Here is a 57,671-nt window from a genome sequence, read left to right on the forward strand (position 1 = left end):
TCTCCTATACAAAAAACACGAAATATGGATTGTCCATATTTCGTGTCCCAGTTTAACTTTGAATTATTATTAATTTGCTGGAACAGTTATTTCGTTTGAAGATGAGTTTGAAGCTTGTTGCTTTTTACGTTCCTCTTCTTCTCTTTTTGCAACTAATTCATTGATTTTGTTATCTAAGTAATTATCTATTTGATGAACATATTCATTAGTTTCAAAATCGATTCTACCATCATAGTATGGAGTTAAATCAATCTCTTTAAGTGAAACTTTAGATAATTGAACACTCATTTCCCTATATGTATCTAAAGGTTTTTTGATGATGTTATCCTTAATGATATTTGTATGTTCACCATCTAACAACTCATTGAATTCATATGTCTTGTAGAATGAAGAATAAATTTTTCTAACAATATCATTAATTGAATAATTTACAACTGCAATCATATTTAAGTTGTAGTTCAGAATGAATTTAATCTTTTCAATAATAGGTGCATATTCAGCCTCTTTTGGATTATTAATTAATGAAGCCGAATATAAATTGGTTTGACTTAATAACATATTGTTATATTCATTAAATTTTTCTTGTTCATCTTTCTTTTGTAAGTCTTTTAGAATTTTGTGTGAATATTTCTTTTGCTTAATTTCTTCATTAATTCGATCAAATTGAGCTTTGTTTTCAGGATTATTAGCAAAAACTGCATCAATGTTCTCTTGATTATTTAAAAATTTAGAAACAACATAAAGGTTATTTGCAATGTTATTAATTAACTCTGTCGCTTTTGAACCTTCAATATTTGTATTTACATATTCATTTATTAAATCACTAACTTCAGTAACATAGTTTCATTCTCTTGGATTTATACCATAAATATATAAATAAAGTCCTAGAACAGGAAATTCATCAGATCTTGCTGAAGTTGGTTGCTTTCTAAAAAGATCTGCTTGTACGTTAATTTGATTAATTTTAGCTTTAATTGTAGCTGTTCATTTTTCATATTCAATAGCAGCAAACGTTTCACCCTCATCTCTTTTTTTAGCCAATCTTTCTTTGACAACTTTATATGAATCATTCGCATTTTGCACAGCTTTTAATAAGTAGAATAACTCAGTTTGGTTTTCATTATTTACTTTATTTTCAAGATATTTTGCAAGTTTATCAAATCTAGAAACTTGATATTCAAAGTCATCTACTGAACCACAAGAAACTGATGCAACAATAGGAAAAGCAACAACTGGGGTTGCTAATAATGATAAAAATAATTTATTTCTCTTTTTTAACATAATTTTAAATTGTATATTATTTGAAATTTAATTTAAATAAATTAAAGTTTTGATCGCTAATATTAAAAATATGATTTAAGTAAAATAAATTAGATAAATAAAATTAAAAAAGGAATAAAATATAAGCATATTTCATTATTACAGTTTTTTATATAAGGAGATTAAATATGGCTAAATTTAAACGTGTTTTTATGATTGTTACAGATGGTTTAGGAATAGGACCAGATAAAGATCAAAAACGTTTTGGAGATGATGGTGCAAACTCAATTAGATCTGCATCAATGGTTGATGAATTTAAAATTGACACTTGAAGAAAATTAGGTATCGGAAACATTACAGACTTAAACGGTGACTACAGACAAAAAAACCAAATGGGTTATGTTGCTAAAATCCAAGAAGTTTCAAATGCTAAAGATACATTAGCAGGACACTGAGAAATGATGGGAATTAAAACATTAGTTCCATTTCCTACATTTGCAGAAAACGGATTCCCACAAGAATTAATCGACGAATTATCAAAAGCATTTGATGGACGTCCAATTGTCGGAAACAAAGCTGCATCAGGAACAGATATTATTAATGAATTAGCACATGAAGAAAAAGAACGTGGAGCAATCATTGTTTATACATCAAATGACTCAGTTCTTCAAATTTGTGCTCATGAAGAATGAACAGGTTTAGATAACTTATACAAATATGCAAAAGCTGCACGTGAAATTTGTTCATCACGTCCAGAATGAAACGTAGGTAGAATTATTGCTCGTCCATACATTGGAGAAGAAGGAAACTACACAAGAACATTTAATAGACATGACTACGCAAACCAACCACGTGAAATGATTTTAAACGAATTACAAAAAGCAGGTGTTGAAGTTATTTCTATCGGTAAAATTAACGACATTTTCGTTGGACAAGGTATCTCAAGACACATTCCATCTGGTTCAGATGAAAAAGGAATGGATGCTACAATTGAATTAGCTATGCAAGATGGAGAAAATCAATTTATCTTCACAAACTTAGTTCAATTCGACTCACACTTTGGACACAGAAGAAATGTTCGTGGATACGCGCAAAATATTGCCGACTTAGACGTTAAATTAGGAAAATTAATCAACGTTCTTAAAGAAGATGATTTATTAATCATGACAAGTGACCACGGAAACGACCCTCTTTACCCTGGATTCAACCACACAAGAGAATACTTACCACTTACAGTTTACTCTAAATCATTCAAATCACCAAAAGTGTTACCAGTTCTTGAAGGATTAGGAACAACAGGAAACATTGTTGCTAGAAACTTTGGTGTTGATATTGTTACTGAAACAGGTGAAGATATTTTCGACAAATTAGTATAGTATTTATTCAACTCATCAAGCTTATGCTTGATGTTTTTTTATTTCAAAAGTTATCTAAATTACAACTAAATGTGTAAATTTTTCACACTAAATTGCAGTTTTTTATGTTTTTCTTTCCATTTTTTTTTTTTTTTTAGAATAAGGGTTAGAAAGGGTGAAATTATTTAGTTCATAAGACCGAAAAATACACAAGAATATAACATTCCATTCTCCACAACTCAATTATTCATTTTGTTTAGATTTAAAAAATGATTTTCATTAAACACCCATCTAATTAATTAATCTATCAATTATTAATTATTAAAGTTAATCTCAACTAATTGAATATAAATATTTTTCTAAGTTTCACAAGTAATTAATTGAGCTAAAATAATTTCATTCTTTCTAGATGTTAATATTTAAATTTAAAAATTACACAAAAGGATTAAAAATAAATATGCAAAAGAAATTTTTATCAGTACCTATATTAGTATTATGAATTTTAGATTGAATTTTAATCTTTATTTTAAGCATATTAGCTGTAGCAGGAGCATTAACCGGTGCTGGAGTTGGTTTTGTTATAGGTATGGCTCTTGTTTACCTTTTAGTAAGTGGAATGAGTTTAGCTCTATTTATTATGCAAATCGTTGCTGCTGTTAGAATTAATAGTGAAAATAAAACAATTATGGTTTTATATATCGTTGGATTTTTCGTCCCAATTTGTACTTTAATTGCAGCAAGTATGGCTATTTACAAAAAATTATACTAATATTAAATTTATAAAATCAAATAAGAAAATAGAGAATAATACAAAAGTTCTCTATTTTTTAATTTGACTGTTTTCAAAGTTAAAAAATCCACAATTAAAAACTAAGGAATTGATTTAAATTGGTGTAATTTATCGCAGAAAATGTAAATTTTCACATTTTTTTCACATTAAATCAAAGTTTTTTAACTTTTTCTTTGCGTTTTTTTTTTTTTTAGAATAAGAAGTGGGAGGAATAAAACTATTAAAATATAATATCCTAAATGTATAATAATACCATGATTTTTCCATTTTGTTACTTACAGTAAATTACCATTTATCTTTGTTAATATTTCATTGATTCATTTTTATAATGATAGTGCTATCTAACAATAATAGTAATTAAAAAATAACAACTTCATTATAAATTGCATAATGTAATGTTTCGAAAAGTTACTTCAACATACAATAATCAGTGATTTCTTTCACTTGTGTATGATTATTAAATTCAATACTTATTATAATTTAAAGATAGATGCATGTGATTTAGTTCAATTTTTTAAGTAGTTCAATAATAAAAAATTAGTTTTACTCCTTCCAAATCTAAAGTTTTGATTTAAGAAAACTTTATAAAAAGGATTACTTCGATATGCAAAAGAAATTTTTATCAGTTCCAATATTAGTTTTATCAATTTTAACAACGGTGTTTGCTTCAATATATTTTATAGTGGCTTCTTTAACTCCCATAATGTTAAGCAAATTTACTACAGATAGAGACACGGTAGCAATCCTTAGCATAGTTGCTTCCGTCATAAGTCTTATGCCTACTTCGGGATTAGGGCTTGCTCTATTTATTACATGCATTGTGGGGGCAGTTAGAATCTCTCAATATAATAAAGCTACGATGATCTTATATACTATAGGTGTATGTGTACTGCCTCTTTTATTACTTCTTTCTTTCATCGGTTCAATTATAGCCATTGCTAAAAAACAATATTAATATAAAAATTTATAAATTTAATATCAAAAATTGGGAACAATAAAATGTTCTCTATTTTTGTTTCACTGTCTTTCTATAAATCAACTGATTATTGCTGCTGAATTAGAATGCTGCGAGTTTTTCTATGTTTTATATATGAAATTTTAACCATTTTATAAATAACAAAAATACTTATGACTTAACCTTGCATTTACCGATATAGACAAAACAACAGTATATAAATTCAAAGATGATGCTACTATTACTATGACAATTGATGGCTTAATTAACAAAGCTCAAATTTTTGCATCAAAAAGAAAAACAGTTGCTGATTTTATAGCAAGGATAATACCGACAATTAGATTTAAAAAAAGATGTAGATGTATCAACTAAAATTAACCCAGAAGATATTAATATAGACACAGATGTTTCAATTTATTGAAGTAATGATTCATTACCAGAAGTTCAAAAATTCTACAATATCTCATATAAAGTTACAAAAGAAGACATAGATGAAGATAGTGAAGATGCATTTTATATCTATAAAACACTTACATCTAAAGAAGATGCTAGACTACAACTTGTACTAATATCCACAGTAATTAGTGATTATGTGAAATAGTACTATATTAAAAAAGAGAAACAAAAATAGAGCGTAAGAGTCATACATTATTGTCGAATTGTAAAGTGAGCCAAAAATAAGGTGCACTTCTTTTTTAATCTAGTTTTTTACTTAATGCACAAAATACATCAAAAACAATTGAAATTAATATATTTTTTTCTTTTATCACTTAATGCAAGTCTCAAAAATAAAAACATCACATATAAATTTGTAATGTTTAAGATACTATTAACATCTAATTCAATCTACTTTGTCGGTTGTTTTAGTTGCAAATTTAATTCTCAATGCTTTCACTCATAAATAACCTATTGATGGAGTTAAAACAAATCCGACTCCAAAAATAACAAAGTTTAACAGACACACAATCGCTACATTTCCACCTTTATAAAATAAAGGTTCACGGAAGTTTAAGAAACCATATATAGTCATATCAAGTTCTTTTGTCAATCTATTTCCATTCTTAAGCTCAACATCTTTAAATTGATCATAAATTGGTGTTGACATGAAGAATGTGATTAAAGCAAAGAAGTAGTAACCTAACATTGTTATAATACTTAAATAAACAGTTTTCTTTGAAATTTGAATTTCTTTACGATTTATGATTAAAATCACAAATCCTAAAATTGGTGACACTGCGTGAATTATGAATGTGTTAAAAAAGTAAAGTGGTTTAAATTCTTTTAATTCAGGCATAAAGATTAATGTTCAATATATTAAGAATGTAATTGAAATGTAAATAATTGACAAGAAGAAAGTTTGTTGTGCTTTATGATTTTTCATTTTTAATGCAAATATAACTGCAGATATTGCTAAAAATGTATTACTAAGTCACGTAAATGTTAAATTAACTCTTCAAAATGATTGAAGCATTTTGTAACCGTGAATACTTGATCTATTTAGGATTTCAGATTTAGCTTCATCTGATAAACTTGTTAATTCTTGTGAAATTCTTGTTGAAGTTAAATGTCAGTTTATTAGCGTTGCTAATATGACAACAAATACAATACCAATTGCTAAAAAGAATGATATTTTTTGTCTTGTTGTTAGATAAGAAAAATTCTCTTTTGTTGTTTTAATTATTTTCATAGTTTCATTATATAAAAATAAGAAAAAACAACTTAGATTTATTTTGTATTTCTTATGATCTTAATTTGATAAATAAAATTAAATTTTTATTCTTTGAATTGACAAAAATAATGTAAAATAGTTTTAGCGTGGTCGCGTAGCTCAGCTGGATAGAGCACGAGCCTTCTAAGCTTGTGGTCGGAGGTTCGAATCCTCTCGTGATCGCCATTTTTTTTATACCTTTTTTGACCCATATAAATAATTGAAGATATAAAAATTAAAAATATATATAATGTATGCATTATATATAGGATAAATTAATGAAAGGAGTAAATTATGTATAAGATGTTTAAAATTTTGCCATTTAACATTAAAATGAGATTTTTTATTGGTATCATCATTGTTATTTTAAATGTTGCTTGCACAATGATTTTGCCAATTGTGCTTAGTCAATTCTTGCCTTTACTTACAAAAGGTAATCAAGAAATATACACGATTACAATTTTTAAGAACTTACAATTGTATGAATCATCAAGCTGAACTAATGCATTTGTATTCTTATTAATTTCAATCTTAGTATTACTTGCACTTACAGCAATAACTGCTATAGCTTCAACCATGATAATCATCGGAGCTGGCGAGAGAGCTTCTAACTTTTATAGAAATGCTTTATTTGCTAAATATCAAAAACTTAGTCTTAAAGATATTTCTAATTTAACAACCGAAAGTTTAATAACAAGAATCAATGATGATGTTGCTGTCTTTTGAGATTTCTTAGTCGGTGCATCAACATCACTTGTTAAAGCACCATTATTTATTATTGTTGGATTAGTATTTGCTTTTGCAACAGATTTAGAATTCACTTACTCAATTTTAGCTGTTATACCTTTACTTCTTTTTGTTATGGTATTTATATCCGTTAAGGTAAACCCTAAACTTAAACAAAACAGAAAAAATCTTGATGCAATTACAAAAGAAGTTGACGAAACTGTAAATGGTGCTAGATTTATAAAAGCAAATAATTTACAAGAACAACAAAAAAGAAAATTCAATCACGCTAATAATCAATGAGTAAAAACTGAAAAGAATATTTTTAAATTCTTTGCAATTGGAACACCTGCGTTCTTTGGAATTGTTAACTTTATTGTTGTCTTAATTTACGCAATAGGAAAAGTTAAATTAGATCAAAATCCAAACATTGATGGTGAGTTTATCGCAAAGATTAATGTATTTATCGAATATGAATTTGTTATAGCTGGTGGAATTATTTTATTCTCACAATTCTTAGGTTCTATGTTTAGAGCAAAAATTAGTTCAGGTAGAATAGTTCAAGTCTTAGATGCTAAATATGATGATTTATTTATTCCAAATGGAAAAATAATTTCACAAACTAATGATGTAACAGATTATTCGGTTCAATTTAAAAATGTTAACTTCAAATACTTTGACACAGCCGAAGATTATGCAATTAAAAACATTAACTTCAAAATTCCAGGTGGCAAAACTTTAGGAATTATTGGACCAACTGGTTCAGGTAAAAGTACAATTGTTAACTTACTTGTTAACAATATGAAATACACTCAAGAAAACGGAAATATCTTAATTAATGGTATTGAAGTCAGAGACATCAATACACATAACTTACACAAGAACGTAGCTATTGTTTACCAAGATGCACTTTTATATTCGGGAACAATTAAATCAAACGTTTTATTCGCTAAACCTAATGCAACTAATGAAGAACTTCAAAAAGCTCTTGTAGCATCTTGTGCAAGAAACTTTATTCAGACATTCGAGGATAGAGAAAATCACAAAGTCGAACAAAAAGGTAAAAACTTAAGTGGTGGTCAAAAACAAAGAATCTCAATTGCAAGAAGTTTAATTATTGACCCTAAAATCTTAATTTTAGATGACTCAACTTCTGCTCTTGATAACTTAACCACAAAGCAACTTATTAAAAATATTAAAGAAAATTACTCTTGTACAACAATTATTATTTCTCAGAAAATTAACTCAATCAAACACGCTGATAATATTTTAGTTCTTGAAAATGGAAAAATTCTTGACCAAGGAACTCACGAACAATTACTTAATTCTTGTCAATGATATAAAGATGTAGCAACTAACCAATTAGATCAATAGAAAGGAAAGGTAAATATGCCTGATTTAAGAGAAGAACAAAAAGAAATAGCTCAAGATTTACAAGCTAATGAGCAAGTTAAAGTTTTAAAAACACTTAAACAATTACTTTCGTACTTTTGTAGAAGTAAAAAAATATTATTTGTTGCTCTTTTATTTTCATTACTCAACTCTATTTTCTATATCATTGGTAGTTTCTTAATTGGAATAATCGTACAAATCTTCTTTGAACCTTATCTTAATTCACAACTAACTTACCCTGATAAATTTAATTTAACCAACTTTATATTAATGCTATCTGCACTTACACTTACATTTATCTTGTACGGTATTTGTAGATATGTAGAACAAAGGTTATATATCAAACTTTCTTTTGAAGCTGGTGCAACACTTAGAAAAGAACTGCTTGAAAAGATATTAAAAATGCCTGTTAGTTTTTATGATAAAAACAAAACAGGAGACTTGATATCAACTTTAATTGTTGATGTTAACAATACAGCTAACTCATTATTCCAAATGATGACGCAAGTTGTAACAAGTATATTCAACATTTGTATAACAATTATTGTACTTATGTTAGTTTCATCACTTCTTACATTAATTGTTTTACCTGTTACACTGATTTTATTTGGATTAGTTTTCTTACTAATTAAAAAATCACAACCTTACTTTGTTAAAGTGCAAAACTTATTCGGGAGACTTAACGCTTTTGTTGAAGAAATGTTAACAAATACAAAAGTAACTAACTCATTTGATAGACAAGCATACGTTTATAGTGAACTTGAAAAAATCACATATGATATTAGAAAAAGTGCTTACAAAGGTGATGTAATTGCTAAATCATTTGATATCTGATATACACTTATAGCAAACTTTGTTATCTTGCTTATCTCAGGTCTTGCTGCAATCTTTTATTTCAAACAAATACCTGTTTGAAACTTAATCGGACTTGGAGTTGACCAAAACGGAAATGCAACACCTGCATTTATTATCTTATTTATTTCGCTTAACTGAAACTTTATGGGACCTTTCCAAAACATCTTATCAAGTGCATTTAATGCACAAATTGGAATTGCATCTTCATCAAGAATTTTCAAACTTTTAGAAATTGCTGAACCTGATACATCAAATCAAATAATTGATATTAACTCAATTAAAGGACACGTTCAATTTGATAATGTATATTTCAAATACAATCCAGACAAGCTAGAATATCAACTAAAAGCAGCTTCATTCGATATTAAACCAGGTGAAGTTGTTGCAATTGTTGGTCCAACTGGTGCTGGTAAAACTACAATCATTTCTCTTTTATCTAAATATTATGATTACACTAAGGGTTCGATTAAAATTGATGGAAATGAACTTAGAAACATCAAAACAGATAAATTAAGAGATCATATGACAATTGTGCTTCAAGATTCATTCTTATTTAATGAATCAATTAAAGATAACCTTAAAATGACGAATCCAAATGCAACTGATGAACAAATCATTCAAGCTGCTGAAATGACACATGCCCATCATTTTATTATGAATATGCCTCAAGGTTATGATACAATGATCGAAAACAATGGTGCTAACTTATCACAAGGTCAAAGACAACTCCTTTCATTGACTAGAGCAATTCTTTCGAATAAAAACTTACTTATTTTAGATGAGGCTACTTCAAACATTGATTCAGCAACAGAACAAATCGTTCAACAAGCTATGTGAGAGTTAATGAAAAATAAAACAACATTTGTTATCGCTCATCGTTTAAGTACAATTAAAAATGCTGATGTTATTATAGTTGTTAATAATGGACTTATTATTGAAAAAGGAACTCACAAAGAGCTATTAGATAAAAAAGGTTTCTACCATCAACTATATACATCACAATTTGAATTCGAAAATTAAGACAAATTCGCAAGCTAGAAGCTTGCTTTTTTTATGCTTTTGAAGCATTAACTCTATTTCATTGATTTTTATAAAAGTAAGTAAAATACATAAATTTTCAATATCATTTTTTACTTTTTCTATTCATATATAGATGTAAAAGATGTTTTCGATATATATATATATATATATATATAATCATGAGTTAAAAAGTATTAAGAAATAAAGTCTATCAATGTCTTTTTAGAATTTGATACTACACATATGATATCTTAACTATCATAATAGTAACCGTCCGAAGTTCTTGAGCTCCTTGTTTTGTCGTCAGCAAACAGGAGCACAAGACGAGGACAGTAAGTCTTTCAATAGTTCAATAGAATAAGTGTTGTTATTTATATTTTAAAAAGACATAAAACAACCAATAATCTTCTTACTATTATTTTAACAGAGAAAAACAAACTATATAGACACAATATTATGATTTTTAAAATATAAATATATGCCTTATTACCTTATTTAATTTCTTCCTACAGTGGAAAAATTAAATAAGGTATATATAAGATATATACACTAATAACTAATATATAAAATATATTTATAATGAATATATTTTATATATTAGTATATATACATAATATGTATTTAAAAACTATTCTAACATATTTTTAAATACATATTATGTTATTGCATATATAGTATATAAATATACTATATATGCTTACGTTCTTTCTATCAGTAGTCTTTGTGTAAGTTGATAATATCAAAGCAATAAAAAAACAGCAATGTTAATCACTGTTTAAATCGCTCTTTTACTCTGACCCTTTGAATGCAATTTGACTTTTTGAAAATCTTTTAAGGAGTAAGAATCTCTTTTATTCTTATTTGTAATAACCTAACTCAACAATTGAGTTTGAAAAATATAATATATTAATGTTCAATTTCTTTAAATTTATAAAGGAATGATTAATGAAAAAAACTTATTCAGTTCCTAGCAGCATCTATAACTATAATAAATTGATTTTGTATCAGCTTACTCTTCAAAATAAAAGAACTCCAAAAGTGAGTTTGCTTTAGCTTTTGTATTACATTTATCTCTACAAAGAAAGGTCACTTTATGGCTGATTGGAGTTCAGTGATACTTAAGAAACGAAAGAGATTTTTTGTATGCTTGTTTTGTGAATTTGTCTCTCCTTAAATATCATTTATATTATACCATATATTTTATTTATTTTATAAATAAAATATATATTTTGTTAAATAAAAAAATATTTTGGAAAAAATAAAAAATTGGTGTTATAATATTAACGGCAGTTAAACAAAAGTCAGACCCTTGTTTAGCATACAGTTGAACTTATAACTTCTTTTAGTTATTTGTGTGATACATTCTTTAAGTATGTTAAAAAAGAGAAGTCAGAGATGCTTGTTTAATCTCTGACTTTATTTATTAACTTAACTGCTTCAAACTTTGAAAATATAAAAAGAAAGGAAATCAACCTTTAATTCAGACCCTGTTGATTTCCTCAAGAATAGTATAGCATAAAAATCAACAGGGAAAAGTTTAAAGTTTGATTATTTGCACAATGGATTTAAAAGAATACTCAAAAATTTATGTTAATAATTTACATAACTCAAAAACAAGACAAACATATAAATATTTCTTTGATAACTTCTTTAAATGTTTCACAACACCAAAACCATCAAATGAAGAACTTAAAACAGTAATAAAAGATTACAGAGATAGATTAAAACCTAGCTCACAACAAACATTCTTCTCAATGCTTAAATCATTAATAACAAAATACAACCAACTAGAACAAAAGTTTGTTTATGATGTTTCAATCATCCCAAATATCAAAACAGTTAAAGCAGCAACATATGTTCCAGATGTTGTTGAACTTTCTAAAATAAAGAAATATGCACTCAACTACGATAATTCAAAGGGTGTTGCTTCGTTTGTCTTATTTGCTATTGAAAATGGTGCTAGATTTAGTGAAATTTGCAATGTTTTAGCTAATAAAGACAACTTTGTATATATGGAAGAAATAGAAGTGTATTCATCATATACACAAGCTAACAAGAACAACAATTTTAGAGCTTACAACATCTCTAAAGAATATTGACCTTTATATGAAGAATTCATTGATAATTCGAAATTCCCTAGAGATATGAATTATCAATTCACAAGGTTTATAACTGAACTAAAAAGAGACTTACCAGAGTTTGCTGATAAACCAATTACAATTCACACATTCAGAAAAGCATTCGTTACCAATCAATATAGAAACAATACAGACATTGTAAAAATTCAAAAATCAACAGGTCATAAAGACACAACAACATTAATAAATACATACATAATTCAAACACCTGAAGAGTTAGCAAAGATAGTTAAAGATGCTACTGACCCAGCAAGACTTAAACTCATTAATCAAGCTGAAATGATGAGAGAAATTGAACAACTTAGAGACTTTAAAGATATTGCTCTCATCAATGAAAAGAAACAATTAGCACTGTTAGAAGCAGAAAGATTAGAAAACCAAAAATTAGCAAAAGAAAATGAAAAATTAAGAAAACAAATTGAATTGCTTGAAAGAGGAAACAATGAAAACAATTAATCATTCACAAATATTAAGAATAACAGAAATCACTTCAAAACTTTTAACTTCAAAGGAATTTATAACTTGTCCTATTAAAGAAATAAACGACTTTGTAAGGGAAGAAAACTATGTTTATGATAGTAAGTTCAAAAACTCTATTTCTGATGATTTTAACTCATATATTTGCAAGATAGAAGAAGACGGAACAGTCTTTCGTTCATACCTTGAAGTTTTAAAGTTATGAACCAATAAAGTATGTTCTAACTTAACCGAATCAGAAGCTATTAAATTAGTTAAAAAAATAAAAGAATTCAACGAATCTAAAGGGGACAAATAATGAAGAAAACAAAAATACCATCTGAACTTTTGTTATTCACAGAACCAAAAGAAAGAAAATGAGAAAAGCTTAAAAGATACTTCAGAGAATGAAGAGATTTCAGAAAACAAAAACAAAGCTATGAGAATGTTATTTCATTGATTACCATACTAGCAAATAAAGAATCTTTGAAGTTAATGGTTCAAATGTCTTTTGCTGATAAAATGTTCTGAACATATAAGAAGTTTTCTGTGATTTCCTTTATTGCTAAATTAGAAGTATTCTGAAGTGTTGAAACAGAATTTTTAGACTTCTTAAAGAGACAATTATATGATTATATTGATAGACAAAATCAAAACGATGCAAATAACTTTAATGATGTTTTTGAAGGTATATATGAGATAGTCCATAGAACAACAACACATTATTTAAAAACGCATTACTCAGACAAATATCAAAGGGATAAGTTTTTAAAATAATTATGATTAAAGAAAAAATCAAACTTCCAAACTTCGGAGAGCTTGGAATAGATATAAAAGAATATCTCTGAAAAAACCTTCCTTCATCATTTAGTGAATTTGATTCGAAGTTTTCACATACATTTAAAACTTATATGATAAAGTGAATGCATACAAAAGAAATCGACCTTGACTTATACCCACAATATAAACATATTTTAATGTATATGACTTTTATAAACTTCAGAAAAGAACTACAGCTTGCTAATTTACTTAATAAAGCAAACTTCAAAATCAAAGCAACTTCTTCTTTTGTTGATATGAAATACAAAGTTGATTTATACGGAACCAACCCAAATAATGAACTTATATTTATACAAGTTAAACCGCACGATAATCATAATAATGAATATGATTTGACTAACTTGTTAGAATATTCAAAAAAGCACTCTGCTACTCCTTACATCGCTTTCAAGCAGAACCAACAATGAAAGATTAAGAAACTCAATACAAACAAAAAAACAGCTTAAACTGCTGTTTTTTCTTTGTCCTTGGTCTTAATAATCTCTTTAAGTCTTTCGAGCTCTTCTTGCTCTAAAGGGACATTCTCTAGCACTGTAATAGCAGCGTCTATTGAATGAACTTTCATTCACTTAAAGAAATCTAAAACCTTTTTGAAAAATTGTCTTATCTTGTCCATTTTAATTTTCTCCATCAATAATTTGTTTAACTATCTTTTTCACATCATTAGATACACCATTGTTTTCAACATATACCTTAAAAGCAGCATTATATCTATCTTGTGAAAGTTCAATGTTTCTTAATCTTTTGTTAATATCATCTATTTTTTTTGTTTGTTGTTCTATTAGATGAATCAATGCAGTCACTTCATCTCCTTGTTTTGTGTGTGTTATGTTAATGTGATTAGCAGACTTATTTACATTGTTTGACTGCTTGTTTTGTTTGTATTTAGTTATTAATCAATAAACAACATACATCAAAGCAATAACAGTCACAGAACCACCTGCTCCTGCTATTGCTGTAATTACATTTTCACTCATTTTTTACCTTGAACTATTCTTAAAGCGTGCTACCAATATAGCATATTGACTTGGAGATATAGGGTCTCTATGGTTAGATGCTCTGTCTCATATTGTTAATTGTGTGTCTGTTGTTTTTGTATATTTGATAACAACATTGATTGCAATTTTATCAACTGCTTCTCTGTAAATGTATGGTGTTTTTTGTCCTGCTTTGAACTTAAGTTCATTATTCTCAACATAGAAGTAATCTCCTTGTGCACCAATAGCTGCATGTGATATTTGTAAGATTGGAAATTGCTTTCTATTTTGTGGTTCATCAGTTGATGAATAAGCAGAAAAACTCCCATCAATATTCACTAAGTCTTTAACTCCTGCTATTAATGTTGAAGGTGTGTCGTTACTTCATTCGGTTTCATATTTAACTAGCTTCTTATATACAGGGAAACCATCTAGATATTCACCTGTGAATTGCTCCTGTTCAGTTGTGTTAATAGCTCAAGCTAGTGTTGTTCCCATTTCACCAACTGTTTCTGATAAATCTGTAATATCGCTATTTCAGGGTTGTGAATCTAGCTCTTCCCTCATTCTTTTAACCATTTCAATAAAAGCTCTGTTAAATTCTTTGTTTGTTTGTGTCTTTTTAAGCTCTTCGATGTTTTGAACTAGCTCTTTAAACTTTTGTTCAGCTTGTTGAAGAAATCCTGGTTCTGGTTCTCCTTCAACATCATCATCACTTCCGAATAAACCGTCATAAACTTCTTTAACTTTCAAATCAATGTTATCTTTTCATAATGTTAATTTAGGATATACTGAATTTCATTTCTCTTCATCTGCTGCTCTTACTTCATTGATGCTTTGAAGTGTGTTAGTGTATTGCTCTTCATAGTTTCTTTTGAATGTTGAAAAAGCTTCAATCTCTTGATTTAGAGCATTCTCTAACCTAGTTCTTTCAGCTTCTAGTTGCTCAATTTTGTTAATGTTATCTAAAATTTGATTCGCTTGGACTTTGTCCATTTGAATATTTTTTCTAATCTCTGTTCACTCCATTGACGAAGGGATTCTTTCAGCTGATAACTTAAGGTTTCTAATATCTGTGTCTATTTGTTCTGTCTTTGTTTCAACTGTTTTCTTAAACCCTTTAATATCTTCGTTTACCTTATCAAAATCAGTTGTTGAAACAAAACCTGATAGCTTGTCTAAACCTTTAACAATTTCAACCCCTAAACTATCTCATTCTCCATCATAAAGCAATTTAGCAGCAATCGGGTTCAAATGTTGTTCAGCAAATACAAACTCTCTTTGTGTTCCTAATACTTGAGCTGAACCACCTAAAAGTGTGAGTCTTGAATTAACTTCAGGAATAGCATTATTTGTATATCTGTTATTTACTTCGTGGAACATTGATTTTTTAAGCAATTGATATCTATCATCTCCAATAGCATTTTTGAACTGTTCCACATTATAATCAACTTTTTTAGCAACTAGTGATACAACACTGTTTATTAAAGCATTAACAGAGTTATAAACACTGTAAATTACTCTGTTATATATTTCTTCATCTGATAACTCACTCATTAAATTAGAGAGCTTTTTTGGTGTCTTGAAAGGGACTAGCATATTGAATTCAGAGCTTTTAAACTCTTCAAATGATAGTCCCATATTTTTGATAAATAAAACTTCTTGTCTGTCCATCTTATTTTGTCCTTTTTATTCTCTTTGCTTGTTTTGTAAATGTTCGTGATTCATTACCGTAAATATAAGGTGTAAATTTAAGTACTTTTTTACCTTTAGCATTTGTGGTTTGATAAGCAAATAGTTGTGTCTTGTTTGTTCTGTGTTTTTTAACATATTTATCATATTGGTTTGTTTGGAATAATGTTTCATCTAAAGCGTCAGCTGTAGCATAATGCTCTGCTAATCTGAATCTCTTAAGTAAATCTCTTTGAACTAACTTATCAACTTCGAACTCTGTTGATGTGTCTATTCTTATTCTTCCCATATCTCAACCTCAAGCTCAATTGTCCAAATAATATTGTCCTTTTGATGGAGCTTTTAAGAAGTTAAACATCTCTTCATAAGACATTGTGAATTGTAAGGGTCTTTTTCCTTTTGGAGAGTTCTTTGATTTAGTTGCATCTCTCTTAAAGTATAAGAAGAATGAAACATCATTGCTTTGGTCTCAATATCTTTCATCATAAAGTCTTATTCCACTAATTCACGAACTATTAAAATAGAATTGTCCTTTATTTGCTAATCTATTTGCTCTGATATATTTGTTTGCTGTTTTTGAACTAATTACCTTCTTCTTAATGATTTGGTTTTGTAATTGCTTTTTGTAATAAGCAGCTTGTAATCTAACCATTTTGTCTTTAATATTCTTTTTGACTAATTGTTGTGCTTTTGTTGAAAATTTAGTCACTAAACTAAAAGGGTTCTTTACAATTGAGAAAAACTCTTTTCCTGTTTGAATAGCTTTGCTTATTGTTTTAGCATTTACAAACTTTCTAATTGTGTTGCTTTTAATTAGTTTATATTTATCAACATACTTAAAAGCAGTCTTTGTAATTGTTTCAATCTTTTGTATTAGTCCTTGCTTAATAAATGAAACAGCTTTTTTAGTTGCTTGAATACCTTTAGCAATACCTTTTCCAAATTTAGTTACTTTTTTAATATATGAAAGTCCTTTTGCTAAACCAAAGGTTGCTGTTTCAATAGCAGTTGATATAGCAACAGAAGCTCAATCAACTGCTCCATTATTTTCAACCAATGAAACAATTACATTCTTTACAAATCTTGCTCCTATCTTGATAAGTTGTAAAGGAATAGCACCAATTGGTAAAACGACACTCAAAGCATCAATCGCTACTTCTAAAAGAATATCTATAAAAAAAGAAGAAACAGCTTTGAATATTTTGCTTCAAATTGTTTCTTCCTTCTTCTCCTTGTCTTCTCTGATAGCTCTTAAATAAGATAATCTCTCTTGTGTTGATTGATACTTAATTTGAGGTTCTTTGAAAACTAAAAGCATAACTGTCTAATCTCTTGTTGCTGGTTCAGTGATGAATTTGTCTTCATTTTGTTTAGATTTAGCACTTGAAGCAATACCATAAACTAACCCAGTGTATAAAACACCTAAAGCATTAGCGATTTCAGCTCTTACAACAATATCAGCTGAAGCATTATCAATTGGTCCCATATACATTTTGATAGCGTTTACTGCTCTTAAACCAACGAATGTTGGAGCAACTAACACATCTAATTGGTTAAGAAAAGGGTTAGAAACAACTTTGTAACCACCAATGTAACCAATTGAGTATTGACCACCATCGAATGTTTCTTTTGCTCTATCTCCAACAACTCCAGCATCTGCTAAATAGTCAAATGCTACAGGGTGAATTGATACTAAAATATCATCTGGTGCAATTTGGTCAATTCCTTGTTCTGGTGAATATGTTAATGTAAGTTTTGTTGCTAACTTAACAATTTCTTTTTTATATTCAGCAGGAGTTTTTGTTTCGAAATCAATAACTGAAACTTTACTGTTTTCAATAGCTCTATTTTCTAAAAGGTTGAATGCTGTTCTTTCTGTTAATCTAACGAAGTCTTGAGACATCTTTGAAAGCTTAATTGAAGCAATATCAATTGGTAACAATTCTTTTTCTTGAGCTGTAAGTCCTTCATAAGCAACTAAAGGTTCATTTCAGCTTACTGAAACTTGTTTTCCTAATCTGAACTTATCAGGTGCTCCTGCTCCGATTCCGTCAGTTCTGTTTTTAAATACAGTTGAAGGGTTCAACATAACAGAAATGCTTCTTTGTGAAACTTCTAAAACTGTGTTCCCTTGTGCGTATTTTGAGAAAAGTGATCTGTCTTTATAGTAATCAACTAATTGTGTCGCTGTAATTTGTGAAAGTGTAATTGGTGAGTTTGAGTTTGATGCATCTACTAAACTCTTTTCACTTGTTAAAATTGATTTAATTTGTGTATTCATATTTATCTCCTTTAATCTATGATTATTCCATTACCTCAATACTTTGCTTTGAACTCTTGTTGTGGTTCTTTGCTTTGTGTTGGTTCCGGTGTTTCTTCTTTAACTTCTCAACCTAATTCAGAAGCTTGTTTTAATATTGAAGTTTTTAAATTAGCAAAATCTAAATTATTGAGCTCAATCTTTTCTTTGTTAACTTTTCCTTTAAAGTTCATTGTATCAATGGTATTATCAACAATTAACTTAATATTTTCTTTTGCTAATTTATTCTCTTCAATAAGTTTTGAATAGAGTTCTTTTGTTGTTTCAAATTCAGAGAGAGTTGATTTTAGAGCTTCAATCTCTTGTTCTTTATTTGATAACTTTGTTTTAATATAGTTCTCTAATTCTTCTTTTGTTTCAAAAATAGCATATGTATCTAAAGCATTAAGAATTTGAGTTCTTTTAGCATCTTCAGATAAACCTAATTTTTGAAAAGTTTCTTGGTCAGAAAGACCTAATTTTTGTGAAATCTTCTTGATAATTTCCATAATGTTCTGTCTTTATAAGGCTGCAGTTCCTTGTCCTTTCTTATCAAAAAATAATTTTGTTATATGGTTTGTTATTGATTGGAATTTCCATATCGTTAACCATAATTCAATCTAGTCATAATGCTCTAATTTCAATGCATCTAACAGTATCATTATTCTCTTTATGAATAACAATACTGTTATGGTCTTGAAAGTCATCATCAACTAGACCTACTGACTTAACAAACTCATCAGGTGAGTTAAAAATTGTATTGTTAAGCGTTTCATAGAATTGGTGTGGTTTAATTGCTTTTGGTTTGTTTGAGAAAACAAATTGTGCTAGACCAATTGTTGAATCTTTTGGTTTATTGGCTCAACCTGGAGTTAAACTTATTTCATTACCATTTTTATCAAATAATGGAAGTCCTTTATCAGGGTACTTATCTAATTCAGGAAGTACCACATCTGCTTCTTTTAATCATTTATTAATATAATCTTTCCTAATATTTCTAAGTGAAGAAGTGTAAGTAACTGGACCGCGACCACCGTGTGCAGAAATAACTTCAGACCTTATTCATTTAGACGCTAACTTATAATCTATAAGTTCGTATTCATCGCTAATATGATAATGATATCTTGCTTGACTTTCGAATTCCTTAATTCCTTTTATAAGGTCTTTATATCAGTTATATCTTCCACCATAAATTAAATCTGTATTTACTGATATAAAACTGTTTTGATATCTTTCGAAGTCATAAAAATGATAAATTGACTCTCCCCCATATTGAGGGTGATTATTTATAAATTGTGAAATAATAGTTGGTGGAATATAGAATCTCTCTGAAGGATAATCATTTTTTTCACTAACGACAACATCCATCACTCTATAAGGAATAATTACTGACCTTGTGCTTGCTCCTATATTTTGGTCAATAGCAGCACTATATTCAACTAATTTCTTAAACCCGGATGGTTTTAAAAATAAGTAAAAAGGTCAGTTATAGTTATAAGACTTATCATTAAATTCAACAGGGGTTGATGAATAATCAATCTCTGTTAATGATTCACCTAAAATCGGAAGTTGAACATTTGAACCATTGAACATAAAAGTGTTGTTATTTAAAAATGTGTTTTTTGTTCTTGATATGATGTCTCCATTATTATCAACATCATATAAGTAAGAAAATCATTTATATTCTCCGTTGTTGTATCAAGAGATTAAAGGAGAATAAAGGAAGTTTTCATCATTCAGACCACCTTTTCATGCATATGTTGTTATAAGCATATTTGAGAAAGCTAGAATATAGTTTTTTAATATATTTGTCTTTTCAAACTCACCAGATACAAAATATTGATTTAACTTTGTTTTAATTTCATTATCTGTTCAATTCTTTAAGTCCGATATCTTCCCGTGTTTTTCTTCAAACTTCTTAATAGCTTCTTCATTAAGTCCTTTATAACCTGACTTCACTGTATTAGTTACACTTATTAATTCTTTTAAGAAAATCAAAAACTCATTTTGTGGTATTGTGTTTTGGTTTTTCAAATATTCATTTAATAGATAAAAATTGTTATTTGCTAAACTTCAGAAGTTCAATGAATATCTATTTTTAAACACGTTAAAAGGGTTGATTGTAAGCATATATGGAGCTTGAGACCTGTTGTCCATTTTAATCAATCTGTCTTTATCATTTAAGAAGTTAATAGAGTTGATTAAAGCTCCCTTATTCATCTTTAAGACAAAGTTATCAGTTGTTAAATCAACAGGGTTGTTTTTTCTAATAACGAAGTCAATATTATGAAGTTCTTTGTAATAATCTAATTGTGTAAGGGTTATATCAGCATATGCTTCTAATACATCGTTGAGTTGCATATTATCAATTTTGTTTTCGATAATATAGAACTCATTGAATTGAGTCACATAAGGACTATCAAATGTGAAAAGATAAAAGATGTTTTTAGATGGTTCAACTTCTAGATAGTTATATAAATCACTATCTCCTGTGATTGTGTAAGAGTTAAACAATTCATTACTAACATTACCATCATCTAATAAGGTGTTTGATAGTTTTGTATGGTTTAACTTGATAACATCAAACTCTTCAGGTTCTGATAAATTAATAACATTGATACTATGTTTGATGAAGCTTAAAGGTTTATTTGATTCAATCTTATAAACAAAAAGCTTTGAAGTGTTATTGTTGAAGTTCATCACTTACCTCATTTGTTTTTGTTTGTCGAATGTCTTGATTTCTGTTTAATAGAACCCCATTTTGGTCAGTTGATAATATTTTTGCTTGTTGTTCTAAATATTTTGAAGAGCTAGTTGTTATAACATTGATATCTTGTAAATAATCCAATCCTAACACTCTCAACACTAATCTAGCAAACTTCTCATAATATATCTCTCTTAAGTTTGCTTTACCTTCAATATAGTGATTATATGAACTGTTTAATTGTTGTGCTTCCACTGAATGAATGTTGTGAGTTCCACCATCAGTTGAATCCTTTTTGAAGATTAAAGCTTGTTTGATTCAATACATAATGCTTTCAATTGATTGAATTGTTGAAAGTGCTGTGCTTTGTGATTGCGCTATTTCGAAAGGTTTAACCATTTGGTCACTATAAGGTGCTATTGAGTGTGTTTGAATGATTCTATCTTTTCCTAATGAGAACAATGATTTAGACACACTGTTAGATTTAGAGTTTCCTAAATCTCAATTGATTAAAGGAATCGGAGCAGATAAGAAACTATCAAAATATAAAGCACTCAACTTGATGTCTAACAGAGCAAAAAGTTCTTGGTCTATTAAGTCCATCTCTGCTTGTCCTGTTGAATTATTTTTGAAGATAACAAAAGGAATAAAGTTATCTTTGAATATTTCCTGTTTGTATCTTTTACCTAATAAGCTTGAAAGTGGTTGTCTCTTTCCGTTCTTATCAATAATTGACTTTTCAACATAACCCTTATTGTTTAATAAGTCATATGTTGTAAATGTGTTATATTCATCAACTCCATTTGATAACTTACCTGTGTTAATTTGTAAATAAACTAACTCATTATCATCATTGGTTTCATAATCGACAACTTGAGCTAAAACCACCTTTTTATTGTTTTGAATTCCTAAAGCTCAAATTCCTTTTGTGAATAAGAACTTTTCTAGTTGTTGAATAATTGAAAGAAAATCATTTCTCTTTAAGAAAGCATCAAACTCTTCTTTTCCATTAGCAAACTCAAAAGTCGGCAGTTCAGTTGCTAACTCTGAAACTTGAAGTAATGCTCCTTGCTTTTCAAAAAAACTTCTTGAGTTGATTTTGAATTCATTATCAATCTCTGTTGGAATAATGGAGTTATTTATGACCATAGCTCCTTTTTTGAAAATTGCTTCATTATCTAACGCCATAATTCTCTCCTTGCTGTGCTAAATTTCAAAGCACTTTCTGCTTTTTGTATGTTAAGCTGTTAGACATTTCAAAAGCATTTATTAAGTCATATATCTCTGGAAAAACAGTTTCATCTCTTTTCTTTTCTCCAGGTTCAACATATTGCTTTGATAAGTTCTCTAATAGCTTTGTTGTATCATTTGTATTTAAGATATACACCATATTATTTCCAAAGATTCACTCTGTTCATCTTTGTCTGCTTTCGATACCAAACTTTTCAGTTCTTGTATCTTTTCTATTTGCTAGTCTTGAATATATTTTGAAATCTGGAAACTTGCTAGCTAATTGCTGAAGTTCCAGATTTACGTAATCGCTTACATGGTCATTATCTGTTAAGATAACATTCTCAAATTTGTTTAAGTTAAAAAATTCATTTGTATGATAAGAATTTTTTAACTCTTCAAATATTCAAATATTGCTTTTAATAATCAAATCAATTAATAACTTATTGACTTCAACTCTTGTTGGTCTATGTTTGAAGAACCTTTTAAGGTCTTCTATAGCATCTAATATTACAATCTTTCCATCATCTAAAAGCAGCGTTCTACATCAAGAAGCATTATCGCTCTTCCCGGGGTCGTATCCATCAAAAACACCTAAAACTTTTCCTGCTCTTATAAACTCTGATACTTGCTCTTTTGTAATGAATTCAATATTGCTATTAAAGTTGTTGTTATCGTAGATTAAACTTTTAAGATAGAAAGCACTTTGTTTATCTTCATTAACAAAAGCAAAACCTGCTACAGTAATAACTCACAATCTGAAGTTAGTTGATTTTAAAAGTTCAAATTGTTTTTTTTGTATTTCGCTCATTTCACTATTTGGAGTGAATAGTTTTGAATACATAATTACATTAATACCTAAACCTTCAGAGAATGTTGAAGATGTTTCATAAATAAACTTATCTTTAACTAATCTATCTAACACTTGAATGTTAGTTGTTCCATTGTGTGAAATTAATGGAATGACCTTATTATGATAATCAGTTATTAAAAAATGCTCTGTTGTAAAAATGTTATAAAAGAACTTAACTTTTAATTTTGTATCTTGCGGTGCTTTAGTTCTCAAAACAGTGTTTTGAATTAATAAGGGTATGTTCTCCTTTTGGTTTTGGTATAAGTCCCTTAATTGTCCGGGTGTATAGTTTGTATTTTCAGGGTCTTCGATTGGTTCATCAATAACTAACTCCCCAAAATAATAATCTGCTTTTGGTAATGTGATACCTTGGAATGCTTGAATCTTTTCAAAGTTTTGAAACAATATTTTTCTACTTGTTTTGGTATCAGTCCCATCACTTCAGTAGATAGCATCTTGTGTAAAGACTAAATATCTCTTGATATTGATTTTGTGTTTTGTTTCTAAAAAGTCTGCTGCTTTTTGAAACATCGGTATCAATGTATTCTTAATATGGTTGTATTGATTTCTACACCAAACAGAGTTAAAGTTGGTTTCATTAGCTAATCTATAAAGTGTGATAATAGCACCATTGAAAGACTTCGAGACCCCTTTTGCTCCACTCTGAATTTCAAAGAATTCAGAGCTTTCAAAAGCATCAAAAGCAGGGTTATCTGAAAGGTCTGTATAGTGTAATATCTCCTTTAATTTTTCGAGTGGAAACAACGACATATTAACTTCCTACTTTTCTTCTATAAATTCAAACCTTGATTCGTGTTTTGGTTTTGTCTCTGTTGGTTTCTCTTGTGGTTCTTCAACCATCGAAAGTTCTTCATAACTTCCGTACACTTGATAATATGTTATCTTTTCATCTTTTGATAAGTTCTTTTGAACTAAAGGGACAAACTTTACAAATGCTCTTGAACCTTTTTTATTTAAATAAGGTGATTCATATATTGGTGGAACTGCTCCATCCATCATAGCAGGGTGTCTTACTTTTAAGGTTTTGATTAATGTTAAAAATTTCTTTTGATTGTCTTTTAATGGAATAGCAGCTTTACAATATACAAAGTTCTTCTCTGTTCTAATTTCATCAGTTAATAATTCGACTGAAGCATTTACAAAAATAAATGTTCCTTGTACTGCTTTATAAGCATCTGCTATATGGTAAGCAATTACCTCTGATACGTATTTGTTAAGTACCTGATAGTGATAAATTAGATACATAAATGTATTAAATATATGATTGGTGTGTTCATTATTGAAATCATTTGCTAATACACTTCCATAGAAATTTAAGAAGTGTCCCACTTGAATTTCTTTAGATGCTTGTTCTGCTTGCTTTCCTGTGAATTTTAATTTAGCTGAAGCAGGTGTTGGTCTGTAATTCTCTGAATGGAATTTATCAGCATAAAGAACATCAACATATAATTCTTTAACTTCAAAACCACTTTGTGTTGTTTTTGTAATTAATTGACCTACTTCTTTAACATAGACTACACCTTCACAATATGAGAAACCTTTGTGAAAGGTGTAGTTGATTGTTTTATTGTTTTCCATTTTCTCTTTCCTTTCTTTGTTTCTCTAGATTTCTAAAAGCGCTAACAATTCAAGCTTGATTTTCTTGCGTTAATTCAATCATTAAAGCTAAAGGTTGAATGAATACAATCTCTTGCTCTTTTCCTATACATCCATTCCTGTTTTTAGCAATTGATAAATTAACCATTGAATAATCATTTCTCTCTTTATTCTCTTCAATGTCTCTCTCATATAGAAACAATACAATATCAGCATCTTGTTCTATGCTTCCACTGTCTCTTAAATCAGTAAGAACAGGTGGTTCTGCTTTTAACTTTTCAACTGGTGTAGGTTGCTGTCCTTTTTCATTTGCTTTTTTTGTTGCTTTTGGTTTTCTTTGTTGTGAAGTTGTTCAGTCTCTGCTCATTTGAGAAAGAGCAACGACAGGAATGGATGTATCTAAAGCTAGCTTTTTTAATATTCTTGATATATGTGAAGTTTGTTCATACTTACTAGAGAAATGTTTTGCTGTTGAAAGTATTTGTATATGGTCTATGAAAACAGCTCTAACTTTCTTTTGTGTTCTTTGCTCAAAGAACACAATTAAGTTTTTAATGTGTTCTGCTCTTATATCAGGGTCATCTACAAAATAACATTTTGAGTTTTCAATCACTCTATCAAAACCCATCTTATTGAAAGCTTTTAAATCTTCAACTATATTTAAAGACTCATAAAAGTTTTTTAATTCATAAAACGTATTCATAGAAAAAAGCTTTTGTGTAATCTCTGAAGCAGTTTGTTCTAATGAGATGAACAACACACACTCGTCTTTATCTAATGAACTATTGAGTTCATTTATCAAGTTAATTAAAAAGGTTGTTTTTCCTGTTCCGGGTCTTCCTCCTAAAACAATGAATTGTGAAGGTCTTAACCCCTGAAGTTCATTGTCTATAAACTTAAACCCTGTCCCTTTTAAAGTCATTTGATTCAAGTTTGGTTTTTCCATTCATTCAGTTATTACCGAACCTACCCCTTTGATTTTGATATTCTCGAAGTTTTGCATACAAAAAAATCTCCTTCAATTTTGAAAGAGATTATTGGTTGAAATTTTGCGTTGTGATTAAATGAACACAGACCCTATTTTTTTTCTTAGCACCCACCACTTGCTTGTGATATCAGCAACTCAAAATTATATATATAATCAACTTATTATGGAAAAGGCAATAAAAAAATTAGTTATTTGAGCTCTATATGATGATGCAGAAAGTTCATATAAAAATGCAATTAAGGAACATTGAAAAAACGAAAAATATGATTTAGAAGTTCATAGCGTCGGAATTAACGACATATCATTTCCAAAAAGTGATAAATACTTCTATCATAGAATTGATTTATCTATTACAAACTTTAATTTAATTTCTGAATTAAAACAATTACCTTCACCAGACATAATATTAGCATCTCCACCTTGTGAAAGCTGATCTGGAGCAGATTGTAACGGGAAAATGTTTAGAAAAATCGATAACAATGGAAATTGAGTTGTTAAAAATTCAAGATTTTATGATGAATACAACAAAACTTGCCATCCGGTTAAAAGAAGATACTTTGAACAAAAAGAAAGAGGAAGAATTTTAGGTGAAGCAACTGTTGGTGGAACAATCAAAATAATTAGAACATTCAAACCAAAAGTTTGAGTTGTCGAAAACCCTTCTACATCAAAGACTTGAGAGTTTCAAAAAAATCACTGAGATTTTATGGGATTTGAAAATAAATCAACTTATTCAGCATATGATAGTAGATTCTCTTTAAAACCCACAATATTTAAATCAAACATTAAATTACATTTAATTTCTAAGTCAGAAAAGAGAGCTGAAAAAAGCAAACATATGTCACACGGTTCTTATGCTCAAAGAAGCAAAATTCCACATCAATTGATAATTGATATGGTTAATCAAGTTGTTGACTACATTGATAAAGATAAAAAAGAAGGTCGTGATGGAAGATAAAATTAAAGTTAAATTCTGAAAAATTGGTACAGCGATGATTCGCTATCTTGATCAATTAAAAGACAACGTTGATGAGATTTGTAATAAGTTAGATTATGAAAGTGTAAGTAAAAACAAATTAATCTTTAAAATATATCCTGAAAGAAATGAAATAAATGTTAATGATATTGAATTTACATTGTACAGATCAAAAAATAAATCCTCAAATGTCTCTAATAGTATAATTGACCAATATTTAAGAATTGTATATTTTCTTTTCAAAAAGGAATTTAATATTAATAAATCATTAAATGGTACATCAAAATATTATGAAGTCACTTTAGATTTTAAAAAACTTAAAGATAAAATCACCGAACTTTATAAAATTTCACTTAAGATACTAAATGAATTTATCCAAAACAAACTTATGGAAACTGAATTTGTAGATTTCGATGATTCAGAACAAAGCTTTTGACTTTCTTTTGTATTCTCACAATATCAATATATGAAATTTGTTAATTCAAATTCTGAGAATAAAAAATTTGATATTAGACTTTATTATTTTTATATACCTAATTACTCAGAATTTCTTTCAGAAAATGAGTCAAATCAACTTTTTGATGCATTAAAAAACTTTATTTCAAATATTGGTAAAAATCCATCAATTGAATTCATCTTTCCATATACTCAATTCATCGACAAGATTAGACAAAACGAAGTTAAAATTAATGAAAATAAAGAATGTTTAGATACATTAATAGAAAAAATCAATGCATCCTTAGTAGATAAATTTCAAAATCTAGTTATAAATAATGAAACTCAACAATTAAAAACCTCTTATTCAAAATTAGCATCAATAAGAGATTATGTTCAAATGCTTCGCGAAACAATAAAATTTGAATTACCTCCTTATCAAAGAGAGTATGTTTGAAAATTCGATAATATTAAAGAGCTACTTGATAGATTATTTAGTACTCACTCAAATAAAAATTACTATTTAAACAACGTTATTTTCTATAAACTACAAGATAACAAATACTCACTTTTGGACGGTCAACAAAGAACATTAACTATTTCAATTATTGTTTTATGTTTATGAAAAGTAACAATGGGTCAAATGTATTTAAAAATTGATCCATCACGTCCAGAAAACGAATGAAGCGAGAAATTAACTAAAGAGTTAAATAAATACAAAGGATTGTCATTCATATTTTGACACGCATATAATTTGATTAAACATCATCGTAACAAACCTCATTTATCTGTTTATGAAAGTTCAAATAATTATGAACATTTGAAGAATATAGGACAACTAATTAACAAGGTTGATGATAACATTTTTAAAGAAATCGAGAATTACATTATAGGTTATGCACTTGATATTCATGGTGATTTAAACTTATCTAAACTTAATGATTTTGCAACCAGATTTTTAGATAGCTCATATCTTACAGTCACTATTGTTGATAAAATTAATCCCGAAGAATTATTTGAAACACTTAACTCTACAGGTGTGCAATTAACTAATTTCGAATTATTTATAAACTTTGTCTATTACAAACTCATAGACTTAAAATCTAAAGATTATTCATTTCTTACGAGCGAATTTAAAGATGAGTCTGTTGTAATTGAGGATATAAGAAAAAAACTTTTTGACAAATATATTCCTACGAAATCAGAAGACAAAGATAATAAGAAAATAGATAAATTCAATGATCATTTTAACGATTTTACTGAGCATATATACTTTAGAATTGTAAAACTTAGAAGTTCAAAATGTGAAAACAACCATTGTCTCATTAAATCAAACAAAGAATGTAGTTATTTTGATGATAATGCCGAAAAGATTGAATTAATTGATAAAAATAATAATAAAAAGGATAAAATAAATCAACAAAAGCTTCAATTCGTATTTGAATATCTATGTCATTCAAAAAATAATATTGAAAAAGTTCTTCAAGTATTTTATAAATACTTTGCAATTTTTATCTATTTAACATTACCTGAAGAAAATAGGACATTACCGTACTTCCAAAACGTTAAAGAATTAACAAGATTTAAAGAAGAAAATTCACTATTTAAATTTATGTTGAGAATTTGTAAATTGGATGTTACAAAATCAATACTTTGAGATATTCTAGAAAACAATAATTACTTTTGCGCTAGAAAAAATGACGACAAATCGAATAACATAATCAAGGAAAATATAATAAAAAATTATCTTCTATATTTAGAAAAAGCTATTTTAGTTTGAAAATTACTTGATTTCAAGGGGCAATCAATGACCGAAGTGTTCAAATCACTTCTTCTTAACATAAATTTAAATCAAGCAGAAACTATAGATTATTCTAAGAGATTTAAAAATGTTATTAGAAATAGCAAATTCTTTAATATAGACGATATTAGATTGAATAACTTGAAATCAATCATACATAGCAAATTTTCAAGCACAGATGATAGTGGCAATAGCAAAAATATATACATTAAAATTTTTCTCGCAAGAGTTAATTACTATTTAAAAAACAATATGTCAATGTTTCCAAATATGAAATTGAATCAATCTCTTGATTGAAATCGATTTTTAGATTCTTGTGATTTAGATCACAACATAGCAAAGGAATCTACAATTCAAAAGAAATTAGAAGCTACAAAATGAGATGAAGTTAAACCTTATATTTTCAAGATGGGTAATTTATCATTGCTAGAAGAGAGCGAAAATAGGAAAAAAAGTAATGATGCAAATATAACTTATAGATCACAAAATGACAATAATTACACAGAACACGGTTATATAGATGCTAACGATAAATACATTTTAAATAGCTCTGAATTAACAACAAAATGAATTAATCAAATTGATAAAAATGACTCAAAAGAATGAGTTAATGAAAACATACATAAGTCACTTAAGAATATCGATAAGAAAACAAATCAATACATTGAATTATTCACTAAAATGTATCTAGAAAATGACGAAACAAAACTATAACTTTTTATACTTTCACAAGCTTTTACGCTTGTGATTTTTATATACAAAATACTACCAGATAAAATTCTAATAACTCAAACCAAAACCATATCTTTGATATATTTATTCATTACAAAAAATCAGAGACAAAAGCTTCTAATATAAAATTTCAACCTGAACAATTCTGATATATACCACTTATAAGTTTCAACTACAATAAAGAACGGCCATATCTTTTATATGGTTTTTTCTTTTTTCTTATAAAAAATCACAAGCAAAAAGCTTGTGATTGAATCATAAATATGGAATATTGCAACTTCGTAATAAAGTTGATATTTTTTGCACATTATTATCCGATTGCTACTTTTGAACCAGCTGTATATACTAAAACGTATTTTCTATCTGAGTCTGGAATATCTCATTTATCTAATACAAAGATTGGAAGAATATGACTTTGTGTTCCATCTAGTGTAGAAGCATTTCAAATGAGATTATCATTTACATAAAGTTTAAGTCTTAAATCTCCATAGTAACTTGCATTAATTGGGAAGTAACCATTAAAATTGTAAGCTTTTGCAGTTTTTGAAAAGTCTCCTAAGTTATTTGAAATAACTGATGGCAATGTATTTCCTGGAATACTTGGATGTCAAGAACGTGAATTATCTAAATCAAATTCAAGTCTAATTTTGTCTCCAGTTACAAAATCAATGTGTCTTGCAGTTGATGAGTCAATTAATTGTTCAAAGAATGCTCCACCAATGTTTGCAAAATCTCTTGTTGAAGAGTTTTTAGATGCAGTTGCGTTTAAAACAAATGTAAATGAGTTGTCTTCTGTAAATGTTTTTGTGAAGACTGATGTATTTTTATCAATATTAAACTTATCACTTGTTATATTTGTTTTAACAAATGCTTGAAGCAATGCGACTCATAAAGCATTTTGATAATTAAATGCCGTGCCATCAGAAATCTTGTAATTTCAAGCACCATTTGCATAGCTGTTAATTACATTATTTAATCAGTTTTTATTCACATTATTTGTTCCATCTTGTAAAAATCTTTCTTTATATTTGATTTCATATTTTCTAGGGAATAATCAATAATCATCAAGTGAATTAGGAACAATAGTTGAAGCAGCAGGTGTTAAATCAGGAACTACACCTGTTTTAACTCAATAGTTCGCTATTGGGCTTTTATCTTCTTTAACAAATGTTGTTGCTAAATAAGGATAGTTTCCTTGGTTATTTAAAATTTCTAATTTAAGAAGCCTCTCTTCATTGTCATCGTGATTATATTCAAATGTAACAACTTCATTATCATAATCAATTGAACTTTTATCTAATCTAATGTAAGGATCATTATTGCGTCCTCTTAAACGAGTTTTGTATTGAAGTGTGATTAGACCTGAATCAAATAAAGGTTTTAAATCACGAATTGAAAGAGTTTGATATTTAGATGTGTTATCAATAGATAACAATTTAAATGATCCTTCAAATATTTTTCTAGGACCAATTACATAATCTGCATATCCATCATCAGCATTATTTAGACAATTCAATACTAAATATGTTGCATATTGCATGTTTGTTGTTAAGTAATTTAGTAAATTACCTTTATCAATTCTTTCATCAATATTAGCTTTAATTTGTTTAATTTCATCTAATCTAGAAATAAAGAATTCAACCTTATCTGTGTCGTGCTCAAATTTGTATGATAAGTTTTCTTTATCAACTAAGAAATCTTTTAAGTAGTACTTAGAATTATCTGGATTGTTAGAGATTTGAACAATTTGTTCAAATGCATCATTAACTTTTTCTGTTGCAATTGTATTAGCAACATTAATGATATTTTCTACTTCATTTTTAAGAGTTTTTAATTCATCTAATGATTTATTTTCATAATCATCTAAAGTAGATAAATCAAAGTTTGTAATTTGATCTGAACTAAATAATGATTCATTTTGTTTTACTTTATTTAATGAATTTAAATTTTCTCTTATGTATGCAACATAATCATCTTTACTTTCGGCAGATTGAGCAGCATTAACAATTATGTTTGCGACTTTATCAAATTTATTTCACTCACCACTTAATTCAAATAAGTATTTAGAATTTAATCGATTTCTAATTAACTCAATTAAATTATCTTTTGTATCTTGAGCAGTTGCTTGAACATCAAAATTATCAATTTGATCACTTGTATTGTTTTGAACAATATTAATTAAAACTGTATAGCTTTGGGGAGCTATCACTACATTAACTTCATCATTTTGAATTTGATCAATTGTTACTGATTGAATAACCTCTTTATTAGAATCGATTAAGACATATGAGTTAGGAACTAAATTACTTTCAATAGTAATTGAGTTTTCATCCATATTAAGTTTTTGAGTAGTTAATGAAACTAAATTATTATCTAAATCTTTGAAATTAATTGTTATTGTTTTTCTATTTTCAATAATATCAAGATTTATTGATGTAGCTCAAGGTTCAATTCCTAAAACTGATTTAATTTTTACATCTGTAGGTAATTGTTGAGTAATAAGGTCTTTAATTTTTGTTTCATCATCTTGATAATTAACATCAATGTTAAAGTCATTAATATCTTGTCTATGTGATTCATTATTAGCTATCACAACTTGCACGCTATAGTTTTGAGGTAAAACTTTAACATCAACAGTATCATTTTCAATTTGATTTATTGTTACGCTATCTACAACTTGTTTATTTGAATTTGTTAATACATAACCATCTGGGATTAATGAATTTGAAACTGTAATTGAAGTTTCATCCATATTAATTTTTTGAGTTGTTATTTCTACAATATCGTTGTTTAAATCCTTAAAGTTAATTGTTATTGTTTTTCTATTTTCAACAATTTCAATTTGAATTTCTGAAGTTCAAGGAGTTACTCCTGAAATTGATGAAACTTTAACGTCACTTGGTAATTTTTGTTTAATAAGTTCACTAATTTTTGCTTCATCATCTTGATAATTAACTTGAATTTCGAAATCTTGAATATCTTGTTTATGAGACTCGTTTTTGACTATTTTAACTTGTGCATTATAGTTTTTAGGAAAAACTAAAACATTAACTGAATTATCTACTATTTGGTCTATAACTTCACTTTCAATTACTTCTTTATTCGAATTAACTAAGACATAAGAATCAGGAACTATATTGTTGTAAACAGTTAATTGATTCTCATCCATATTTATTCTTTGTGTTGTTGTACCAATAACAGAACCATTAGCATCAACAAAATTAATTGTTACATTTTTTCTGTTTTCAACGATATTAACATTAAATGTCTCAACTCAAGGTTTAACATCACTAATTGAACTAACTTTGACATCTACAGGAAGATGTTGCTCTATTAATTCTTTGACTCTGGTTTCATCATCTTGATAGTTAACTAAAATATTAAAGTCAGAAATATCATCTCTATGAGAGTTATTTTGATCAATATGAACTCTAACTTCATAGTTTTTAGGGAGCACAGTTAAGTTAATAGTATTATTTGTAATTTCATTCACTGTAACACTATCCAAGATTTGTTTGTTTGAATCAACTAGAACATAATCATTAGGAACTGAATCTGAACTTATAACAATTGAATTTTGTTTAGCAGGAATTCTTTCCTCTCTTTTTTTAATAACACCATGTGAATCATTAAAGTAAATTGTTATAGTTTTTCTATTTTCAACAATTTTAATTTGAATTTCTGAAGTTCAAGGAGTTACATCTGAAATTGATGAAACTTTAACGTCACTTGGTAATTTTTGTTCAATAAGTTCACTAATTCTTGTTTCGTCATCTTGATAATTAACTTGAATTTCGAAATCTTTAATATCTTGTCAGTCATGGTCGAATTCATTTCTTGCTATTGAAACTTGTACATCATAATTTTTAGGTCATATTTTAATAAATTCATTTGATATTGGAGCTTCATCTCTTATCAACTTATCAACCACTCCCCCGTATTTATTCAATAAAACATAGTTTTCCGGATCGGGATTAGTGATTTCTCATTTACCATTGATTTTTTTTGCAATACTCTTAAGAGTTTCAGGTTCTTCATCCCTGGTATAAGCGTTTCTTAATATCACTTTTACAGTTTCTTCAGTTTTATTTGTGTATTTTAGACCAAAATACACAGCAGGTGCAGTTACTGCTCCAAGTACTCCTGTGAATGCTAAAAGTATAATAATCTTTTTATTTCTTTTTGAAGTTTTACTAGTCATAAATTTGTCCTTTTTATTATTTTTAAATATACTAAATTAACACTTTTATATTATTAAAAAAATAAAATAAATTTTGAGCTTGAAATCAACAAAAAAGCAAGCTAAAAGTAGCTTGCAAATTTGATTATTTTTTAAGGTCGTTTACTGAACCAATGTAAGCGAATTTTTCTGGATTTACATCAATAAATTCACCATTAATAATTCTAACAACTGAATCTACAGTTTGATCTAAAGGTACAAAAACCCCTTTTCTTAATGTGAAATGTTCAGTCATAAAGAAGTTTTGTGAGAAGAAGTTTTGTAACTGTAATGCTTTTTTAACGATTGTTTTTGATTCGTCATCTAACTCATCAAATCCTAAAATAAGCATAACATCTTCAATTTCTTTATATCTTTGTAAGATGTATTTTGTGTCTAAAATAGCTTGATAATGCTTTGAACCAATAATTTCAGGATTTACGTTGTTAGATGAAGAAACCAACGGATCAAAAGCAGGGAAAATGTTTTTGGCACTAATTTCACGTGAAAGCACAAGTGAAGAGTTTAAGTGGTTAAATACAGCAACAGCTGATGGGTCAGATAAATCATCCATTGGTAAGAAGACTGTTTGGAATGATGTGATTGAACCATTTTCATTTGTATAAAGTCTTTCTTCAGCTTGTGAAATTTCAGTGTTTAAAGTTGCTTGATATCCACCAATCGATGGTTTTTTATCAAGTGATGCAGCAACTTCATTTCCAGCTTGTAAGAAACGGAAAATGTTGTCAATGAATAATAAAACGTTTTCTTTATTGTTGTCTCTTAAGTATTCAGCAGCAGTAATTCCAACTGGCACAATACTCATTCTTGAACCTGGGTTTTCATTCATTCTTGAAATGTACATTGTTGAATTTTGCATTAAGTTAGATTCGGTTAAATCATTGTATAACTCAATAGCTTCTCTTGAACGTTCCCCTGAACCAATGAAGATAGCTGATGTGTTAGTTTTTTGTTTTGATAGGTTGAAAATAATTTCCTTCATTAAAACAGTTTTACCAACTCCAGCTCCACCAAAGATACCGATTTTATCTCCATCTAAAATAGGAACGAAAAAGTCGATAGCTTTAATACCTGTTGTTAAAAGCTGTGCTCTTTTTTCGTAGTTTATGTTTGTTACAATTGTTGAATCCATTTCAACTGTTTTTGTAACTTTTGTTTTAGGTGAGCTTAAGTTATTTCCAAGCACATCGTAAATGTGTCCTTTTGCTTCATTTCCAACAGGAACCATAAATGAATGGTTTAATTTTTCAATCTTATCATCAATTGATAAGTTATCTTTTAAGTCTACAATAACTGCTAATAAAGTATTTTCATTAAGAATTCTTTTAACTAATAAATATGAATCGTTGTCACTTTTAAGAAGTGAATTAATAGCTGGTAACTTTTCGTTTTTGAATTGAATTTCAATTACATCACTTCATAATTTTGTTATTTTAGCGCTCATTATTTACTTCCTTTTAATTCATTTTTAATTTTGTTGTGAATTTGTTCCATTAGTTTTTCATCAGTAGTTAAGAATTCTTTAGCAGCAGGTAATTGTCATTGTAGATTGAATTTATTTGAATATTTGATAAGTAAGAATGCAAAGTAGTTTTTAACTAATTCAGGATCTTTAGTTGTATCGTTAATTAAATCTTCAACAACTTTCTTGCAAGTTGCATTAGATTTTTCGTATTCAATAATGAATTTGATTGCTTGATTAATTTGCCAATCAGATAAGTTGTTTAATAAGTTTCATTGAATGATACGTGAAATTAAGTAAATGTCTTTTTCATCGTATGATGAAACGCCTTTTTGATTAAACATTTTTTCAATTTGGATTCCTCCTAACATAAGCGAATTAATGTCATCATTAAGGTCGTATTTAACAGCAAGTAGCTTAGCTTGTTTTTTGAATGATCTGTATAACTTACCAACAATTTTTGCGCTTTGGTTCATTAATTTGTTTTGAACTCCACCACCAATACGTGAAACTGATAAGTTAACATCGATAGCTGGATATTTGTTAAGTGCAAATAATTCTGAGTTTGTAACAATTTGACCATCTGTAATTGAAATAACGTTTGATGCAATTAAAGATGTAATGTCGTTATCAACTGTTTGAATAATTGGAAGAGCAGTAATTGATTTTCTATTATGGAATTTACCACTTCTTTCAAGTAATCTAGCGTGTGCATAGAACATATCACCAGGGAATGCTTCTTTACCAACTGGTTTGTTGATTAATAAAGCAATTTCTCTGAAAATGTTTGCGTGTTTTGTTAAGTCATCAAACACAATTAAAACATCATCTTCATAAGAAACATTTTCAGCGTGAGCCATAGCAATATATGGAGCTAAATATTGTTCATATGGTTTATCACTGTTTGCAGTTAAGATGATTGTGTATTCATCAGCACCATATTCTTTAAGTAAATTGTAAACATTTGCAATTTCGCTTTGTTTTTGACCGATTGCAACATAAATACATTTAACATTTTTATCTTTTTGGTTAATGATTGTGTTTAAAGCAATAAATGTTTTACCAGTTTTTCTATCACCAATAATAAGTTCTCTTTGTCCTTTTCCAACAGGAATAAGCAAGTCAATTACTGAGTAACCTGTTTTTAATTGCTCATCAAGAGGCATATAAGACATTAAGTTGTTATTAACATTAAAGATTTCTGAAGTTTGCTCATAGAATTCAAATTTTTCTTTAGTAACTTCAGGGAATAAAATGTCACCGTTAATGTCAATGATTTTTCCGAAGTAGTTTTTTGCAGTTTTAACTTTTGTATCAACTTTAGCTCTAATTACTTCTGTACCAATTTTATATTCTTCAGGATTTTGTTTAATTAAACAAAAAGCACGATCTTCTGTTGCTGAAATTACCATCAATAAAGCATCTTTGTTATCTTTTAAATGGTAAATTTCATTTTGTTTGTAATTTGTTTGGCCACTTATTTCAACAACATAGTCATAAATGGCTGATATGTATAATTTATTTTCCATGTTCTTCCTTTACTTTAAATTAGCTTTCTTTTTGTTTAAAGTGCTAATGATTATTGTTCCAATTAATAAAAGTGTAATAAGTGTACCGATTGTAATTAAAACAATGTTTGTGTTTTTTGTTGATTGTAGATTTTCTTTAAGAATCAATTCATTGTAAGCTTTTTGGTATTGTGCTCTGATGTTTTCGCTTTCATTAGTGATGTTTTTATTTTGAGTTACGATACCTAAATTAATGAATTGTTTTTGAACTTGTTCTAACTTTACGTTGAAAGTTTGAAATTGTTGATTTTTAAATGTGCTTACTTGTTCAATTCTGTCTAAGTCTAAAATTAAGTCTCTTAAAGTTGATAGCGCTTCGTTAACATCGCTAAATGTGAAATTAAAAGAATTTAAGTTAGCTTCAATAACTGATTTAATTTCAGGTACTGAAATTTGTTTTGAAAACTCGCTATATAAGTCTTTATATGCAGTTGTCAATAAATTAAAGTAGGTTCTTCCTTTAATTGTTTGTGCGTGAATAGAGTTAGTGAATGCATCTTTTGAGTCTTCTGATAATGATAAGTTGATTAAATCACCTTTATCATTTTTAAAAGTTACATCCTTGTAGTATTCAACTGCATCATTTATGATGTTTGAGAATTGTTGATTGTTAATAATTTTTACTGCAACAAAGATTTGGTCAAAGACAATTTCTTGAAGTCTTCTATTTCCAAGTTTTTCAAAAACTAAATCTTTGGTAATTCCAAGTGCATCATAGTAACCTAACATCGAAGATTCGATTGCATTATTTACAACTTGCATTGATTGAGCATATTGTGCATCTGAATATCTAGTCACTTCACGTTCATAAGATGTTTGTTTCTCATCTGATGTATTTGTTAAAGTAATTGATGCAATTAACTTACCACCTTCTTCTCTTAAGCCTGTAACGTTGTATTTAAGTAATTTTAATAATGGATTAAAGAAGAAAACTGCTTCATTATTGAATTTAGCATTTTGTGAATTTACTAAACTAATTAATTCTGAATTTGAAGTGTTGATGTAGTCACCTGTAAGTATTGGAGAAAGTCTAGGAACGTTTTCTTCAGCAACTGAAACTACAATTGGGTCTTCTTCGATTTTTTCTTCAGGTAAGATTGGAAGAGTTGGTTCTTCAACTTCATTGAATTCTTTGTTTTTCTCAATGTCGAATTTCATCGTTCTCTTATTAAGAACTGATAAGAAATAAGCATCCCAAGTTTCAAAACCTTTAGGTACATTTAAATCTAATTTTGCATTGTCATCTAAGACTTTGAAAACTTCTTCATCTTTTGCATATTTTGGAAAGTCTTCTTTTTCTAAAAGAATATCTCTTCAAGATGAAGATAGTGATTCAATATAGCTATTTGTTTGATTTAAAATCGCACTTTGAGTAAGTTGATTATTAATTACTTTTGCTTCTTCAGGAATGGCAACTGTTCCTTCTGTGTCTATAGCACTTACTTTTTCGTAGTTATCTGGTGCAGCTTCACCAATCATAACTGGTCCAAAATCATTTTTAAAGTAAGTTATGTCTCCTAATTTGTAAGTTTCATTTGTTAGTAAATTAGGGAAAATGATGTTAAATCCATTTTCAATTGGGTTTGAAACTATTTGATCTTTTTTAGCCTTTAAATAATTTACAAACTTTTTATAGTAAGTAATTCTTTTTAAATGATCAATATTTGGTTCTGCTAAATTTTGCTTTTCATAATCTGCTACTTCTAATTCAAGCTTTTTAATATACTCTTCAAGGACTAATGGTAATTTTTCATTGAAAATGTTTTTTTGCATTTCCTTTGTTTCAGGAAAATTCGCAACAGGTTCTTTTTCTGTTTCAGTTGTACCACTTGCTGTTTCGTTTTCAGTTGTAGTTGCTGAAATAACCGAAAGCGGTAATACTAATGAAGAAGAAATAGCCCCTAATTTAAGTCATCTTCTTATTTTCATAAATCCTCATTTTCAAATAATGAAAAGTAAATTTGAGCTTTAAGCTTGAATGCTTTTATTTTTAGTTTTTCTAATCTGTTGATTAAATCAATGTCATTAGAAGCATATAAAGCAAATTTTGTTTTTAGCAGTTCTTTTTTAATTTCTTTGTATTTTTTATTTAATGAATGTAATTGGGTTTTATTTTTGTCATCTTGGGCAAAAGTATCAAATGAATTATTGTAGAAAAGGACAATTTGATTTTCATTACTTTGGACAAATAATGAATCAAATATTAAAAAGTATTCTTTTGAATTTGTTTTAAGTGAACATAAAACTTTTTTGTGACTTGTGATTGTGTTTTTCTCAACTTTTTGTCAACTATCTTTTAATTGATGATTGATTTTTAATTCAGAAATCTTAAGATGTCTTTTAACATTTTTAGCTGATATTAAAGTTAAATCAATCATTAGTTCCCCTTTCTGATTTCGTGTAATAAGTCTTTTTTCTTGCTAAGCATTGATATTTGTTCAATTTCTTTTTCTCTTTTAACTTTTAAGAATTGTCTTTTTTGGAATTTGATTTTTTCTTCTAAATCATTAAGAGTACTATTATGAGCAACTAACTTATATTTTTCATAAATTAAAGCTGACTCAGTTAAAAGTGAAGAAATAGCAAAGTTTAAGTAAGACTCAGTTTCTGAATCGATAAACTCATTTAAATCTTGTGAGATTTTATGAGTGTTGATATTTGAGTTCAATAATTGACTGTGTTGATGGTGTTTAAGTGTGAAATTATTCATATTTACAGGAAGCAGTTGAATATGTTTTTCTTTAATCTTTGTTGAGTTAATTACAAAGTTTAAGTTTGCATAATCATTAATTTTGAAGTTGTTAATAATGATTTTTGGAAGTAGTTCATTTAAGTAATCAACTTCATTTTTCTCGAAGCTAAATAAGATATTAAATCCGTTGTCACTAGCAAACTTAATTGCTTTTTGACCGATAGCAATAATACTATCGTTAGATTTATTGATAGCTTGGAGCAAGTACTTTTCGTGTTTTTGATATGAGTTAGTACTATATTTTTCTTCTTCTGTAATGTAAATTCAAAGTGTTTTTAATCCACCTAAAGTAAGCAAGTCACTTTTTTTATTAAGAGCAAAATCATTGATTGAATATTTATCAATAATTTGTTCAATTATGAATTTCGAATAGTTAGCTCTATCTAAACAGTAACCAATTTGTTTAGATAGTCTAAGTAAGTTAACTAAAGTAATATTTTTCTTTGATTCAACGATTTTATAAATCTTTTTAAGAGAATTGTATTTTGATTCAATGGTTTTACTGTTCATTAATAATTCCAGGACCTACAAATAATTTATAAACATTGTTTTCTTTTAATAAAAGAACACTTGGTATAAATTCGATAATGTAATTCTCTTCAATTAGTTTATTTATGTATCCATTAAAGTCTGAGTTCAATTGTGAAACAGAGCTTCTAAGTATTGTATCTGATACAGAAACATTTTGTTTTTGTTCAGTTTTAGGAATTTGATCATATAAACTAAATTTTGAATCAATAGTTCAGGTGATAACAAATTTATCTAATAAAAGATTATTTTTCCTGCTAATTCATTTTTGAATACTATCTGTTAAAGGTTTTAAATCTTTTTCAGTTAAGTTGTATTCAATTAAAAATGAATTTCAGAAACTTTCATTTGAAACATAAGTCGGTTTGCTTTTAAATCTTTCAAAGTCAGCAAATAATTTTGATTGATAAACTTTTGCTTTTTCTAAGTATGCTAAAAGCTCTTTATTTTTCATTTTATTTTTCTTAAACATAAATTATTTACCTCTCTTTGTAAAGTGTTTTCTTTTTTCATAAAACAAAGCAAATATCTTGATAAATCCAGTATATGCTATAGATGAAAGTGCAAATAGAATATAAAGCATAATTGTGACTAGTGTAAAAATTGTCACTATATCTCAATTCTTTGTAAGCACTAATAATGCTCAGATATCATTACTTAATGTAGCGTGTAAAGAAATGCTAAACACTAATGAAATTGTTAGAGAAACTAACATAGCTAAAAGCATTGCATTTTCTAAATTATTTAATTTATTAGCTTTATTGTATTTAACTAATCCAAAGTTAATTACAAATAAAACGAAGAATAATAAGTTGACAATTAATCTGTGAAAGTAGTTTAATTGAGTATTTGCAACTAATAAAACAAATAATGAAACTAACTCTAAAATTACAAATGCTGTTTTGTTTGTTAATAATTGATTTTTGAATTTTGTAAATCTACTTGCAATTACAAGTACATTTAAGATTACAACTAATGCTATAAACACAGCAAATAAGGCAACTTTTGTGGTTGTATCTTCGCTAATATCGATTGGTTTGTAAGCGTATTTTGCAAGTGTGTAAATTGCAAAGAACATTACAGGTAAGATAAATGCAAGAATTAATTTTGTAAGTGATCCAAATAAACTGTTTCTGTAAACTACACTTGATAAGTTCGAAATGTTTGAATAAACTTTTAAACTTAGAAGCAAGATAAGTGCAAAAACTAATCCAAAAATAGATAAGTTTTTGTAAACTGCATTTTCACTGAAAATTCTAGTTAGTTTATTAATGTAAACGTTGTTTACAAAAATACCAACAATTCTTTGTGTTTCAATGCTTCCATCTTTTGATTTTGAAACTTGAACATTATTAACCATTAAAACAAGCATTGCTAATCCAATTCCGAGTAAAACGTATTTGATTATAGTATAGCTTGAATCTAAAACTAATTTCTTGATGTTAATTGAAAAATTTCTTGATTTTTGAATTTGTGTGTATACATCAAAAGTTAAATCAATAACTAAAAGTGGTATAAGTAAAAATGAGTTATAAATTAATCATTTTGCAGAAGTATCTTTTGTAGTAGTTATAAAAGTAAAAGTATAAAACCCAAATGTAATAAGTGCATAAATAATGTATGCAACATATCAGTAGATGTAACTTGAAAACTTCAAGTTATTTTTGTTTATGACAAAATAACTCTTAGTCATAGCGATAATAATCAGCAATGATAATAAAGTTAAGTTGAATAAAACAAAGAAGTTAATACTTGAATTTATTTTGAAACTTCTGTCAAACAGAATTGAATAATCAATTCCTGTTTGATTGCCTTTGTTAATAAAGTAATTGAAAACAATTCCAATTGAGCTTATTAACAAGAACGAAAGTACAAGTGAAATTAATTTAAGAACATTTTCTTTACTTCAGTTTAACTGTAATAAATTGGTTTTACTATTAACTGAATGAGATTTCTGCATCGCCACCTCCACTTGGATCAAAGTTAGCTGATTTAACTACTGCTGTTTTACCAAATTTAGTAAATGCTTGTGAGCGATTTAATCTGTCAGCCATTGTTTGGTTATCTACGTAAATTGTTCTAAATACATTTTTACCTGATTCAATTAATCCGTATAATTCTGGACCTCAGTTATCGTCTAAGTCACGTGCATTACCTTGAATGTACAATGTGTTAACTTCTACAGGACTAACAAAATGTAATTTAGGTCTTTCAGGCCCTTTGATAAGCATTGCAGATCATTGTTGAGCTGCTAACGTGTCAGCATTAACTGTGAATGTATTTGTGTTATTGTAAAGAGTTAAGTTTTTGAATACTCTATTGTGAAAACGCATTCCTTCAAGACTTCTGATGTTTTTGTTTAATGAGAAATCAAGTCAAGTAGGTCAAGAACCATCTCCGAATTCTCCTTGGAAAATTCTTTCATTGTATCTATCTTTGAAAGCAATATCAAGACCTTCGTTGATTTCTTCTAATGTATCATCTTTATCAAATCTAAGTCTGTTAAATACAATTGAACCTGGCATATTCGTGTTATCTTGCATAGCTGCAAATGTGTAGTCAAATGTAATATTTTTTACACCACGTAATGCAATAGGGTCAATTCCTCAATCTTTACTTAATAAGTCATTTGAACTGTAAAGATCTAATTCTTGGATTCTCTTATCTTTAAGTGCAATAAGTGAAGTTGTATCTTTACCTTCAAAGAATAAAGTTAATTTTTGAATTGATTCAGGAAGTTGTCTTAAAATGTGTCTAAATTCTTGACGTTTGTCTTTAAGACCCATATTTTTAATTACAAGTACATCAATTTGTTTGTTAGCTTTTTTAACTTTATCTAAAAAGCTTAAGAATGAATTGTAACCTTTTGTGTTAGCTGCATCAAGAATTGCCATAACTTTGTTTGTTTTGACTTTTTCTTTTGCAATAGCACTTTCTGGTTTGTATTCATAAATTTCAATCCCTTTATCAGTACCTGCTCCATATCTTGAATATTCAGAAGTTTTATTTTGTTTAGAGAACCCTTCATATTCAAAGTTTCTAATTTGTTTTGAATTTCTGTGATATTGTGATTCGTAAGCAAAATATGAATTTTTATGTCTTGCTATGTATTCATTACGAACAACATTATCTTCTAAGTTAACATGTGCAAAGCTACCAAATCCTGTGTCACCTCAATGGAAACCTGGGACCATACCTTTGTTAAGGTAACTTTCAAGTTCTCTATTTATAGTTTCAAGCGATATCTTAAATGCGTATGCTTGTTGAGGATCTTTAAGTAATTTAAAAAGATATGAGAAATCTGCGTTATCTCCATAATTAGCTTGAGGATTGTTATTAGCAATCTTAATGATACTCTTGTTTAAAAGCTCTTTATCAGCTTCTGTTAAATCATTTGGATTTTTGTCAAATATGCTTTTAATAACAGAAAGATTTTCTCTAATTTCTCTTTTCATTTCCTCTTTGACTTTTGTAACTTTGTCAATAGGTTTAGGTTTCATTGTTGCAAAATCTAAATCTTTTGCAGCTTCTGGGTTAGCGTAACCTTCGATTGCATTTGAAGGTTCTGTAGACGGATCTGGCTCAGGTTCAGGTTCCGGTTCTGGTTCTGGAGGAGTCACTATAATTGGTTGTTCAATAATAGGATCTGTAGGTTGCTCAGGTTCTGGTTCTGGATTTTTAGGTTGTTCTGTATAAACGCCATCATCTGCTTTATCAGGATCTTCTGGTTCAGGTTCCTTTGGTTGCTCTGGCTTTGGAGCAGGATTTGGGTCAGGTTGTGGATCAGGCGCAGGTGTTGGGGTTACAGGTTCTGGATTAGTTGGTTCTGGATCAGGTGCAGGAGTAGGATCAATAGGTTCAGGTTCTACTGGATCTGAGTTTGCTGGTTCAGGGTCAGGTACTGGTTGTTCTGGATCTGGCTCTGGATTAACAGGTTGCTCTGGTTCAGTAACAGGATTTGTTGTTTCTGGTTCTACTGGTTTTGGATTTTCAACAGCTGGTTTTTCTGGTTCGATTTTGACTTTAATTTTTAAGTTATTATCTTTGTTTGAAGAATTTTTATCACTATACAAAACATCATTTTCATTGATGACTGTAGCGATTCCACGTGACTGAGTAATAACTCCTAAGTCTTTTGTTTTTGGTTTAGCATTATCACTAATTGTTTTAGCTGCAACAACACCTACAACAGCTAGCGCAGAAACGGCACCAATATTGATTATTAATTTTTTTCTTTTAGCTTTAATCATAATTAATACCTTTCTTTAATTATTTGTTGAATTTGTATTCTTCAGGAATTAAATTTGCCCCTTGTTTGAATAAGTAAGTTTGAATGTTTGGATATAACTCTTGTAATGCTTCACGGTATGATGATCTTTGATTTTCTCCCCCACCGTAAATTAAGTCATATTGTTCTAATTTATATTTACCATAGAAACCATCGTAAGTTTCGCCTTCAGATCTGAATGCTTGAGTTAAGGCAGTTAATGACACACCTGTGGAGTCTCCTGTTGCATAGTTGATTCCAACAATTTCATTATCAATTGTTCTAACTGATGAACCTGATGCACCAAATAAAGGTTGTCAAGCTCCTATTGAGTAACCTAATCCGTAGCTTAAGTATCTATCTCCTGTGTAAGTTGAAGCAGAATCTCTAATTACACCAAATTTGTAACCTTCGTTTTTTCTTGAATTAATTAATGGAGAAACGATTGTGATGTCAAATACACCAGGCATATCAATGAAATTTCTTACGCTTAGTGATTTGTTTCATCCACTTCCGTATTCTTTTGTGAATACTTTTTTATCAACTTGTTGACCTTCTGCAACATAGACAGGTTTGTTGGTTCAAATACTTTGACTAAATCCTGAGTCAATAATTGCAACTTCAGATGGTTCTAACATCTTACGGATAAATAAGTGGTCAGTTTTAGCATCTGGAAATGCAACTGAAATTAAGTTGATTTTTGATTTTGGAATACTTGCAGTTTTATCATTTGTTAATCTAACATTAGGTATCATTGTTTTTTCATCTTGTTGATATGTAGCTTTTAAGCTCTTTGTAGCAAACTTGAATTTTTCATTTTCATTTCAGTTTGCAAAATTGCTTGTAGCTAATTTAGCTAATTCGGCAGCCGAACTAACTGATTTCCGTTCACCAAATGTGTCTTGTGGATCTCCAATAATTTTGTTATATTCATATGTATTATCTGAATTACTAAAATCAAATTCAAGAACAGCAAAATCAGCTGCTTCTTCCAATTCAGATAATGGTGAGTTTGGGTCTACGTAATCTCTTGGACTAGTTTTTAAAAAGTCAAGACCGGCATAAACTAGTTTAACTTGTGATGGTTTGAAACTAAATACATCAACTGTTGGTTGAAGTTCATTAACTCTTAATCATTGGTCAATTGGAGTTTCATCGTTAAAGTGGAATAACTGGATATTTACAGTCTCACCTATTACACCTTGTTTAAGTCAGTTTTTAGCTTCATTATATTTTGCTAATCATTTTGGACTTCATTCTTCAACTTCAATTCTTTTGGCTTCTGCATATAAAGGTGGTAAGTCATTTTCTCTAACTGCTAGAGCTTGTTTTTCATATCTATCAGCTTCTGCTTGATTACCTGCAGATAAAGCTATATATTTTTTATCTTCATATGACTTGATTTCATCGTCTTTAGCTTTAATTTTTGCATTAACTTCTTCCATTAATTTGTTGTATTCTGCGTCAGCATCTTTAACCACCTTTGTGTATTTATTGTAGCTATCTGCTTCTGCTTGTAAATCATTAATGTGTTTGAATCTTGATTGACTTGATGCATTTGCAGTTGATGCAGCAAATGCTTGAATAACGTGAATATTTGTCCCGATATATCATTTTGTTGGATATCCATTTTCATCAAGTTTGTAATCTAAAATTCAAGCAGAACCATTGTACATTCTGTTTTGTTCTATTAATGGGTTAGTGTTACTAAGTTTAATTGCATAAGATTGAAGAGCAGTTTTCTTGTACATTTCATTAGCTAAATATCTAGGTAACCCTCTGTTTAAAGGAACTGAATCTCAGTAAGCTGCTTTTGTGTCATCTCTTAATGGGTTTAATGATAAAGTTCCATCAGCATTTACAACAGAGAAGTTTCTAACAACAGCACTTTCAAATGAAGGTTGACCTGCCGCTTGAGCTTTTCGATCATATTCTTCAATTTGCTCTGGTGTTAATTTTAAGTTAGTAGCTAATTTTGATGAATAATCACCACGGTAATCTTTAAGTGCTTTTACATACCCTTGTAAATCAAGAACATTTTTTTCTGATTCTGAAAGCTTTTTATATGCTGCAGGATCGGTTTTGTAGAGTTCAGGCATACCTGGAATATTTAATCCAACACCTGGATTTGTAGGTCTTGTAGGAATTTCAGGTTCTACAATAACTTTAGGACCCTCATTACCACCGCTATCTTTTGGTCTTTCAGGATCCTCATTTTTAGGATTTGATGGATTTTCAGGTTGTGGTTTTGTTTGTCCACAAGAAATACCTAAAGATGAAATTGAAACGATTGATCCAAATGTTCCAAGCAACATTAATTTAAGTTTATTTTTTTTCATAATTTACTCCATTTTTGTTTAGCATCACTTGAAATTAAAACTAATTTTAAATCCAAAAATAAATATATAACCAATATATATATATATATATATATATATTGATGCTAACATTAAATTATAACACTTTACAATTTAATTGATTAATAAATTTATTATTTTTATGTAAATTATTCAGATATTTATAATTTATAACTTAATAATAACACATTTGAAATTCATTTATGAATTTAAAGTATATTTTTTAGACCGATTTGGACTTGTTTTATAGAAAACAAAAATTTATTAAAGAACTTATAAAATAACTTGATTTTAAGTAAAAAAATAATTTAAAATAAGAATATGGCTAGACAATATTACAACAAAAGAGATTATGAGATTGATTGAGAGAATAGTGTTATTGTTTTAAAAGATCATATGATTAAGCAACTTAAATCTGATAATAAGTTTTTAAAATACAAAAAAATCGGAGGAAGCACCGTTTCTGAGATTTTAATTAAGGATGCATTCAAAAATGAATTTAATGCATTTTGTCACATTGCACACTTAAAATTACCTGTGTTATCACAAAAATACATTAATGCAGGGACTATTTTAGAACCTAAAATATTTGATTTCTTAAGAAAGATGCACCCTAATGTAGTGATTGAAAACTTTGTTGCTGCTGATTATGAATATAACTATTTCAAAGACAAAGATGATGTTATTATGGGAGTTCCTGATGGATACATTCCTTCAACAAATATGATTCTTGAAATTAAAACAGCACAAGATAAAAAATATGAACTTTGAGGTGACAAGGATGTTGACCCTTCATATAGAAAACAAGCGCAACTTTATTCATATTTAAAAGGTGCTAGTCATTATTCAATTATTGCTTTATTTTTAAGAGATGATTTGGGAGATTATTTAAACCCTGAAAATGTGGATATTAATCAAAGAAGGATGAAATCTTACACATTCCCTGTCAATAGAGCAGATGTTGAAGATGATATTAAGAAAGTTAAACAATGATACTATCATTACACAAATACAAACAAATCCCCTAAATTTGACCCTTTAATTAACAAAGATCAACTTGAATACTTACAATGTGAAACATTTGAAGAATGAGAAAAACTTTTAAACAAATGAAAACAAGAAGGTAAAGCAGATTTTAATGTAAAAGCTTAGCAAAAACTTATTAACCAGATAATGGTTAATATTTTTTACACCTTTGTGCAAGGTGTTTTAGTATTTTTAGCTAAGAAAAAACAAAAAACTTACACCGCTTAAAATGTAAGTTTTTTGTTTATGAATTTCTATTTTCTTCTAAAAATTCTCTTAAATAAGAACCCTAAACCTGTAGCGATTGCAACAATTGGTGGAACTATAACTCCATAAATTCAACCAGGAGCACCTTGTTTTTTACCTTCTTCAACTTTTGTAGGTTCTTCAGGTTTATTATCGACATGTTTTAATGATTCATTTAATTTTTGAGCTTTTTCTAATACTGCTTTAATTTTTTGAACAGTTACTTGTCCATTAGCTTCAGAAATAAATTGTTGTTTTTGCTCGCTTGATAAGTTGTTCAACTTATTAATTTCTGCATTTACATCTGTTTTAGATGTAGCTAAATTAGAATCGCCATTTAATGATTTTTTAGCTTCAATGACTGGATTAACTTTTTCATTTAAGTCTTGCAAACTATTGTTAAAGTCTAATTTATTACTTAATTCAGTTGATTTTGCTAATGCATTATCTAATGCTCATTTTTTATGTGCATCAGCTTCTGTATAGTTAGGTGTAGATTTAACTTTTTGTACCTCATTAAACACCTCTAATGCATTATTAACATCTGCTGCATTTGTCAGAATGTTTTCAATAGTATCAACTAATGTTTGTGTGTTTACTAATTCTTTAGCTTTTGTTTTTTGTTCATCTGTCAAGTTAGTTAAGTTATCTATCGCATAATTAGCTTTAGCTTTTGCTTCTGATAATTTTACATCACCATCTAGATTATTAAGAGCATCTCTTAATGCATCTAATTTCTCATTAAGACTTTCAACTGATGTATTAAAATCATCTTTAGTTTTAAGTTCATGTAAGACATCAAGTGCATTTGTGAATGCAACTTGTTTTTCCTGTGAAGCTTGTGTATATTGAGATTTATTTTTTACATCTTCAGCATTCTTAACAACATCAAGTGCGCTGTTAATTGCTTTAGCATTATTTTTAATGTCATCAATCTTAGAAACTTCATTTAAGTTGTTTACTTCGTTTTTCGCAGTGTCTTTTTGAGTATCTGATAAGTTTGAAGCAGCTTCGATAGCAGCAAGCGCTTCTTCTTTAGCTGTTTTTAATCTATCAGCACCATCAAGAGCATCGTGAGTTAATTTTAATGTATCTAACTTGTTATCTAAGTTAGCATATGATTCTTCAAAGTCAAGCATTGTTGTTAAATCGTTTAAAGTAGTAACTGCATCATCGAATGCGCCTTGGTTTGAAGCTTGTGTGTATTTGATTTCTGATTCAACTTCTCTAGCAGATTCCACTTTAGCAATTGCTGCATCAATGCTTGATGCATTTGAAACCACTTTATCAATTCTTGTCTTATCTGATTTAGCTTTCACTAATTCAATAACTTTTTTCTTTTGAGCTTCTGATAAATTAGGTAATGAGTTAATTTTAGCTATAGCATCTTCTTTTTGAACTTCAAGTAATTTTTCTTCAACTTTAGCAATTGATGTTTTAGCTTCAATTTCATTTTTAGCAGCATCTTTTTGAACTGGTGTTAAGTTTTCAAGTGCTTCGATAGCTTCTTTAGCTTTTGCTTTAGCATCAGCTAATCCATCTTTGCCATTCAATAAACCTTTAGTTTCAGATACAACTTGTAATTTAGCATCTAACTCTGCAAACGGAGTTTCAAAGTCTGTGTAGCTTGATAATCCATCTAATGCAGTTACAGCATTATCAAAGTTTGTTTTAACATCATCTGATGCTTGTTTGTATTGAACTTCTTCTTTTACTGCAACTTCGTCATTAAGTGTTTTAATTCCACTATTGACTTTTTCTGCATTAGCTGCAATCGTATCGATTTGTTCTTTAGTTGTTTTTGAATTAATTAGAGCTTTAGCAGCTGTTTTTTGTTCGTCTGATAAGTTTGTTAATTGATCAATTTTATTTTTAGCATCTTGTTTTTGAGCTTCTAATAATTTGTCAGCGACATTAGTGATAGTTGTTTGTTTTTCAACTTCAACTTTAGCATCTCTCTTCCCATCATCTGATAAGTTAGGTAATGCATCAATAGCAGCTTTAGTAGTAGCTTTTGCAGTATCTAAGTTTTGCTGACCATCAAGTGAACTAATTGCGTTTTTAAGTTCTTCTGTTTTGTTTGTGATTTGATAAATTTGACTTGTTCTAAAATCCATAATAGATTCAACACCTTCTAAGTTATCAAATGCTGTTTGAGCAGCTTGTTTTTTACCTGAATTAGCTTCTGTAAATTGTAGTTTTGATTTAACATCATTAAATCTTTGAATTTGTTCAATAGCAGCATCAACATTCGTTGCGTTTGTTACAATGTCTTTTGCTCCATGAACTGTTGTAGCAGTATCGATTTGACCATTTGCTTTTCTAATTTGGTCAGGACTTAAGTGTGTTAATTCAGTTAATTTAGCTTTAGCACCAGCTTGTGCTTTTTCTAAGTTGGTTTGACCATCAAGATCTCTAACAGCATTATTAAGCGCATTTGTGTCTTCAACAATATTTGCAATTGGTTGACTAAAGTCACATGTTCCCTTGATTGCATTGATTTTTGCCTTAGCAGCATCAAATTCTGATTTTTTATCTGTAGGTGTTATTGATGCCTCTGTGTAGTTAGGTTTTATTTCTTCTGCGTTTGCATTTTCAAGAGCTTGTAAAGCATTATTAAGTTCTTTAGCACGTTCAACAATAGCGTTAACTTTTTCAATTGTGTCAATCGATTCTGAATCAATTAAATTGTTAGCAGCTTCTTTTTGTGAATCATTTGATAACTTATTTAATGCTTCAATAACTTCTTTAGCTTCTGCTTTAACATCAGCTAATTTTCTGTCACCATCAAGTGCATCAATAGCATTTTTAAGTGCCTCTTTCTTAGCAACAACGTCATCAACATATGGGCTTGTGAAGTTTTCGTATGTTTTTGTATCTTTTAATGGTGTAAGTGCATTATTTGCAGCTAGTTGCAAGCTTTCTTCTGCTTGTGTATATTTAGGTTTTGAATCTTCTTTAAGTTTGTTTAATGAATCAACTTGTTCTATTGCATCATCAACATTTGTTACGTTAGCAATAATGTTTTCAACACCTTGAACTGTTGTAGCAGAATCAATTAAACTATCAGCAGCAGTTACTTGGCTAGCACTTAAGTGTGTTAAAGTAGGTAATTTAGCTTTAGCATCTGATTTAGCTGTATCTAAATTTGTTCTTCCATCTAAATGTTTAATAGCATTTTTAAGAGTATTATTTTTATTCTCGATATCTTCGATAGCGACAGTGTTGAAATCTAAAACATCTTTAGCACCTTTAAGCGCATCAACCGCATTGGTTAAATCTTTTAATTTTTCTTTACTTGCTTCTCTAAACTCAATTGTGTCTTCAGCTTTTTTGGCTAATTTTAATTGTTCAATAGCTTTATCAATATTTGTTACATTTGTAATAACAGTTTCAACTTGTATTGATGTCACCGCTTGATCAATTTGATTGAAAACATTAGTGAATTGATCATCTGATATATGGATTAAATCACCTAATTTTTGTTTCGCTAATTCTTTAGCATCATCTAAGTTTTTTACTCCATCAAGTGCTCTATCAGCATTTGATAATCTATTACCAATAGAATCTAAATTAAAATAATCTTTTGTAAAGTCCATTGTATTTTCATAAACTTCAGCAGCTTTTTTAGCTTCATTAAATTCTTTTTGAGCACCTTCTGATGCAGATGAATATCTGATTGTCCTGATTGATTTATTTGCAACTTTTAAGGCTCCTAAAACAAAATCAATATCTTCAGCATTATCTGCAATTTTTTGCACAATAACAGGTTCTGTAGCTAATTTAACTTGCTCTTTGGCTTTTAATTTTTGTTCTGTAGCTAAATTCTCTAAATCATCAATCGATGTTATTGCACGTTTTTTTATTTCAATAAGCTTGCTGTCACCGTTTAATCGTGTTTCTGCATCTGACAATGTACCTAGTTTGTTATCTAAATAAGAATCGACATCATTAAAGTTATCTACTGTTCTTATGTTTTCTAATGCGCTAATAGCATTATCAAACGCTCTTTGTCTATCTATATCAGAAAGTTTGTAATTTGATGTTTCTTTAACTTCGATTGCTTTGTCCAATTTATCAATTGCACCATTAATTTTAGTTGCATAGTCTTTTAATAAGTTAACATCTGCAACTGTAGTCTTAACATCAATTTGATTTTTAGCTACTTGTTTTTGTGTGTTTGATAATTTTTCTAATCTATCAATTTGTTCTTTAGCAGATGTTTTTGCATCTAATAATTCTTTATTTGCTACTCCATCTAATCCAGCTTCTTCTGATGATAAGAAACTTGATAATGAGTTTAAGTTAGGAATTGGGTTTGTAAAATCATTTACATTGATTGCATTAACTATCTCATCATATGCACTGTTGTAAGAATTTTTAATCTCTTCAGTTGCATAACTGTAGTTAATTGATTGTTTAACTTCATATGCGTGATTGATTGATTGCTTCAATGATGGGATTACATTATTTAATTCAGAAGCATTTGAAACAACTGCACTAGCGTTTTCATAATTAAATGCATCTTTATTAATCTCATTAGTCAATAAACTTCTTTGTGCGTTTGATAAGTTAGTTAATGAAGCAACCTTATTTGTTAAATCTTGTTTTTGAGCTTTAACAAATTTAGATCTTACATCTGCTGATGAATTTTGATTTTGAACTTCAGAAATTAAACCATTTTTCTCTTGACCACTTAAGTTTTGTAAGCTCTTAATTTGAGTGATTGTTTGTGTCTTAAGATCATTTAAGTTTTTTACTCCATCAAGCGAAGCAATAGCATCATTCATATTTGATACTAAAGTATCAATATTTGGAAGTTTATTAGCAAAACTTGTGTATGCAGCAAGTGCTTTTATAAAGTTATTTAATGATTCAGTAAGTGCATCTTGTTTTGATGATGTCGCTTCTTTATAAGCAATAGTTTCTTTTACATCTCTTGCTTGCTTAGTAACTGTTACAGCTGTGTTTAATGCAGAAGCATTTTCTTTTAATGTATTTACACTTGCAATAGTTTTTGCATTATCAATTTCTTGTTCAGCTTTTTTAGCTAAATATGCAAGTAAGTTACTCATATTTTCTATTTCATATTTAGCCGTATTCTTAGCTAAAACTAATTTAGAAGCGCCATTTAGATTTCTTTGTGCACTTGTTAATGTTTCAGAATTTTCACTTAAGTTATTTGGTAAGTTTTCAAAATCTGAATAAGTTTTAACACTTGATAATGTATCTAAAGCAGTATTGAATTTAGTTTGTAAATCATCATCTGCTTCAATGTAGTTTTGTGTTTGTTTTTCAGAAGTCATATTATTGACTAAGTTAATAGCTTCATTTACTTTAGAAACATTGTTTTGGATTCTATCAACTGACTCAAGTGTTGTGCAATTTTCAACTAGTTTAGTAGCTTTTGTTTTTTGTTCTTTTGATAAAGCTGAATTTGCAATTACTGCATTGGCAGCATTTTTAGCTTTTGTTAATCTATCAACTCCATCAAGGGCATTTATTTTTCTAACTAAGTTATCTGTTAATTCTTCAAGTCCAGGAATTCGTTCTGAAAAATCAATATTTCTATCAAATCCTGTTAAAGAATCTTTAGCTTTAATAAATTCATCTTGAAGACTTGGTGTAGCTTGTAAATAATCAACTTGTTTTATTTTATTTGTAGCAGTTTGTAATGCAGCGTATGCTGCTTCAGCTTGAAGAGTATTCTCTAAAATCTTATTAACTTCAGCTATTTCTTCACATCGACCGATAAGAGCAATAGCATTTTGTTGTTGATTTTCAGGTAAGTATTCTGAATTATGAATTCTTTCAATTGCATCTGTTTTTGCTACACCTAAATTATGTAAACCATTTAAGTCATTTTTAGCTTTTTCTAATTTATTTAATAAAACTGCATAACTTACTGGTGGAATTGTAAATTCTTCTGAAGATAAAGTGTTTTCAACTTCATCCAATACATTTGTAAATGCATCTTTAAATTTTTTATCAGCTTCTGTAAAATCAGGTTTGTTTTTAAATTGTTTAGCTTCATTAAATTTGTGAATAAGTTGGTTTAAATCCTGAGCATTCTTCATAATTCTGTCAATTTCATCATTATCTGAAGATGCACGCATTTGATCTTTAGCAGCTGTCTTTTGTTCATCTGATAAGTATTCTAAATTATCAATTGTATTATCTCTTAATTCAGGAACTAAATTGATTTCATAAGTTGTATCAACTCAGAAGTTTGTTGTGTAAGGGACTTCTGACATATTTTGCATTTTGTATGTGAAGTGCTTACGTAGTGGGTGATTAGGTATTTGAGGTTTTTCATATGATTGATTTTCAACATTGACCGTAAATGTTCTTCTATCTACTTCTCTTCCAGTATTATCCTTGAATACATAAGTTACAGTATGGTCTATTGGAGTAATTGGGATTTGGTAATTAATATTTGTATTGTGGTTAGTATCCCTATTTAATGGAAATTTTGAAGCTATTTCTTGTGCGCTATCAACTAAACGATAGTGCTCTGGAACCATATTCTTAATTCTTTTGTAGAAACGTTCAGTATTTTGTTCCATTATTCTTTTTGGACCTCATACATTTGAAGGTGTTCTATTTGAGAATAATTGAACGTTATATCAGAATTTTGAAACTATCAATTGATCTAGAATAGGTTGTGCTGCAATACCTTTAAATAAACTTCTATCGCCTGAAGTAAAGTATTTTGATACACATTCATCTTCAAAGAAGTTAGTATCAGAGTGAGAACCTTCTCCAACATAAATTGTGCTTGGGAAGTGGCCAGGAACTTTTTTTAATGGATCATTATTTGTTCCATAATGTTGTGCTCAACCTTCTTTAATTAATCTGTCACTGATAGCCCCATAATAAGCACTTGAAATTTTTGGAGCATTAAATCCATATGCTTTAACAAAATTGTCAATACTTCTATTTTCTTGATTTCCTTTTGATCAAATAAGTGCATACTCTGAAAGATGGCCTCCTAATGAGTGACCAGTAGAATAAATTTCTGAAACAGGCTTTTGACTTATTGTTGCTAAAGAAATTCACACATTCTCTGCTTGACCTGGTTTTTTTCATAATAAAGCTAAATCATCATCGTAATCATTTCCACCATTAGTACCTGCAATTGCTAAAACACTAATAGTGTCGTTTTCTAAGAACGGAAAATCAGATTGGTTAATTAATCAAGATGCTTGATATCCATTACTTTCATCTCAAGACTCAAACCTTTTTCAATAACGGGCCATATTTTTGTGAACTGTTTCAAAAATTTTGTCGTGCTCATCTCGCTTATTTTCTGGAACTTCACCTAAAAAATATGCTTTATTTTCTTCTCATAAATCACGATTTGTATCATCAAACTCAATATCCAAGAAAGCTTTACTACGGTAAGATAAGTTACTGAAAATTAAAGCATCACGAGGTGAAAAATCTCATTTAAGTTTATGAGCATCATTATTATCAGCAATTCCATCTCCATCTGTATCTTTTAAGAATGGGTGAGAATTGTATCCAAAATAAGTCTTACCATCTTTTACAAATGTGTAGACCTCATCTTTATTTAAAATACCATCACCATCTTCGTCACCATTAGGATTTAAAACTGGACGATCCAACATAAATGAATCATAATAACCATCTAACATTGTTATTTCAGCATTTTTAATTTTTCTCGCTGTTTCCTCTGTTAATTTAACACGTTCTGTTCTTTCAGGAGCTTGTAAATTAGCTGCAATACCTGTTGAAATTGTAATCGATGGAATAATGATTAAAAGCGCTGATTTAAAACCAATAATTAACTTTTTATTTTTGTTCATAAACCACCTCTTCTTAATAAATAAATTGATGCTTAAATAAGACAAAACTTCTTTTTGTCTTTACAAATCTAATTATAGTTTAATTATTTACTTTTGGATTATATAATTGCAAATTAATCTGCATAATACCTTAATTTTTCACAAATGTGAAAAATATATTTTTGTGATATGAGAAATGATTTAGTAATAGAATGAACTTAAGTAAATAATATTTTAAAGCTATTTGCTTAGAAGTGAATAAGATACAAAACATCAAAAATTCTCAATCGAAAATGTTCCATTATATGAAATTGGTTTTCTTATTTTATAATTGACATCATCTTAGTTGTAACAGTTAATTTAATTAATTCAACATTGGACAACTCAGATAGAACACTTGTTGTGAGATTTGTTATATCCTACACGCTTACTATTGGTTATAGCATTATATTGATAGTTTCATTAGTTTGATTGTTGAGTTTTTCTTGGATTTCTTTGACATTGTTCATTCTGTCAATTAATCTATTTTCTGTAAATTTATCTTTTCTTGATAATCCAGTTAAATCATTAATTTTGAAAACTAAAAATTTAAGTAAAACTAAACTTAAGAAACAAAGTTATATATAACCCTTGATATGTCTTCAGGTTGATAAATACATCGGTCTAATTGCTAATAAACCTTTTAAACTTCTAAAAGTAGAAAAAAAGAGTTAAATTATTTTTTAACTCTTTTTTTCATTAATTTAACAATAAAGAAAGTTGCTATACCAAAAGTTATAATTCCAGTTGTAACACCTAAAATACTTCATAAAATAACATGTGTTTTATTGGTTTTAGATTTTTCAGATTCTATTGAAACATCTTCTAATTCTTTTTTGTTATTAGAATTATTTTTTTCTATAGTTGAACTTTCATTAGTAGTTGGATTTTCATTTATTGCATTTTTATTTTCAGTTGCAGAATCTTCTGTTGTAGGTTTATTATTATCTTGAGATGCTGAATCTGTTCCTGTTTCAGAACTTGAATTAGTTTCATCTTCTGATGAACTTTCATCAGTTATATTTTTATTTTTAGTAGTATCTTCAGCTACTGGTGAACTATTGTCTTCAACATTAGATGCATCAGATTCTTTTGAAATCGAATTATTTTCTTCTGAACTTGAATCTGTTTCAGATTCATCAGCAGTTTTTGGAGAACTTGTTTCTTCTTCTCTTGAAATCTCACTATCTGATGCTTCTTCTATATTAGCGCCTGTATCTGTTTCTACTTCACCTTCAGAGCTTTCTGATTCACTTTCACTGTCATCGCTTCTAGGTGGATTATTTTCTGTATCTGATTCACTAGGATTATTATTTGTATTATTTTCAGAACTGTCATCTAATTCTTTATTTTCTTCATTAACTACTGTACTTTTATTTAATTCACTAATTGGAATTTCAAGAGTATGAGCTTTAATTCCAAATACAACAAGACTTTTTTTGCTATTTACTCATTGATTATTATATTTATAAAAACTCAAAATATCTCTAGTTTCATCGCTTGCCACCAAATCAACGTTTTTTTCACCTTTATTATTGACATCAACAATGATTGAAAAATATTGACCTTTGTTTAAAAT

Annotated in this window: 37 protein-coding genes and 1 tRNA gene (1 of these 38 running past the window's edge); 12 read left to right on the forward strand and 26 right to left on the reverse strand. The window is 28.4% G+C overall.

Annotated features, from left to right (window positions below; all coding sequences use genetic code 4):
- Positions 1–69: 69 nt before the first annotated feature.
- The gene (locus tag VBM86_RS00445; RefSeq protein WP_323176439.1) at positions 70–1,281 is read right to left on the reverse strand and encodes a hypothetical protein; all 1,212 of its coding nucleotides are present in this window, start codon (positions 1,279–1,281) and stop codon (positions 70–72) included.
- Positions 1,282–1,448: 167 nt separating this feature from the next.
- On the opposite strand from VBM86_RS00445, the gene VBM86_RS00450 reads away from it, so the two are divergent.
- Positions 1,449–2,636, forward strand: a complete 1,188-nt coding sequence (locus tag VBM86_RS00450; RefSeq protein WP_257089628.1) for a phosphopentomutase — start codon at positions 1,449–1,451, stop codon at positions 2,634–2,636.
- A 436-nt stretch (positions 2,637–3,072) separates the two neighbouring features.
- Positions 3,073–3,384, forward strand: a complete 312-nt coding sequence (locus VBM86_RS00455) for a hypothetical protein (RefSeq protein WP_323176440.1) — start codon at positions 3,073–3,075, stop codon at positions 3,382–3,384.
- A gap of 615 nt (positions 3,385–3,999) precedes the next feature.
- Here the strand turns inward: VBM86_RS00455 and VBM86_RS00460 are convergent.
- Together VBM86_RS00460 and VBM86_RS00465 are read right to left on the reverse strand one after the other, a co-directional pair.
- On the reverse strand, positions 4,000–4,323 hold the full coding sequence (locus tag VBM86_RS00460) for a hypothetical protein (RefSeq protein ID WP_323176441.1): 324 nt from the start codon (positions 4,321–4,323) through the stop codon (positions 4,000–4,002).
- Positions 4,324–5,189: 866 nt separating this feature from the next.
- The gene (locus VBM86_RS00465; protein WP_323189491.1) at positions 5,190–6,047 is read right to left on the reverse strand and encodes an MAGa3780 family membrane protein; all 858 of its coding nucleotides are present in this window, start codon (positions 6,045–6,047) and stop codon (positions 5,190–5,192) included.
- Between the two features lie 130 nt (positions 6,048–6,177).
- Here VBM86_RS00465 and VBM86_RS00470 point away from each other — a divergent pair.
- From VBM86_RS00470 to VBM86_RS00500, 7 genes are all read left to right on the forward strand, one after another.
- Positions 6,178–6,254 (forward strand) — tRNA-Arg (locus VBM86_RS00470).
- Between the two features lie 108 nt (positions 6,255–6,362).
- Positions 6,363–8,168, forward strand: a complete 1,806-nt coding sequence (locus VBM86_RS00475) for an ABC transporter ATP-binding protein (protein WP_323189492.1) — start codon at positions 6,363–6,365, stop codon at positions 8,166–8,168.
- Positions 8,169–8,183: 15 nt separating this feature from the next.
- Entirely contained in the window at positions 8,184–10,061 is a 1,878-nt protein-coding gene (locus VBM86_RS00480) for an ABC transporter ATP-binding protein (RefSeq protein ID WP_323189493.1), read from the forward strand.
- Positions 10,062–11,620: 1,559 nt separating this feature from the next.
- Positions 11,621–12,655 (forward strand): tyrosine-type recombinase/integrase, encoded by a 1,035-nt coding sequence (locus tag VBM86_RS00485; protein ID WP_323189494.1) that lies wholly within the window; start codon positions 11,621–11,623, stop codon positions 12,653–12,655.
- Complete coding sequence (locus VBM86_RS00490) at positions 12,642–12,974, forward strand: hypothetical protein (RefSeq protein ID WP_323189495.1); 333 nt, start codon at positions 12,642–12,644, stop codon at positions 12,972–12,974. The genes VBM86_RS00485 and VBM86_RS00490 overlap by 14 nt, the downstream gene beginning before the upstream one ends.
- Positions 12,974–13,432: a hypothetical protein gene (locus tag VBM86_RS00495; RefSeq protein ID WP_323189496.1), complete on the forward strand. Its 459-nt coding sequence runs from the start codon at positions 12,974–12,976 to the stop codon at positions 13,430–13,432. Before VBM86_RS00490 ends, VBM86_RS00495 begins: the two co-directional genes overlap by 1 nt.
- Positions 13,433–13,434: 2 nt before the next feature.
- Positions 13,435–13,941, forward strand: a complete 507-nt coding sequence (locus tag VBM86_RS00500) for a hypothetical protein (RefSeq protein WP_323189497.1) — start codon at positions 13,435–13,437, stop codon at positions 13,939–13,941.
- On the opposite strand, the gene VBM86_RS00505 is transcribed toward VBM86_RS00500, so the two are convergent.
- The 11 genes from VBM86_RS00505 to VBM86_RS00555 are packed head-to-tail and all read right to left on the reverse strand — an operon-like array spanning position 13,938 to position 25,870.
- Positions 13,938–14,111, reverse strand: coding sequence for a hypothetical protein (locus VBM86_RS00505; protein WP_323177455.1), 174 nt, complete (start codon positions 14,109–14,111; stop codon positions 13,938–13,940). The two genes, VBM86_RS00500 and VBM86_RS00505, sit on opposite strands and share 4 nt — an antisense overlap.
- Position 14,112: 1 nt before the next feature.
- The gene (locus tag VBM86_RS00510; RefSeq protein ID WP_323189498.1) at positions 14,113–14,472 is read right to left on the reverse strand and encodes a hypothetical protein; all 360 of its coding nucleotides are present in this window, start codon (positions 14,470–14,472) and stop codon (positions 14,113–14,115) included.
- A 3-nt stretch (positions 14,473–14,475) separates the two neighbouring features.
- Positions 14,476–16,146 (reverse strand): hypothetical protein, encoded by a 1,671-nt coding sequence (locus VBM86_RS00515; protein WP_323189499.1) that lies wholly within the window; start codon positions 16,144–16,146, stop codon positions 14,476–14,478.
- A gap of 1 nt (position 16,147) precedes the next feature.
- Positions 16,148–17,482: a hypothetical protein gene (locus VBM86_RS00520; protein WP_323189500.1), complete on the reverse strand. Its 1,335-nt coding sequence runs from the start codon at positions 17,480–17,482 to the stop codon at positions 16,148–16,150.
- Positions 17,483–17,488: 6 nt separating this feature from the next.
- Positions 17,489–18,445 (reverse strand): hypothetical protein, encoded by a 957-nt coding sequence (locus VBM86_RS00525; protein ID WP_323189501.1) that lies wholly within the window; start codon positions 18,443–18,445, stop codon positions 17,489–17,491.
- Between the two features lie 11 nt (positions 18,446–18,456).
- Entirely contained in the window at positions 18,457–18,972 is a 516-nt protein-coding gene (locus VBM86_RS00530) for a hypothetical protein (protein WP_323189502.1), read from the reverse strand.
- 40 nt (positions 18,973–19,012) lie between these two features.
- The gene (locus VBM86_RS00535) at positions 19,013–21,163 is read right to left on the reverse strand and encodes a hypothetical protein (RefSeq protein ID WP_323189503.1); all 2,151 of its coding nucleotides are present in this window, start codon (positions 21,161–21,163) and stop codon (positions 19,013–19,015) included.
- Positions 21,147–22,355 (reverse strand): hypothetical protein, encoded by a 1,209-nt coding sequence (locus tag VBM86_RS00540; RefSeq protein ID WP_323189504.1) that lies wholly within the window; start codon positions 22,353–22,355, stop codon positions 21,147–21,149. Before VBM86_RS00540 ends, VBM86_RS00535 begins: the two co-directional genes overlap by 17 nt.
- Positions 22,342–24,021, reverse strand: a complete 1,680-nt coding sequence (locus VBM86_RS00545) for a hypothetical protein (RefSeq protein WP_323189505.1) — start codon at positions 24,019–24,021, stop codon at positions 22,342–22,344. Before VBM86_RS00545 ends, VBM86_RS00540 begins: the two co-directional genes overlap by 14 nt.
- Positions 24,022–24,030: 9 nt before the next feature.
- Entirely contained in the window at positions 24,031–24,849 is an 819-nt protein-coding gene (locus VBM86_RS00550; RefSeq protein WP_323189506.1) for a hypothetical protein, read from the reverse strand.
- Complete coding sequence (locus tag VBM86_RS00555; protein ID WP_323189507.1) at positions 24,836–25,870, reverse strand: DnaB-like helicase C-terminal domain-containing protein; 1,035 nt, start codon at positions 25,868–25,870, stop codon at positions 24,836–24,838. Before VBM86_RS00555 ends, VBM86_RS00550 begins: the two co-directional genes overlap by 14 nt.
- 148 nt (positions 25,871–26,018) lie before the next feature.
- On the opposite strand from VBM86_RS00555, the gene VBM86_RS00560 reads away from it, so the two are divergent.
- Complete coding sequence (locus tag VBM86_RS00560; RefSeq protein ID WP_323189508.1) at positions 26,019–26,813, forward strand: DNA methyltransferase; 795 nt, start codon at positions 26,019–26,021, stop codon at positions 26,811–26,813.
- A complete protein-coding gene (locus tag VBM86_RS00565; RefSeq protein ID WP_323189509.1) occupies positions 26,803–29,781 on the forward strand; it encodes a DUF262 domain-containing protein in 2,979 nt (992 codons plus the stop codon). The genes VBM86_RS00560 and VBM86_RS00565 overlap by 11 nt, the downstream gene beginning before the upstream one ends.
- 328 nt (positions 29,782–30,109) lie before the next feature.
- Here the strand turns inward: VBM86_RS00565 and VBM86_RS00570 are convergent, their stop codons facing one another.
- From VBM86_RS00570 to mip, 10 genes are all read right to left on the reverse strand, one after another.
- On the reverse strand, positions 30,110–34,000 hold the full coding sequence (locus tag VBM86_RS00570) for a hypothetical protein (RefSeq protein ID WP_323189510.1): 3,891 nt from the start codon (positions 33,998–34,000) through the stop codon (positions 30,110–30,112).
- 124 nt (positions 34,001–34,124) lie between these two features.
- Positions 34,125–35,483: an MSC_0618 family F1-like ATPase beta subunit gene (locus VBM86_RS00575; protein ID WP_323189511.1), complete on the reverse strand. Its 1,359-nt coding sequence runs from the start codon at positions 35,481–35,483 to the stop codon at positions 34,125–34,127.
- Positions 35,483–37,030, reverse strand: a complete 1,548-nt coding sequence (locus tag VBM86_RS00580) for an MSC_0619 family F1-like ATPase alpha subunit (protein WP_323189512.1) — start codon at positions 37,028–37,030, stop codon at positions 35,483–35,485. The genes VBM86_RS00575 and VBM86_RS00580 overlap by 1 nt, the downstream gene beginning before the upstream one ends.
- 9 nt (positions 37,031–37,039) lie before the next feature.
- Positions 37,040–38,998 carry an MSC_0620 family F1-like ATPase-associated subunit gene (locus VBM86_RS00585; RefSeq protein ID WP_323189513.1) on the reverse strand — a complete coding sequence of 653 codons (1,959 nt, stop codon included), beginning with the start codon at positions 38,996–38,998 and terminating at the stop codon, positions 37,040–37,042.
- On the reverse strand, positions 38,989–39,447 hold the full coding sequence (locus VBM86_RS00590) for an MSC_0621 family F1-like ATPase epsilon subunit (protein WP_323189514.1): 459 nt from the start codon (positions 39,445–39,447) through the stop codon (positions 38,989–38,991). Before VBM86_RS00590 ends, VBM86_RS00585 begins: the two co-directional genes overlap by 10 nt.
- Positions 39,447–40,331, reverse strand: coding sequence for an MSC_0622 family F1-like ATPase gamma subunit (locus tag VBM86_RS00595; RefSeq protein WP_323189515.1), 885 nt, complete (start codon positions 40,329–40,331; stop codon positions 39,447–39,449). Before VBM86_RS00595 ends, VBM86_RS00590 begins: the two co-directional genes overlap by 1 nt.
- On the reverse strand, positions 40,321–40,803 hold the full coding sequence (locus tag VBM86_RS00600; RefSeq protein ID WP_323189516.1) for an MSC_0623 family F1-like ATPase-associated protein: 483 nt from the start codon (positions 40,801–40,803) through the stop codon (positions 40,321–40,323). Before VBM86_RS00600 ends, VBM86_RS00595 begins: the two co-directional genes overlap by 11 nt.
- Before the next feature lie 21 nt (positions 40,804–40,824).
- Positions 40,825–42,309 carry an MSC_0624 family F1-like ATPase-associated membrane protein gene (locus tag VBM86_RS00605; protein ID WP_323189517.1) on the reverse strand — a complete coding sequence of 495 codons (1,485 nt, stop codon included), beginning with the start codon at positions 42,307–42,309 and terminating at the stop codon, positions 40,825–40,827.
- Complete coding sequence (locus VBM86_RS00610; RefSeq protein WP_323189518.1) at positions 42,287–44,599, reverse strand: putative immunoglobulin-blocking virulence protein; 2,313 nt, start codon at positions 44,597–44,599, stop codon at positions 42,287–42,289. Before VBM86_RS00610 ends, VBM86_RS00605 begins: the two co-directional genes overlap by 23 nt.
- A gap of 19 nt (positions 44,600–44,618) precedes the next feature.
- The gene (mip, locus tag VBM86_RS00615) at positions 44,619–46,955 is read right to left on the reverse strand and encodes an Ig-specific serine endopeptidase MIP (RefSeq protein ID WP_323189519.1); all 2,337 of its coding nucleotides are present in this window, start codon (positions 46,953–46,955) and stop codon (positions 44,619–44,621) included.
- Positions 46,956–47,294: 339 nt separating this feature from the next.
- On the opposite strand from mip, the gene VBM86_RS00620 reads away from it, so the two are divergent.
- Positions 47,295–48,125, forward strand: a complete 831-nt coding sequence (locus VBM86_RS00620) for an MAGa7180 family putative nuclease (protein ID WP_323189520.1) — start codon at positions 47,295–47,297, stop codon at positions 48,123–48,125.
- A gap of 128 nt (positions 48,126–48,253) precedes the next feature.
- Here VBM86_RS00620 and VBM86_RS00625 read toward each other — a convergent pair whose 3' ends face one another.
- Positions 48,254–56,074 (reverse strand): hypothetical protein, encoded by a 7,821-nt coding sequence (locus VBM86_RS00625; RefSeq protein ID WP_323189521.1) that lies wholly within the window; start codon positions 56,072–56,074, stop codon positions 48,254–48,256.
- A gap of 694 nt (positions 56,075–56,768) precedes the next feature.
- Positions 56,769–57,671, reverse strand: partial view of a lectin like domain-containing protein gene (locus VBM86_RS00630; RefSeq protein ID WP_323189522.1) — the end only. It continues 1,209 nt past the right edge of the window; only the last 903 of its 2,112 coding nucleotides appear in the window; its start codon lies off the right edge, out of view — the gene reads right to left on this strand; it ends in the stop codon at positions 56,769–56,771.

Origin of the sequence: Mycoplasma sp. 21DD0573, from assembly GCF_034863425.1 — a bacterium.
GTDB lineage: Bacteria > Bacillota_I > Bacilli_A > Mycoplasmatales > Metamycoplasmataceae > Mycoplasmopsis.